General features: G+C 73.9%; 39 protein-coding genes and 3 pseudogenes (1 of these 42 cut by a window edge). 18 read left to right on the top strand and 24 right to left on the bottom strand.

The features are described from left to right. Positions 1 to 108, top strand: a pseudogene (locus M8542_RS14345) (IS5/IS1182 family transposase); the annotation flags it as partial. A gap of 283 nt (positions 109 to 391) precedes the next feature. Here the strand turns inward: M8542_RS14345 and fusA are convergent. The 5 genes from fusA to M8542_RS14320 form a co-directional block, all read right to left on the bottom strand. Next, positions 392 to 2,332, bottom strand: coding sequence for an elongation factor G (fusA, locus tag M8542_RS14340; RefSeq protein WP_257920619.1), 1,941 nt, complete (start codon positions 2,330 to 2,332; stop codon positions 392 to 394). Between the two features lie 280 nt (positions 2,333 to 2,612). Continuing rightward, the gene (locus M8542_RS14335; protein ID WP_257920618.1) at positions 2,613 to 4,016 is read right to left on the bottom strand and encodes a M4 family metallopeptidase; all 1,404 of its coding nucleotides are present in this window, start codon (positions 4,014 to 4,016) and stop codon (positions 2,613 to 2,615) included. A 338-nt stretch (positions 4,017 to 4,354) separates the two neighbouring features. Further along, complete coding sequence (locus tag M8542_RS14330; RefSeq protein WP_257920617.1) at positions 4,355 to 5,995, bottom strand: PucR family transcriptional regulator; 1,641 nt, start codon at positions 5,993 to 5,995, stop codon at positions 4,355 to 4,357. A gap of 52 nt (positions 5,996 to 6,047) precedes the next feature. Then, a complete protein-coding gene (locus tag M8542_RS14325) occupies positions 6,048 to 7,514 on the bottom strand; it encodes a hypothetical protein (protein ID WP_257920616.1) in 1,467 nt (488 codons plus the stop codon). 277 nt (positions 7,515 to 7,791) lie between these two features. After that, positions 7,792 to 11,397 carry a discoidin domain-containing protein gene (locus M8542_RS14320; protein WP_257920615.1) on the bottom strand — a complete coding sequence of 1,202 codons (3,606 nt, stop codon included), beginning with the start codon at positions 11,395 to 11,397 and terminating at the stop codon, positions 7,792 to 7,794. Positions 11,398 to 11,582: 185 nt separating this feature from the next. Between M8542_RS14320 and M8542_RS14315 the strand changes: the two genes are divergently transcribed. Then, complete coding sequence (locus M8542_RS14315) at positions 11,583 to 12,017, top strand: SRPBCC family protein (RefSeq protein WP_257920614.1); 435 nt, start codon at positions 11,583 to 11,585, stop codon at positions 12,015 to 12,017. 8 nt (positions 12,018 to 12,025) lie between these two features. Here M8542_RS14315 and M8542_RS14310 read toward each other — a convergent pair whose 3' ends face one another. Continuing rightward, a complete protein-coding gene (locus M8542_RS14310; RefSeq protein WP_257920634.1) occupies positions 12,026 to 12,898 on the bottom strand; it encodes a MerR family transcriptional regulator in 873 nt (290 codons plus the stop codon). A 433-nt stretch (positions 12,899 to 13,331) separates the two neighbouring features. Here M8542_RS14310 and M8542_RS14305 point away from each other — a divergent pair, with 433 nt between their 5' ends. Then, positions 13,332 to 13,712, top strand: a complete 381-nt coding sequence (locus M8542_RS14305; protein ID WP_257920613.1) for an STAS domain-containing protein — start codon at positions 13,332 to 13,334, stop codon at positions 13,710 to 13,712. Here M8542_RS14305 and M8542_RS50355 read toward each other — a convergent pair. From M8542_RS50355 to M8542_RS14295, 3 genes and pseudogenes are all read right to left on the bottom strand, one after another. Then, positions 13,709 to 14,371 (bottom strand): annotated as a pseudogene (locus tag M8542_RS50355) (AfsR/SARP family transcriptional regulator); the annotation flags it as partial. The gene M8542_RS14305 and the pseudogene M8542_RS50355 overlap by 4 nt on opposite strands. Positions 14,372 to 14,515: 144 nt before the next feature. After that, positions 14,516 to 15,178 (bottom strand): annotated as a pseudogene (locus M8542_RS50350) (response regulator); the annotation flags it as partial. Further along, positions 15,175 to 16,326, bottom strand: a complete 1,152-nt coding sequence (locus tag M8542_RS14295; protein ID WP_257920611.1) for a sensor histidine kinase — start codon at positions 16,324 to 16,326, stop codon at positions 15,175 to 15,177. The gene M8542_RS14295 and the pseudogene M8542_RS50350, both read right to left, overlap by 4 nt. 377 nt (positions 16,327 to 16,703) lie before the next feature. Between M8542_RS14295 and M8542_RS14290 the strand changes: the two genes are divergently transcribed. The 5 genes from M8542_RS14290 (at position 16,704) to glgC (ending at position 23,881) form a co-directional block, all read left to right on the top strand. Continuing rightward, complete coding sequence (locus M8542_RS14290) at positions 16,704 to 18,152, top strand: choice-of-anchor A family protein (RefSeq protein ID WP_257920610.1); 1,449 nt, start codon at positions 16,704 to 16,706, stop codon at positions 18,150 to 18,152. Positions 18,153 to 18,277: 125 nt separating this feature from the next. Beyond that, the gene (locus M8542_RS14285; RefSeq protein ID WP_257920609.1) at positions 18,278 to 19,660 is read left to right on the top strand and encodes an SdrD B-like domain-containing protein; all 1,383 of its coding nucleotides are present in this window, start codon (positions 18,278 to 18,280) and stop codon (positions 19,658 to 19,660) included. A 219-nt stretch (positions 19,661 to 19,879) separates the two neighbouring features. After that, the gene (locus M8542_RS14280; protein WP_257920608.1) at positions 19,880 to 21,418 is read left to right on the top strand and encodes a glycosyltransferase family protein; all 1,539 of its coding nucleotides are present in this window, start codon (positions 19,880 to 19,882) and stop codon (positions 21,416 to 21,418) included. A 94-nt stretch (positions 21,419 to 21,512) separates the two neighbouring features. Continuing rightward, the gene (glgA, locus tag M8542_RS14275; RefSeq protein ID WP_257920607.1) at positions 21,513 to 22,667 is read left to right on the top strand and encodes a glycogen synthase; all 1,155 of its coding nucleotides are present in this window, start codon (positions 21,513 to 21,515) and stop codon (positions 22,665 to 22,667) included. Then, complete coding sequence (gene glgC, locus M8542_RS14270) at positions 22,664 to 23,881, top strand: glucose-1-phosphate adenylyltransferase (RefSeq protein WP_257920606.1); 1,218 nt, start codon at positions 22,664 to 22,666, stop codon at positions 23,879 to 23,881. Before glgA ends, glgC begins: the two co-directional genes overlap by 4 nt. A 7-nt stretch (positions 23,882 to 23,888) precedes the next feature. On the opposite strand, the gene M8542_RS14265 is transcribed toward glgC, so the two are convergent. Beyond that, on the bottom strand, positions 23,889 to 24,020 hold the full coding sequence (locus M8542_RS14265; protein ID WP_257920605.1) for a hypothetical protein: 132 nt from the start codon (positions 24,018 to 24,020) through the stop codon (positions 23,889 to 23,891). Positions 24,021 to 24,529: 509 nt separating this feature from the next. On the opposite strand from M8542_RS14265, the gene M8542_RS14260 reads away from it, so the two are divergent. After that, positions 24,530 to 25,567, top strand: coding sequence for an NADPH:quinone reductase (locus tag M8542_RS14260; RefSeq protein WP_257920604.1), 1,038 nt, complete (start codon positions 24,530 to 24,532; stop codon positions 25,565 to 25,567). On the opposite strand, the gene M8542_RS14255 is transcribed toward M8542_RS14260, so the two are convergent. Both M8542_RS14255 and M8542_RS14250 read right to left on the bottom strand, forming a co-directional pair. Beyond that, on the bottom strand, positions 25,551 to 26,366 hold the full coding sequence (locus tag M8542_RS14255) for an NAD(P)-dependent oxidoreductase (protein ID WP_257920603.1): 816 nt from the start codon (positions 26,364 to 26,366) through the stop codon (positions 25,551 to 25,553). The two genes, M8542_RS14260 and M8542_RS14255, sit on opposite strands and share 17 nt — an antisense overlap. Before the next feature lie 44 nt (positions 26,367 to 26,410). Further along, entirely contained in the window at positions 26,411 to 29,122 is a 2,712-nt protein-coding gene (locus M8542_RS14250) for an AfsR/SARP family transcriptional regulator (RefSeq protein WP_257920602.1), read from the bottom strand. Between the two features lie 115 nt (positions 29,123 to 29,237). Between M8542_RS14250 and M8542_RS14245 the strand changes: the two genes are divergently transcribed. The 4 genes from M8542_RS14245 to M8542_RS14230 all read left to right on the top strand — a co-directional run bounded on the left by M8542_RS14245 (position 29,238) and on the right by M8542_RS14230 (position 34,871). Then, positions 29,238 to 29,708, top strand: a complete 471-nt coding sequence (locus tag M8542_RS14245) for a hypothetical protein (RefSeq protein ID WP_257920601.1) — start codon at positions 29,238 to 29,240, stop codon at positions 29,706 to 29,708. Positions 29,709 to 29,747: 39 nt separating this feature from the next. Next, the gene (locus M8542_RS14240) at positions 29,748 to 30,695 is read left to right on the top strand and encodes a zinc-binding dehydrogenase (protein ID WP_257920600.1); all 948 of its coding nucleotides are present in this window, start codon (positions 29,748 to 29,750) and stop codon (positions 30,693 to 30,695) included. A 508-nt stretch (positions 30,696 to 31,203) separates the two neighbouring features. Next, positions 31,204 to 33,078 (top strand): serine/threonine-protein kinase, encoded by a 1,875-nt coding sequence (locus M8542_RS14235; RefSeq protein ID WP_257920599.1) that lies wholly within the window; start codon positions 31,204 to 31,206, stop codon positions 33,076 to 33,078. Next, positions 33,075 to 34,871 carry a serine/threonine-protein kinase gene (locus tag M8542_RS14230; RefSeq protein ID WP_257920598.1) on the top strand — a complete coding sequence of 599 codons (1,797 nt, stop codon included), beginning with the start codon at positions 33,075 to 33,077 and terminating at the stop codon, positions 34,869 to 34,871. The genes M8542_RS14235 and M8542_RS14230 overlap by 4 nt, the downstream gene beginning before the upstream one ends. Before the next feature lie 3 nt (positions 34,872 to 34,874). Here M8542_RS14230 and M8542_RS14225 read toward each other — a convergent pair whose 3' ends face one another. Beyond that, a complete protein-coding gene (locus tag M8542_RS14225) occupies positions 34,875 to 35,831 on the bottom strand; it encodes an alpha/beta hydrolase (RefSeq protein WP_257920597.1) in 957 nt (318 codons plus the stop codon). 103 nt (positions 35,832 to 35,934) lie between these two features. On the opposite strand from M8542_RS14225, the gene M8542_RS14220 reads away from it, so the two are divergent. Beyond that, complete coding sequence (locus tag M8542_RS14220) at positions 35,935 to 36,957, top strand: helix-turn-helix domain-containing protein (protein WP_257920596.1); 1,023 nt, start codon at positions 35,935 to 35,937, stop codon at positions 36,955 to 36,957. Here the strand turns inward: M8542_RS14220 and M8542_RS14215 are convergent. After that, positions 36,950 to 37,918 carry a TIGR01777 family oxidoreductase gene (locus M8542_RS14215; RefSeq protein ID WP_257920595.1) on the bottom strand — a complete coding sequence of 323 codons (969 nt, stop codon included), beginning with the start codon at positions 37,916 to 37,918 and terminating at the stop codon, positions 36,950 to 36,952. The two genes, M8542_RS14220 and M8542_RS14215, sit on opposite strands and share 8 nt — an antisense overlap. A gap of 55 nt (positions 37,919 to 37,973) precedes the next feature. Beyond that, positions 37,974 to 38,852 carry a LysR family transcriptional regulator gene (locus tag M8542_RS14210; protein ID WP_257920594.1) on the bottom strand — a complete coding sequence of 293 codons (879 nt, stop codon included), beginning with the start codon at positions 38,850 to 38,852 and terminating at the stop codon, positions 37,974 to 37,976. Positions 38,853 to 38,937: 85 nt separating this feature from the next. Between M8542_RS14210 and M8542_RS14205 the strand changes: the two genes are divergently transcribed. The 4 genes from M8542_RS14205 to M8542_RS14190 all read left to right on the top strand — a co-directional run bounded on the left by M8542_RS14205 (position 38,938) and on the right by M8542_RS14190 (position 43,957). Then, on the top strand, positions 38,938 to 40,146 hold the full coding sequence (locus M8542_RS14205; protein ID WP_257920593.1) for an MFS transporter: 1,209 nt from the start codon (positions 38,938 to 38,940) through the stop codon (positions 40,144 to 40,146). Between the two features lie 283 nt (positions 40,147 to 40,429). Next, positions 40,430 to 41,287, top strand: a complete 858-nt coding sequence (locus tag M8542_RS14200) for a universal stress protein (RefSeq protein ID WP_257920592.1) — start codon at positions 40,430 to 40,432, stop codon at positions 41,285 to 41,287. Positions 41,288 to 41,348: 61 nt separating this feature from the next. Then, positions 41,349 to 41,747 (top strand): hypothetical protein, encoded by a 399-nt coding sequence (locus M8542_RS14195; RefSeq protein WP_257920591.1) that lies wholly within the window; start codon positions 41,349 to 41,351, stop codon positions 41,745 to 41,747. A gap of 104 nt (positions 41,748 to 41,851) precedes the next feature. Next, entirely contained in the window at positions 41,852 to 43,957 is a 2,106-nt protein-coding gene (locus M8542_RS14190) for an AfsR/SARP family transcriptional regulator (RefSeq protein ID WP_257920590.1), read from the top strand. Positions 43,958 to 44,150: 193 nt separating this feature from the next. Here M8542_RS14190 and M8542_RS14185 read toward each other — a convergent pair whose 3' ends face one another. From M8542_RS14185 to M8542_RS14145, 9 genes are all read right to left on the bottom strand, one after another. Then, complete coding sequence (locus M8542_RS14185; RefSeq protein ID WP_257920589.1) at positions 44,151 to 45,158, bottom strand: pectinesterase family protein; 1,008 nt, start codon at positions 45,156 to 45,158, stop codon at positions 44,151 to 44,153. A gap of 51 nt (positions 45,159 to 45,209) precedes the next feature. Continuing rightward, on the bottom strand, positions 45,210 to 45,989 hold the full coding sequence (locus tag M8542_RS14180) for a pectate lyase (protein WP_257920588.1): 780 nt from the start codon (positions 45,987 to 45,989) through the stop codon (positions 45,210 to 45,212). A gap of 83 nt (positions 45,990 to 46,072) precedes the next feature. Continuing rightward, positions 46,073 to 47,347: a pectate lyase family protein gene (locus M8542_RS14175; RefSeq protein ID WP_257920587.1), complete on the bottom strand. Its 1,275-nt coding sequence runs from the start codon at positions 47,345 to 47,347 to the stop codon at positions 46,073 to 46,075. Positions 47,348 to 47,358: 11 nt separating this feature from the next. After that, positions 47,359 to 48,279 (bottom strand): DUF6807 domain-containing protein, encoded by a 921-nt coding sequence (locus M8542_RS14170; protein WP_257920586.1) that lies wholly within the window; start codon positions 48,277 to 48,279, stop codon positions 47,359 to 47,361. Then, positions 48,276 to 49,484, bottom strand: a complete 1,209-nt coding sequence (locus M8542_RS14165) for a Gfo/Idh/MocA family protein (protein WP_257920585.1) — start codon at positions 49,482 to 49,484, stop codon at positions 48,276 to 48,278. The genes M8542_RS14170 and M8542_RS14165 overlap by 4 nt, the downstream gene beginning before the upstream one ends. Continuing rightward, positions 49,484 to 50,587 (bottom strand): Gfo/Idh/MocA family protein, encoded by a 1,104-nt coding sequence (locus M8542_RS14160; RefSeq protein WP_257920584.1) that lies wholly within the window; start codon positions 50,585 to 50,587, stop codon positions 49,484 to 49,486. The genes M8542_RS14165 and M8542_RS14160 overlap by 1 nt, the downstream gene beginning before the upstream one ends. Continuing rightward, positions 50,584 to 51,135 (bottom strand): DUF624 domain-containing protein, encoded by a 552-nt coding sequence (locus M8542_RS14155; protein WP_257920583.1) that lies wholly within the window; start codon positions 51,133 to 51,135, stop codon positions 50,584 to 50,586. Before M8542_RS14155 ends, M8542_RS14160 begins: the two co-directional genes overlap by 4 nt. 4 nt (positions 51,136 to 51,139) lie before the next feature. Continuing rightward, the gene (locus M8542_RS14150) at positions 51,140 to 51,985 is read right to left on the bottom strand and encodes a carbohydrate ABC transporter permease (RefSeq protein ID WP_257920582.1); all 846 of its coding nucleotides are present in this window, start codon (positions 51,983 to 51,985) and stop codon (positions 51,140 to 51,142) included. Beyond that, positions 51,982 to 52,501 carry the 3' portion of a carbohydrate ABC transporter permease gene (locus tag M8542_RS14145; protein WP_257920581.1) on the bottom strand. Its footprint extends 455 nt past the window's final position, so 520 of the gene's 975 nt are visible here — the last part of the coding sequence; its start codon lies off the right edge, out of view; its stop codon occupies positions 51,982 to 51,984. Before M8542_RS14145 ends, M8542_RS14150 begins: the two co-directional genes overlap by 4 nt.

Genomic DNA, 52,501 nt, shown 5'->3' with positions numbered 1-52,501 from the left:
TTCAACCGGCTCAAGCAGTTCCGCGACCTGGCCACCCGCTATGCCAAGCGCGCCGCTTACTACCAGGCAGAACTCACTATCGCCGCGATCGTCCTCTGGCTCCGATGACTTACAGGACAGCTCCTAGCCGACTACGCGCAACACTGGCGCCTGGTCCGGTCGGCCGAGCGGTTCCCGGCCGCCTCGGCGGAGATCGCGCGGCTCAGCGCCATGCTGACCGGAACGCGGCCGCCCCGGCGCCGACGACCCACGAAACCTTGCCGCGCGAGGGCGACCCGCCACCGCCCCGCGGACGAGCGCGTCCACTGCTTGAACCTGCCGCCGCGGTCGCACCGCCGGCGACCGGCGGAGTGGTGGTGAGCCGGGATCCCTCCCGGCCCACCACCGCACCTCACGGCACCGGCGCGAAGCCCGCCGGCCGGGTGGTGAACGTGCCCCGGCCCTGGGACCGGCTCCGCAGCCGGGTCGCGTAGCCGAACAGCTCCGCCACCGGCACCGTCGCCGTCACCACCGCCGTCGTCCCCCGGACCGTCGAGGCCGCCACCCGGCCGCGGCGGGCGGCCAGGTCGCCGAGCACGCCGCCGACCACGTCCGCCGGGACCGTCACCACCACCTCCGCCACCGGTTCGAGCAGCCGCAGCTCACCCGCTCGCAGCGCGTCGCGCAGTCCCTGGCGGCCCGCCGTGCGGAACGCCAGCTCCGACGAGTCCTTCGGGTGCGTCGCGCCGTCGGTCAGCACCACCCGCAGGCCCGTCACCGGGTGGCCGCCCAGCGGGCCCTCCGCCAGGGCGTCCCGGCAGCCGGCCTCGACCGCGCGGACGTACTCGCGCGGCACCCGGCCGCCGACCACCGCGGAGGCGAACTCGAAGCCCTCCGGCGCCGGCGAGACGTCCAGGACCACGTGGGCGAACTGACCCGCTCCGCCGTCCTGTTTGACGTGCCGGTAGACGAACCCCGACACCCCGCGGACCACGGCTTCCCGGTGCGCGACCGACGGCCGTCCCACCGCGACGTCGAGCCCGCGGTCGCGCCGCAGCTTCTCCACCGCCACCTCCAGGTGCAGTTCGCCCAAGCCGGACAGCAGCGTCTGGCCGGTTTCCGCGTCCGTCCGCACGACCAGCGACGGGTCCTCGTCCGCCAGCCGCGCCAACGCCACCGTCAGCCGCTCGCCGTCACCCGCCCGGCGGGCCTCGACGGCCACCGACACCACCGGCTCCGCCGTCACCGGCGGCTCCAGCAGCAGCTCGGCGCCCGGCGCGCTGACCGTCGCGCCGACCCGCGCCGCCTTCGGGCCGGCCACCGCGACGATGTCGCCGGCCACCGCGCTGTCCACTTCGGACTGCCGGTCGGCCTGCACGCGCAGCACCCTGGCGATCCGCTCGGTCCGGTCACCGGCCCGCACCTGGTCCCCCTTCCGCAGCGTTCCCGAATACACCCGCAGGTACGTCAGCCGTCCGGTCGCCGCCGAGACGACCTTGAACACCAGCGCGGCCAGCGGCGCCGCCGGGTCGGCGGGCCGGTCCTCGCGCACCGGCGCGACGTCCGACGGCGACGGCAGGTACGCGACGACGGCGTCGAGCAACGGCTCGATCCCGCGGTCGCGGTAGGCCGCGCCGCACAGCACGACGAGCCCGGCGCCGCTGAGGGTCAGCTCCCGCAGGGCCTTCTCCAGCGTCTCCGCCGAGACGGTCCCGGCGGCGCAGAACTCCTCCAGCGCCAGCGGGTGCAGCTCGGCGACGGCCTCCTCCAGCACCCGGCGACGTCGTCGCGCCTCCGCTGGGGCGTCCGACGGCAGGCGCAGCAGGTCGACGACGCCGGTGAAGCCGTCCTCGCGCCCGACCGGCAGCTGCACGACCAGCGGCGCCGGGTGCAGCCGCGCCCGGATCGACGCGACGGCCGCGTCGAGGTCGGCGCCCGCGCGGTCCATCTTGTTGACGAAGGCGATGCGCGGGACGCCGTGCCGGTCGGCTTGGCGCCACACGGTTTCACTCTGCGGTTCGACGCCGGCCACGGCGTCGAACACCGCGACGGCGCCGTCGAGGACGCGCAGCGCCCGCTCGACCTCGGCGGTGAAGTCGACGTGGCCGGGCGTGTCGATGAGGGTGAGCCGGTGCCCGGCCCACGTGCAGGTCACGGCCGCGGAGAAGATGGTGATGCCGCGGTCGCGTTCCTGCGGGTCGAAGTCGGTGACGGTGGTGCCGTCGTGGACCTCGCCCGTCTTGTGGGTGGCTCCGGTGCGGTGGAGGATCCGTTCGGTGACGGTGGTCTTGCCCGCGTCGACGTGGGCGAGGATGCCCAGGTTGCGGACGGTGGTCAGGTCGTGGGTGCGCATCGCGCGGTCCTTTGTGGACGATCCGGTCAGGGCGGCGCTATTCGCCGCGACGAAGAGTGTCACGGAAGCGGTGTCAGCCGCGCGGCGGACACCGGAAGCGCGAAGACACGAGGATCACCTCGGACCGCGGACGGGAAGCGACGGCGATGCGCACGGTCTGCTCCCCTCGGTCTCGGACTCTCGAGGAGGGTAACGGCGGCTTCCCGGGCCGCCAACCGGTTTTACCCAACGTCGAAGGCCACCCCGGTTTCCCGGAGTGGCCTTCGACGCGCGAGTTCGATCAGCTGGGCTCCTGGTCGAGCTGCGTGGCCTTCACCGCATTGGCGACCTGGGTGCAGTCGTCGGCGGTGATGCCGGCCGTGCCCGCCTTGGCGAGCGCCGCGCAGGAGGAGTTGAGCGCTTCGCCGACGTCCTTGAACGTCGCGCTCTGGGTGAGCGTGTTCTCGACGCCCCACCAGATCTGGACGGACTTGTCGAGGCCGAGCCCGCGCACGGTCTGGTTGTTGAACGTGTCGCCGTCGGTGATCAGGTAGTCGGCCTTGTTGACGACGCCGTCGTTGATGTGCTCGTCCGGGTTGTTCGTCTGCCAGCCGGGGCCGTTGACCATGTCCGGCTGCGGGGACAGCGACGAGCGCGGGTCCTTCATGTTCCGGATCGCGCCGAGGGACGAGCCCGCGCCGAGCAGCCAGCGGTTGTCGCCGGTGTCGTTGGGGTCGTTCGAGGTGATGCCGATGAACTTGCCGAAGACGTCCGACAGGCCTTCGTTGATCGAGTCGGCCTGGCCGCCGCTGAGGCCGGAGGTGTGCTGGGTGACGCCGTGGGTGAGCTCGTGGCCGGTGATGTCGTCGGTGGTGACGCCCTCGCCGAAGGCCATCTGTTCGCCGTCCCAGAAGGCGTTGGCGAACGGGCATTCGCCGTCGACGCAGATCCGGACCGTGCCGCGCAGCGCCTTGCCGGTGCCGTCGCTGTAGTCGGCGCCGATCAGGCCGGTCAGGTCGACGTTGACGTACTTCTGGTAGAAGTCCGAAGCCTGGCCGAAGAAGGTGTAGACGTTGTTGACGTCGGCGACGCTCGATTCGGCGCCGCCTTCCTTGCGGGTGACGTCGAACGCCGTGCCGCAGCGGACCGAGTCGCTGCTGCCGCTGACGACCTTGTGGTTCGCGTCGCAGACGTCGCGGTTGGCCTCGCGGACCTCCGACCACGACGTCAGGACGTCCTGGCTGCCGGCTTTGACGACTTCGGTCCACTTGTCGTTAAGTTTCTTGCCGTGCACGGTGACCTGGTAGGTCGGCACTGCGACGCCGTCACCCTTCGCGCCGCCGAGAGTGGCGTCGTACCAGTACGCGCGGGGCGTGTCGGCCTTGAGCGTGTTCGCGGCGAGGCCGGTGCGCTTCGCGACGTCGGCGATGGCGGCGTCTGTGGCGCCGGCGTCGGTCCGGGGGAAGGCGCCGGTCGTCTTCTTCGTGGTGCGGCCGTGGGTCGCGAGGACCTGCCCGGCCTTGTCGCGGACCTGGATGAGCTGGCCGCCGAACACCGGCACCCCGCCGACCTCCTGCTGCGACCGCACGACGCTGCCGAACGGCATCGCGAGGGAGTTCATCGCGCGCATCGACGGCTGCGCGATGGTCGCCTCGGCCGGCGAGCTGATCGTGGCCAGCGACACCGCGACAACAGCCGCACTCACCGTCGAAATCCCAACGATGACCCGTTTGCGTGACACCCGGTACACCTCCGTGGAAGCTTGATCACTTGACGTGAAGTCCGAGCAGAGTCACATGCCCCGAAGGGGTCGCACACCGGCTGAAAGTAGGTAACTCACCAAGTAGTGGTGACTAGCCGACGGTTAATCACCGACATTTCGGACGACCCAGACGCGTGATCGAAGCGCCAACTCACGTGATCGAAGCGCCGGCACGCGTGATTGAAGGGTCGACACGGCCGGCGGGCCGGGTTTCGTCGTGTCGTCGCTCCAATCACGCGTGTCGACCCTGGAATCACGCGTGCCGGCGTTCTGATCACGGGTCAGGAGGCGGGTGGGGCCACCACGCGGAGCTGGAGCATGGCCGCGAAGCGGGCTTCCGGGTCCGTCATGTCGAAGCCGCCCACCTCGGCGAGGCGGCGGAGGCGGTAGCGGAACGTGTTGGGGTGCACGTGGACCGCCGCCGATGCCGCGATGACGTCGCCGAAAGCGTCGAGCCAGGCGCGGAGCGTCTCGACCAGGTGGGCGTGGTGCTGCTCGTCGTAGTCGAGCAGGCGCGCCACCGGGCCGGTCGGGCGGTCGCCGCGCGCGGCGACCAGGTCCTGCAGCTCCAGCAGCAACGCCTCGACGTGAACGTCGGCCAGCAGCGCCACCCGGCGGCCCGCGCCGCTGCCCGAGCGCAGCACCCGCAACGCCCGGTCCGCGCTGTCGCGGGCCTCAGGCAGTTCCGCCGCGCTGCGGGCCACCGGGCCGATGCCGACCACGGCCCGGACGCGGTCGCCCACCCGGTCCAGGAAGTCCTTCGCGATCCGCAGCGCCCGTCGCTCGCTGTCCGCGTCCCGGGACACCGGGACCAGGCCGTACGCGGTGTCGCCGACGAGAGCGGCGGCGCACCGCGGGTGGACCGCGCTCAGGTGCATCGCCAGGCCGTCGGCGAGACGCTGGCGTTCGGTGGCGAGCTCGGCGTCCTCCGCGCCGTTCTCGAGCACCGCCAGCGCCAGCACGACGACCGGCTGGTCGCCCAGGCCCAGCCGGCTCAGCGCCTCCCGCGCCGCGGGCCCGCCTTCCAGGGCCGTGCTCAGCAGTTCGGCGCGCAACCGGCGTTCGACGTCGGCGCCGGCCCGCACGCGCAGCAGGTGCAGCGCCGCGAGCCGGGCCGCGTCGCGCAGGGCCCGGGTCCGGTCCTCGGTCAGCGGTTCGCGGACGGCGGCCCAGATCGACCCGAGCAGCTCGTCGCCCGCGCGGACGGCGACGGCGACGCGGGGCATCGTCATCCCCTCCATGCCCTGCTCCGGCACCGAGACGAACACCGGGTCGTCGCTGCGGTAGAGCTCGCGGAAGATCCCCCGCTCGGCCAGGCTGCGCGAGAACCGTTCCGGCACCTGGCGGCCGAGGACGGTTTCGACGCGCGACGGGTCGGCTTCGTCCTGCCGCCCGGAGAACGCCAGCACCCGGGACCGGCGGTCCTCGATGGTGATCGGCGCGTCGATGAGCGCCGCGATCGCGTTGGCGACGGCGAACAGGTCGCCCGACGGCAGCCCGGCCAGCGTCTCCGGCTCCGCGTCGCCGACGTCGCCCTCGGCCAGCAGTGACCGGAGCATCGCGGCGAGCTGGGCCCACGACGCGCCCCGGGCGAGGCTCAGCAGCGCGACGCCGGTCTCCTCGACGGCGGCGGTGATGTCCGCGGTCACCGTGACGGGCGCGCGCAGCACCAGCCCGGCGGCGTCGTGCCGGGCGAGGGTGCGCAGCTGGCGCACCACCTCTTCGGGTTCGCAGAGGCCGACGCCCAGCATCAGGGCGTGCTGCGGCAGCGCGGGCTCGTCGAGGGGGTCGTGGATGGCGACGCCGCCGATGCCGCCGGGCCGGTCACCGTCCCCGAGCACGAGGTCCAGGAGGGTGCCACCCAGGTCGTCGAGGACGCGGCCGAGGCTGGCGTGCGGGCGCAGGTTCACCGAAACGAGCACCTCCCGAAGCTAGGCGGGCAGCCCTCAGCCTAGTTCGTCGGCAGGCACGAAATCAGCACCCGGATTGGTCGGCGGCGACGAACTCCTCCCAGTGGGGGATGATCGAGAAGGACGCGTCACCGAGTCCGCGGAAGCGGGCGCGCCGCGGACTGCTGACGAAGGCCGGCCGGTATTCGCGCGGGCTGTGCCGGAGGGTCTCCCAGATGTAGAGCGGGACGTCGGCGGGCACGTCCGGTTCGTCGTTCCGGTATTCGACGACGAACACGACGCGGTCGTACTCGGCGAAGTCGGGTGGCGCGGGGGTGCGCAGATCGGCGGTGTGCCACCGGATCAGGCCGTGCAGCGGCGACTCTTCCGGCCGGATCGGGAACCGCCCGCCGCCGAGGGCGACGACGTCGGCGGCCTCGCACCGCTGGGCCAGCGCGAGCCCGAAGACGATCCGGGTGTCGTCGCGCGGTTGCACGACCACGAGGGTCCGGCCGCGCAGCCACGGGACGGCGCCGAGGCTGTGCCGGGCGCCGGCGGCGAGGGCGGGTTCCCACCGCCGCGCGTGCACGCCGGCCCAGGCCGCGGCGAACCGCAGCGGCCCGACGCCGGCCGCGCGGACCTCGGCGGGATCGGCGATCCGCGCGGCCACCGCCATGGCGGTCTCGAACCCGATCCCGGCGACGTCGAACCGGCGCAGGTGGCCGAGCAGCGTGGCGAGGGGCAGGTGCGGGATCAGCGGTTCCAGCCGCGCGCGGCCGCCGGGCCGGGCGAGGAGATCGACGATCGGCAGGGCGGCGAGCACCGTGTCGGCGTGCCCGGCCCGGCGCAGCTGGGCGAGCCACTGCCCGGGTGGCGGGGACCCGGTGGGGCGCCGGAGGCCGGTGACGAGCCGCATCGGCCCGGGAAGCCGGCCCGCGGGACCGGCCGTCGAGAACTCGGGTTCGCGCGCGCCGAAGTCCGCGGCCGGCTCCGCGTCATCGCCGGCCCACTGCCGCACCAGCGGCAGCGTCGCGGGGACCGTTCGCACCCGGCCGTTCCGCCGCGCCAGCGCGTACCGGAACAAGTCCCCCTGGGCCTGATCACGCGCCCGCGGGTGCACCAGCTTCACCACGTCGCCGAACCGCAGCGGCCGCGGCGTCCGGATTCCCCCGTGCCGGGGCAGATCGCCGTGGACGAAACCCAGCTCGAAGTGGTGCCCACCGTCGTCGTAGGCCAGCAGCGCCGCCTCGTCGTACAAGCGTGTCACCGCATCGGCCACCCCGCGCTTCACCGGCTTCGGCAGCGACGGCCCGTACATCGCCGCCCAGTACGCCAGCAGGTGCCCCGGATCGTCGGCGCGCAGCAGGACCGACGCGATCACCTGCCGCGTCAGCCCGTGCTCGCCCCGCTCCAGCCGGCCCGCCGCGAACGCCGCCGCGCCGACCAGCGCCGGGTACCGCATCGGCGTGGCGACGCGCAGCCAGCGCAGGAAACCCGGCGCCCGCGCGGGATCCGCGGTCCGCAGCAGCTCGACGTAGGTCTGCCGGGCCACCGCCGGCCAGGCGAAGAACGCGTCCTGGTACGCCGAACCGGCCAGCGCCGTCCGGTACAGCTCCTCGATGACCCCTCCCCCACACCCGTGACGACATCGTCGGGCCCGCGGGCGAGGAGACCGAGACCCGGTTCGGCTCCGGGCTGGTCTTCGGCGGACGGTGAGCGGTGCCGGGCGGCACCCCTCCACTCGTCCGGATCGCGAGCCACAGCCACGCACCGGTCTGCTCGCCCGCGGGCCCCGCGAGCCTAGCGGCGGGGTCCGACAAAAACCGCGGCTACGTCAGCTTCGCCGCCACGTTGTAGGCCTCCACCAGGAGTTTCGCGTTCGGCACCCGCCGCCGCGGCTCGACGCGGACCGTGCGGCTCTCCCCCGGCAGCAGCCAGAAGTAGTTGTCGCCGTAGCGGGTCGGGAGGACGCGGTCGGTCCCGTTGCGCTCCCGCAGCGACAGCCGGATCATCGCCGCGACCGTCCGGCCGTCGTTGCGGATCGTCGCGGTGTAGACGTCGCCGTCCGGCCGCAGGGTCGTGCTCAGCCGGGCGCCCGGGAGCTGGTTGAGCGCCCGCATCGCGCCATCACTGCGGTAGCGCCAGTACGTGTTCTCCGACAGCACCGTGCCGCGGCCGTCGGTCAGGGTCAGCCGCAGCAGGTGCAGGTCCGGCTGACCGTCGGCGAACGGCACCGTGAACACGGCCGCCGCCGAAATCGGGGCCACGTCGAGCTTCTGCTGCTGGGGCTGCCCCAGTGCCGCGCCGTCGAGGCCGTACAGCCGCGCCGTGGCGGTGACCCCGCTCAGCGCGCCCGGCGTGTGGTTGACCACCCGGACCTGCCACGTCGTGAGGTCGGCCTGGACGTGGTGGTGCTCGCAGCCCTTGCGCGCGCCGTAGTAGCTGCCGTTGACGTCGAGGTCGTAGTCGTAGGTCTGCCAGACCGTGCTGTGCCACGCCGGGTGCGACATCCACAGCAGCACGCCGGTGGCGTCCGACCACAGCTTCGCGTTCCACGCCTCGAAGATCGCGCGCATGCTCTCGTAGTTGACGAACTGCGCCTTGCGGCAGAACTCGGCCAGGCTCGTCGACGGCGCGAGCCGCGCGTCGATCGCCGCCAGGTAGCTCTGCGGGGACTGGTTGCCGCCGGTGGACCAGTCGTGCAGGAACCACGGCGCGCCGATCGGCCAGCCCGGGTCGCCGGCGCCGACGAGGTTGCGCATGCTCTCGACGACCGACACCGTCGGCAGCCCGATCTCGCTCCAGAACCCGTACTTGCCGCCGGTCGCCTCGCCGGTGAAGTACCGCTTCGGGTCCTGCCAGTAGTACGGGCCGTCGCCGGTGATCACGCCGCCCGCCGAGTTGCCCTGGTAGAGCAGGTCGGTCTGGGTGTGCACGATGTCCCGCAGCGCGTTGTCGATCACCGCCGGCGGCGTGCCTTCGTTGCAGCCGAACCAGACCGTCGCGCACGCGTGGTGGCGGTAGCGCAGCACGGTGTCCTTCGCCTGCGCGAGGAAGATGTCGTGGTTGGCCGGGTCGGTCGACCAGCCGTCCCAGAACTCGTTCCACAGCAGGATGCCGTACTTGTCGCAGGCGTCGAACAGCTCCTGCCGGTAGGACGAGCCGACCCAGTTGCGGATCAGCGTGAAGTTCATGTCGCGGTGCATCGCGACGACGGCGTCGGTCCGCTCCGGCGTCATCCGGCGCAGCAGCTCGTCCCAGCCCCAGCTGCCGCCGCGGGCGAAGATCTTGACGCCGTTGACCAGGAACGTCAGCGGCTTCGCGCTGTTGTCCACCGACGCGGCGTCGGTCCAGCTTTCGCCGTCCTGCGACACCTGGATCTTGAACGTCGCGGCGTAGGCGGTCTCCCAGGTCAGGACGACCCGGTCGAACGCCGTCGCGGCGCCGAGGTCGACCTGCAGCCACTGGTTGTCGTCGTAGGCGGACGTCCAGCGGGTGTTCGGGTCGCCGTCGAAGGCGCGCTCGGGCGGGTTGCCGTCGGCGACGGACAACGACGTCGCGGGCTTGCCCTGCGCCAGGTCCGTGCCCGGGTTCGCGCTCGTGACCACCGACATCGTCCAGAGCGAGAAGCCCCAGCCGGTGGCGCGCTTGAGTCCCTGCATCCGGACGAACCGGGCGTTCTGCGGCGCGAGGTCCACGGTCTGCGTGGCGCGGCCGTCGGCGATCACGATCGGCTGGTCGTACTGGTAGCCGATCTCGCGGAGGCCGATCTTGACCGTCCGGCGGTCGCTGGTGCGCGCGCCGATCGCCGCGGTCAGCGTCAGGTCGTACAGGTTCGGGTCACCGTAGCCGTTGGGCCACCACAGCTTCGGGTTCTTCACGACCTGCTTCGGGAACACGACGTCGGTGCTCTGCCCGGCGGGCACGGTGACCGTGCTGGAGACGTTGACGGGGCCGAAAGCGGCGCTGACCTTGACGCGCTGGGCGGTCGCGGCGGCGTTGCGGACCGGGACGGTCAGGGTGACCTCGGCCGTGCCCGGGCCGGGCACCTTCGTGTCGACCCGGACGTCGCCGAGCACGGCGGCGCCGGTGGAGCGCAGGCGCACGTGGTCCCAGAGGCCCGACGCGCGGTCGCGGACCGCCGGCATCCAGTCCCAGCCGGACACCGCGAGGTAGGTGGGCGAGTTGTCGAACATCGTGCTGCCCGCGTCGCGCCAGGAGCTGCCGTCGGCGCCCTTGTCCCCCGGGCTGCCGGGCCGCGGCATCGGCGAGATCTTCACGGCGAGGGCCTGGTCGCCGGACCGTCTCAGCGCCGCTGTGACGTCGAAGGCGCCCCGGCCGAACGGATGGCTCTGCGTCCCGATCTGCGCGCCGTTGAGCCAGATTTGCGCTTCGTGGTTGACGCCGTCGAACTCGAGCCAGACGTGCCGGCCCGCCGAGGTGTCGAGCCCGCGCGGGAGCGAGAAGCGGCGGCGGTACCACCAGGCGTGCCGGGACAGCGCTTCCGGGACGTGGAGCTGGTTCATGCCGGAGACCGGGTCGGGCAGCTGACCCTGCTCGACGAGCGAGGCGAGGACCGTGCCGGGGACGGTCGCCGGGAGCCAGCCGCGGGTGTCGACGTCCGCCCCGGACAGTGCGCCGCCGTCGCCGGCCGGCGCCCAGTCGTCCATCGTCAGTACCCAGCCGGACTCCAGCGGCACGGTGCCGTCGGCAGCGACGGCCAGCGCGGGCGGGTCGTCGTGCGGGCGCACCGGGAAGCTGGTCCAGCCGTGCACCGCGGGGCGGTTGCGGGGACCGGTGCCGAACACCTGGAAGCCGTTGAGCCCCAAGGGGTTCGTCGTCGAGCGGGTCGCGGCGGAAAAGCGGACCCAGCGCGCGGTGACGGCGCTGAGCGGGATCGTCACGACGCCGCCGGCGCCGGAGTCGCTGTGGTGGACCGTGCGCCAGGCCTTGCCGTCGCCCGAGACGTCGAGGTCGAAGGACACCGCGTAGCTGGAGAGGATCTCGAAGCCGCTGGTGTGGCTGCGGGAGCCGGCGGCGTCGAAGGCCGGGTCGCCGGGCTTCGCCTCGAAGGTCAGCACGACCTGGTCGATCCGGCACTGGCCCTGCAGGTCGACGACGATCCACTGGCCGTCGCCCGCGGCGGCGCGCCAGCCGGAGCCACGGACGCCGACCTGCGCGAGGCCGTCGACGGCGAACTCGGCCGGGGTGGCGGCGTAGTCGGTCGAGGACACCTGCACCGGCCGGAACAGGGCCAGGTCGGTCTTCGGGCCGCTGTCGGCGACCGCGGGCGCCGCGGACGCGACCCCGGGCAGGACGGCGGCCAGGCCGAACCCGGCGAGCAGCCCGGTCCCGGCGGCCAGCACGTGCCGCCGGGAAACCGCGGCCACCTCCGCGGGCTCGACGTCCGGGCCGGTCCCGTACTCCTCCGCCATGCCAACTCCGTTCTCTGACAACGTTGCCAGGAAGCTTCCGCCGTGCCCGTAAGGAGCGTCAAGAAGACAAGGAAGACAAGAATTAGGAAAAATGACATCGATGTCTGTCGGTGCTCCGCCGTGCCCCGGTGAGCGGGCACCGTTACGGTTGCATCGACTCCGCAACCGCGTTTCCAGGAGGTCCGATGGTCCAGGTCGAACGCACCGTGCGCGTGGGCGTGCCGGTCGAGCGCGTGGCGGAGTACCTCGCGGACTTCGCGCACACCGAGGAGTGGGATCCGGGCACGGTGACCTGCACCCGCACCGACGCGGGCCCGCTGGAAACCGGCGCGCGGTGGCACAACGTCTCGGAGTTCCGGGGCAAGCGGACGGAGCTGGACTACCGCTTGACGCGGTTCGACGGCGGCCGGATCACGTTCGTGGGCCGGAACAAGACGGCCACCTCGACGGACGACTTCACCTTGGCGCGCGACGGCGACGAGACGACGGTGCGCTACCTCGCGACGATCGAGTTCCACGGCATCGCGAAGCTGGCCGGGCCGTTCTTGAAGCGCGAGTTCGAGCGGCTCGGGGACGAAGTGGTCCCCGAGCTGAAGGCGGCGCTGGGGAAGCTGGGCTGAGGGCCGCGTCAGGCCCCGGCGTGGTCGACGGCCAGCGCCACCGCGGCGCCCAGGTCGTTGACCCGGGGGAAGCCGCGGTCGCCGAGGTGGTCCCAGCCCGGGCCGGCCGTGCCGACCACGCGGCCGAGGTCGCGGACGCGGGCGGCCAGCAGGTCGTCGGCCGTCGGGGGCGCCAGGGACCACAGCAGCACCAGCACCGGGTCGAGGCGCGCGGCGAGGTCCGTGACCGTCTCCGCCGGGACCAGCTGCCCGAGGTAGGCGACCGGGACGCCGGCCTCCGCGAGCGTCGCGCGAAGGGCCTCCATCGGCAGTGAGTGCCGTTCGGCCGGGCAGCACGCCAGCAGCACCGGCCGTCCGGACAGTGCCGCGGGGAACCGGGCGCTGAACCGTTCGAAGGCCAGTGAGATCTCCGTCGTCAGCGCCCATTCCGACGCGAAGCACACGTCGCCGCGCTGCCAGCGGTCGCCGAGGCCGCGCAGGACCGGGGCCAGGACGTCGGTCCAGGTGGCCACCGGGCCGAGGGTGTGCAGGGTTTCGTCGAGCAGGCCGGCGACCGACGCGGACCGCAGGTCGTCGGCGGCGTCCGCGAGCTCGCGGACCCGGCGGGCGGCGGGGATCTCGGGGGCCTCGCCCGTGCCGAACGCCGCCGCGGCGGCCTCCCGGACCGGCATGCCGCGCGAGACGAGCCGTTGCATGTGCTGCAGGCGGCGGACGTCGGCGTCGGAGTAGCGGCGGTGCCGGCCGGCGCCCCCGGCCGACGGGCCGATCCCGTACCGCGCGCTCCAGCTGCGCAGCGTCACCGGTGACACACCGAGCAGCTCAGCGACCTTGCCCGGCGCCCAGGCGCCCGCACCCGACGGCGCGTCGTTCTTCGGATCCACCATTCCCCTTCGTTCCGCCGGACGGCGAACCGGTGAAGCTTAGCGACGTCGGGGCCCTGACCGGCGGCGACACGGGGCACCCGGCGATCATCGCGCGGGCCGGCCGGCCCGCCGTGGTTCGGATACCCCTTGTCCGCAGGGAAAACACGGCGACGGCGGCGGGGACGCGGCGGCGGGGCGTCAGGCCTGCCGCGTCCCCTTCGGCGCCGCCCGGCGCCGGGATCCGACCCGCGTCAGCCGGATCCGGAGCCGGCCTCGGGGGTGTGGCAACCCGCCGCGGCCGGCGACGTGCCGGTGCCTCCCACGCTACCCCGGCGCGCATCGGTCGTGCATCGCTTTCCCTCCAATGGCCCCTCCGACGGCACAGTCCGGAGGGGTGAACTCGTGCCGCCCTGGGTACCAACCCCCTGACGCCGAGCAGGAGGGACGAGCCGTGACCGACCACCGCACCCGTAACCACCTCGTGACGACCACCGAGGCGGGGGTCGTGATCGTGCACTGCCCCGGCGACCTCGACCTGGCCACTTCGCCACGCATGCGGGACGCGCTGCTGACGCCGCTCGGCGAGGGCGCCCGCGGCGTCATCGCCGACCTGACCGAGACGACCTACTGCGACTCCACCGTGTTCAGCGTGCTCGTCGAGGCCTACCGGGCGTCGTTGGCCCACGACGTCCCGTTCACGATCGCGGCCGCCCACGCGACGGTCGCGCGGCCGCTGGCCATCCTCGGGCTCGACCGAGTGCTCCCGATCCGGCCGACGGTCGCCGAGGCCCGCGAGGCCGTCACCGGCACGCCTGTCACCAAGGTGTCCTAGCTTTCCAGCACCGCCCGGTGGGTGCGGCGCAGCTCCTCCCCCGGCTCGACGCCGAGGTCCACCGCCAGCCGTGACCGGATGCGGCCGTACACCGCGATCGCCTCGGCCCGGCGGCCGCTCGCCTGCAACGCGCGCATCAGCAACGCGGCCAGCGGCTCCCGCAGCGGTTCCAGCGCCAGGACGGCGGAGAGCTCGTCCGCGGTGTCGGCGTGCCGGCCCAGCCGCAGCTGCAGCCGCGCCTTCCGGGCCCACAGCGTGCCGCGCCGCTCGGTCAGGCGCAGCCGCTGGCCTTCCGCGAACGGCCCCGGCAGCCCCGAGAGCGGCTCGCCCTGGAACAACCCGAGCGCCGTGCCGCAGCACTCGACGGCCGCGTCCAGGTCCCCGGCCTCCTCGGCGGCGCCGGCGTCCGCGTCGAGCTCCGCCAGCCTCGCCGTGTCGATCCGGACGCCGTCGCCGTCGAACCGGTAGCCGCCGCGGGTGCGCCCGATCACCGAGTCCGGCGTCCGCTCGCCCGGCCGGCGCAGGCACTTGCGGAGGCGGTGCACGTACACCGGCAGGACCCGTTCCCCGGTGCCCGGCGGCTCCATCCCCCACACGCCGCCGAGCAGCTCGCGCTGGCTGACCGTGACGCCGGGACGCAGCACGAGCGCCGCCAGCAGCGCCTGCTGGCGGACCGGGCCGAGTTCCAGCGGGCTGCCACCGCGCCACGCACGCATCGGCCCCAGCACCGAGAACCGCAGCCCCGGCGCCGGATCCGGCGTCGTGACCGCGGGCCGCAGCGGCGCGTCGGCCACCAGGGCGGCACGCGGGCTGACGATGCCGTGGTCGAACGCGTAGACGACGGCCGCCGCGCGGTCCCGCAGGCCCAGCTTGGTGAAGATCCGGCCGAGGTGGCTCTTGACGGTGAGCTCCGAGACGACGAGCGCGCCGGCGATCTCGGCGTTGGTCAGGCCGCGCCCGGCCGCGCGCAGGACGTCGAGCTCCCGCGGTGTCAGCAGGCCGGGCGGCAGGCCCGCGGGCTCGTCGGCCGGTGCGCGGCGGTAGGTGGTGAGCACGCGGGCGGTCACGGCGGCGTCGAGCCAGGCGTCCCCCGCGGCCACCGCCCGCACGGCGCGGATGAGGTCCTCGGCGGGCGAGTCCTTGAGGATGTAGCCGACGGCGCCCGCACGCAGGGCGCCGGCCAGCAGCTCGTCGTCGTCGAAAGTGGTGAGGGCGAGCACCGGCGGGCGCGCGCCGGCCTGCCGGAGCCGCCGGGTGGCTTCGATCCCGTCGACGTGCTTCATCCGCAGGTCCATGACGACGACGTCGACCTCCGCGGCGGCGACAGCGGCGGGGACCTCGGCGCCGTCACCGCACTCGCCGGCGATGACGAACCCGTCGCGGCGGCGCAGGATCCGCCGGAGGCCGGAGCGCACGAGCTCCTGGTCGTCGACGAGCAGGACGCGGACGACGTCGGCTGCCGTCACCGCGGGCCTCCCCCGGGCACGGTCACCGCGACCACCCAATCCGCCCCCTCCGGTCCGGCCGTCAGGTCCGCTCCGAGCTGCCCCGCCCGGGCGGACATCCCGGTCAGGCCGGAGCCGCCGGTGCCCGGCAGGGCCCCGGCGGGCAGCCGGTTGCGGACCGTCAGCCGCGTGCCCGCCGGGCCGATCGTCAGCCGCACGCGGGCCGGGGCGCCACCGCCGTGCTTGGCGATGTTCGCCAGCGACTCCTGGGCAATGCGGTACAGGCCGAGGCCGGTCAGGTCCGGCACCGCCGCCAGGTCGCCGTCCTGCTCGTAGCGGACGTCGAGGCCGGCGGCGCGGGTGCGCTCGACCAGCGCGCCGATGTCGCGGGCGTCGGGCATCGGGCGGGTGCCGGCCGGGGCTTCGGCGAGCAGCCCGACCGTCCGGCGGATGTCGGCCATCGCGGTGCGGCCGACGCGTTCGGCTTCCTCGAGCCCTTCGAGGGCCTCCTCGACGTCGCGGTCCTGCCGGAGCGCGTGCCGGGTGCCGGTCAGATGCAGGAGGGTGATGCTCAGCGAGTGCGCGACGACGTCGTGCACCTCACGGGCGATCCGCTGCCGTTCGGCGAGGACGGCCTGCTCGCGGGCGGCGTCGCGGGCCGTCCGCTCGGCGTCGAGCGCCCGGCGGTACCAGCGGCCCATCAGCCCGCCCGAGAGCCCCAGCAGCACCGCGGCCGAGTAGACGGGGAAGCCGACCAGCCCGACCCACGCCGCGGCGACGCCGAACATCGCCAGGCTGACGGCGGTCACGGCGCACGCGAAGGCCGGCCGGGAGATCAACCCCATCTCCGCGGCGAGGATCACGAGCAGGACGGGCGCGAAGTCCGGGACGACGGGGTCGGCCAGCAGAATCCCGACGGCCGTCAGCACGGTCACCGCCTTGAGCCACGGCGGCGCGATCGCGCCGCTGAAGGCCCAGCCGAGCAGGGTCGCCACGGCCAGCAGCCCGGCCACCACGGGAACGACGAACAACCCCCGCTGGGCGACGGCAACACCGGCGAGCAGCACCCCGACGGCGGAGGCCCCCATCGGAATCCACCACGGCACGGCGATCCCCGCCTGGCCGAGGCTCTCCTCCAGCCGGGCCCGCACCCCGCTCACCACCCGCACCCGGTAAGCCTAGGAAGCCTGGTCGCCGGGCGCATCCCACCCTCGGAGGAGACTTCGGTTCATCGGGATTTCATCGGCGCTGGTCCGTCCACTGTGGTCGCTCGCGGCCGGGTGGGTGCCGCGGGCGGGCGGGGTCGCTCTGCCCGGCCACGCGGGCATCGCCGCTGGGTGGGCGGCACCGGAGCTGAGAACGTACCCCGAGGGCCAGTTCGCGTACCTGGACGGTCGGCTCGCGTGCCCGGAGGGTCGGCTCGCGTACCTGGAGGGTCGGCCGGGCGCCGCGCGCGGCGCGCCCTCGATCGGGTGGCTTCGCACGCCGCCGCCGCTGCTCGCCGCTATCGTCCGAAGCGGAGTCCACAGTGGACAGGGGAGGTTCCGTGCGCGTGTCCCATGCCGCCCTGGCGGCGCTTGCGGCCTTGGGGCTCGTCGTGCTCTCGGTGCCCGTCGTGCGGTCCGCTTCGGCCGATCCGCTGCCCGGTGGCCTCGGCCCTTGTGTCCCCGGCTCCTGCCCCGACCCCTACCCGCCCGTCGGGAACGGCTCGTTCGCCGGGCGCGACAACGGCCTCAACCTCTTCGTCGGCGGCGACATGCGCGTCACCGGCAGCGCCGCCGAAGCCGAGGGCCGCGTCGTCGTCGGCGGGGACTTCACCCAGCGGAAGACCTCCGGCTCCTCGATCTACAACGTCGGGGTCGCCGGGGTGGGCTCGCGCGTGCCGCCGCCCGACGGCGCCGACTACCTCACCGTCGGCGGGGACCTGACCGTCGCCGCCGGCCAGCGGCTCGACGCCGTCGGCGACTCCAAAGGTGGCGTCGTGCGGCACGCCGGGAGCATCGACGGCACCGTGATCGGCACGGTCGTCCACGATCCGGCCGCGATGAAGCCGTACGCCGATCTGCGTGCCGAGCTCACCGCCGCGAGCGAGTGCTACGCCCGCGTCGACGGCGCGCCGCGGCCGGCCACCGGCACCGTGCGCAACCAGAACTACCAGACGCTCTTCACCGGCGACGGCAAATCCGCGCTGCAGGTGTTCACCCTCGACCAGGACATCGCCGCGCCGGGCGGCGGCATGCAGGGCATCGCGTTCGAGGGCATCCCCGACGGCGCGACGGTGCTGGTCAACCTCACCGGCGCCGTCCGCACGATCAACACCTACAGCGGCGACCTCGCCGACCGCGACCCGCTCAACCGGCTCCGCCCGCGCCTGCTCTGGAACTTCCCCGACGCGACGACCGTCCACCTCCGCGGCGGCGGCATGTTCCAGGGCAGCGTGCTGGCCGGCAACGCGAGCGGCACGACGACCGTCACGCTGCCCGGCACCAACGGGCGCTTCTTCACCGCGGGCAACCTGGTGCACGGCTCGAGCGCGGGCCAGGGCAGCGGCCAGGAGTTCCACGCGTACCCGTTCACCGGCGACCTCCCGTCGTGCGCGAAGAAGCCGGAGCCCCCCACGACGACCCCGACGACGCCGACGATCAGCACCACGACGACCACCACCACCTCCACCACGCCGACCACCCCCACCAGCACCACGACCACCACCGGCGGCACCACCTCGACCACGCCGACCACCAGCACCACGTCGCCGACCTCGTCGACCGAAACCACCACCTCGAGCACGACCACCTCACCGGCGGTCACCACGAGCACCGTGAGCACCACCAGCACCACAACCGGCCCGGGCACCCCCACGAACCCGACCACTCCGCCCGACGGCACCCTCCCGGACACCGGCACCGACGCCGGCCCCCTCCTCGCCCTCGGCGGGCTCCTCCTGACCGGCGGCACCGCCCTGGTCTTCATCGCGACCCGGCGGCGCCGGACCTGATCACCCCCTCGGCCGTCGCCGGAAGCGCCTCCCGTTCGCTAACTTGACGGTGATCGCAGTCTTCTGCGCCGATCGCCGGGCGGCACCGCGGGGAGTTCCGGGCCGGCCAGTTCCAGGGGGAACACTTGTCCAGCACACCCCTGCGCGGGGTGAGACGGCTCTTCGCCGTCCTCGCCGCCGTGCTCACCGCGAGCGCCCTCGCCGCGCCCGCCGCCCACGCCGACAACTCGCAGCTGGTCCTCACCGCCTCCGTCGGCGCCGGGCCGCAGCTGATCGGCCGGGCCTTCCCGATCACGCTGACGCTGACCAACCCGACCGACCAGCCGATGACGAAGGTCACCCTGTGGGACGAGCACGTCTCCGGCACGTGGCTGTCGATCCAGGACTGGGCCGGGCTCGGCGGCAGCCCGGCCGCGGGCGTGGACATCGACGCGGGCGCCACCCGGTCGTTCACGGTCACCGCCGTCGCCTACACCTGGAACCAGGACGTCCCGCACGAGATCTTCCACGGCGACTGGCCCGTCGCCGCCGCGCTGACGATCCCCATGATCGACCCGGCGAGCGCTCACGGGTCCACTTCCGGGGTCGTCTACGGCGACCGGAACGAGAACGGCGCCTACGACGCGGGTGAAGGCCTCGCCGGCGCCACCACGTACCTCTACGGGAACGGTTCGAGCCCGATCGAGACGACCACCGACGCCGACGGGCACTTCGCGTTCGCGGACCTGCCCGCCATGCGCTACGGCCTCTCGACCTACAACCTGCCCGACGGCTGGGTCTACACCGCCACCGCCGAGGCCCACGTCGACATCGACGGCAGCGACCCCGGCCCGGTGACGCAGCTGCGCGCACTCCGGCCCCTTTCGGAGAAGCTGCACGTGACCGGCGCCTTCGAGCACACCACCTACCAGGTGGGCGACCCCGTCCAGGTCACTTTCACGGCGACGAACGTCTCCGGCGAAGACCTGCACGGCATCACCATCGGCTGCGACCGCTTCGGCTCCTCGCAGCACCTGATCGGCTGGACCTCCTGGGCCGACCTCGCCGCACCGGGCTTCGACCTGGCCGCGGGCCAGTCGCGGACCTTCACCGAGACCGGGACCGCTCCCAACGCGACGGCGTACGGCAGCTTCTACGCCGCCTGCGACTTCGGCATCGACCCCGGTCCGATCGACGGGCGGCCGTCGGTGGACCTCATCGCGCGCGAGCCCGCGCCGCCCGGCACCACCCACGGCGTGATCTACCACGACGACAACCGCAACTACACCCTCGACCCGGGCGAGGCCATCACCGGGACGGCGGTCGACCTGGTCGACCGGGTCGACGGCTCGGTCGCCGCGTCCGCCGTGTCGGACGCGCAGGGGCAAGTTTCGTTCGGGCCCGTCCCGGCCGGCCCGTACACCGTGCGTGTCGACGGCTGGCGCCCGCTCGACCCCGTCGGGACCGACGCCACGGTCGGCACCTGCTCGTACTGCGGCGAGGCCTGGTACCTGCGCTACCAGCGCTGATCCCGCCGTGGCCCGGCCGCGCGCCGGGCCACGGAGCCGCCGTCGCCGTCCACTGTGGAACGCGCCGTGCTGCGGGCCCGCCCCGGGCGTGTCACGATCAGGTGACGCCCGGGTGCTCGGTGGCCGTAACAGCGGGGTACTACTCGCTTAACGCGCCATGACTACGATCCCCGGGGCATGGTGGCCGGACAGCGGGCGATGGTTCCGCGAGGTGGACAGGTGCTTGCGGAGACGACGAACGTGGAACAGCCGAGCGCGGAGAGATCGACGGCGCGGGCCTGGTGGCTCCCGGTTTTCGGGGCGGTGCTGGGTGCCGGCGTGTTCCTGCTGGTGCGCGGCAGCCTCACCGACGACGGCTACATCACCCTCGCCTACGCGCGGAACCTCGCCCTGCACGGCGAATGGGGCCTCATCCCCGGTTCGCCGGCGAACTCGGCGACGTCGCCGCTGAACGTCCTGCTCCTCGGCGCGCTGACGCTCGTGACGCGGGTGGTGGGCAGCCCGCACCCGGTCGTGGCGCTCGGCATCCTCACCGTGCTGTGCGGCGGCGCGCTGGGCTGGGCCTGGCAGCGCCTCGGGCGCGCGCTGGCGCTGCCCGCCGCCGCCGGGGTGCTCGGGATCACTTTGGTCCTGCTCAACCCGTTCGTGTTGTCCGCGATCGGCCTCGAAGTCCTGTTGATCCCCGCCGTCCTGCTGGTGCTGACCGTCTTCGCGGTCGAGGGCCGTCCGGTGCTGTTCGGCGTGACCGCCGGGCTCACCGTGCTCACCCGGCTCGACCTGGTGCTGTTCGTGCTGGTGATCGCGGCGAGCACGCCGGCGATCCGGCGGCGGCTGTGGCCCGCGGCCGGCTGCGCGGCGCTGACGGCCGCGCCGTGGTTCATCGTGAGCTGGGTCGCCTTCGGCTCGCTCGTGCCCGACACGCTCGCCATCAAGCAGACGCAGGCGGGCCTGTTCGCGCCGTGGAGCTACAGCACCGGCCCGGTCATGTACTACCTCGGCTGGCCGATCACCGTGCTGGTCTCGTTCGTCCCGGCGCTGTTCGGCGTGCTCGCGCTGATCGGCTGGGCCACCGCGCGGTTCGGCGTCCGGTGGCCGGACTTCCCCGCACTCGGCCCGGTGGCCGCGCTCGGCGGCGGCGGGATCCTGTACTACGTCGCCTATTCGTTCATCGGGGTCGGCCCGTTCCACTGGTACTACGTGGCTCCGATGACCGCGGCCGGCGCGTTCGGCGTCGCCGCGTTCGGTGTCTGGTACGCCCAGACACGCGAACGGCCGGCGCTGCGGACCGGTCCCCCGGTGCTCGCGCTGGGGCTCACCGGCGCGCTGGTGCTCGGCGGTGCGGCGGTCGACGCCGCGCAGGGCGTGCCGTGGCCGTCGCCAGTGGTCTTCGGGAACTGGGCGAGCGCGCGGGACTACGCGCGCGTCGGCGGTGAGCTCGGTCCCCGGCTCGCCGGCGCGACCGTGGCCAGCCCCGGCGAGATCGGCACCCTCGCCTACTTCTGCGAGTGCGCGATCATCGACGAGTTCTCCGACCGCGGCCGCGCGGTCGAGCTCGTCGAGAAGCGGATCGCGACGGCGAACCCGCTGATGAGCCTCGCGCTGCGGGTCAACTACCACTGGCTCGACCGGTCGATCACCCCGCGCGTGGTGGACTACCGGCTGCAGTACAAGAGCGGGCCGGCGACCGGACCGGACAGCTGGCAGGTCCAGTCCGCCGCGAAGGGCGTCGGGCACTTCACCCTCTCCCGCGAAGGCTGAGCCCGACGCTCATCTGAGCGAGGTCACGAAACTCGCCGATTTTCCCCTGGACGCCAGACTGCGCTTCCCGCCTTGGAGGCCATAGGGTTCTGGCATGAAGGTCGGCCTGCTCACCCGGGAGTACCCGCCGGAGGTCTACGGCGGCGCCGGGGTTCACGTGGAGTTCCTCGCCCGGGAGTTGCGATCGCTGGTCGATCTCGACGTCCACTGCTGGGGCGCGGATCGCCCGGACGCCACGGGGCACACCGATCCGCACGGCTACCGCCAGCCCGCGTTCACGACCATGGACATCGCGGTGTCCATGGCGAACGCGCTGGCGGGCCACGACCTCGCGCACAGCCACACCTGGTACGCGAACCTGGCGGGGCACCTGGCGAAGCTGACGCACGGCATCCCGCACGTCCTCACCGCACACTCGCTGGAGCCGCTGCGGCCGTGGAAGGCCGAACAGCTCGGCGGCGGCTACCGCGTCTCGTCGTGGATCGAACGCGAGGCCTACGAAGCCGCGGACGCGATCGTCGCGGTCAGCGGCGGCATGCGGCGCGACGTGCTCGCCGCCTACCCCGCCGTGCCGCCCGAGCGCGTCCACGTGATCCACAACGGCATCGACACGACGCTCTACCGGCCCGATCCGGACACCGAAGCCCTGGCGAAGCACGGCATCGACCCGGACCGGCCGTACGTGCTGTTCGTCGGCCGGATCACCCGGCAGAAGGGTGTCCCGCACCTGGTCCGCGCCGGCGCGAAGCTCGACCCCGGCACGCAGCTGGTGCTGTGCGCGGGCGGGGCCGACACACCCGAGCTCGACGCGGAGTTCCGCGGCCTGGTCGCGGACTTGGAGAAGACCCGCACCGGCGTCCGCTGGATCCCGGAGATGCTGCCGCGCGACGAGGTCGTGCAGCTGCTCACCCACGCCGCGGTGTTCGCCTGCCCGTCGGTCTACGAGCCGCTGGGCATCGTGAACCTGGAGGCGATGGCGTGCGGCACCCCGGTGGTGGCCAGCGACGTCGGGGGCATCCCCGAGGTCGTCGACGACGGCCGGACGGGCCTGCTCGTGCACTACGACGAGGCGGACCCCGGCGGGTTCGAGGCGGGCCTCGCGGCCGCGCTGAACGAGGTGGTCGGCGCCGGAGACCGGGCCGCCGCGATGGGGACCGCCGGCCGCGAGCGCGCGGTCGGCGAGTTCGGCTGGAAGGCGATCGCCGAGCGGACGGTCGCGCTGTACGAGTCGTGCGGGAGGTCGTCGTGAACACTGGAGCCGACGTGCTGGGCATCGTGCTCGCGGGCGGCGAGGGCAAACGGCTGATGCCGCTCACCGCCGACCGCGCCAAACCCGCGGTCCCGTTCGGCGGCGTGCACCGGCTGGTCGACTTCGTGCTGTCGAACCTGGTGCACGGCGGCATCCGGCGGTTGTGCGTGCTGACGCAGTACAAGTCGCACTCGCTCGACCGGCACATCTCGACCACCTGGCGGCTCTCGTCGCTGACCGGCGAGTACGTGACACCGGTGCCGGCGCAGCAGCGGCTGGGCCCGCGCTGGTACCAGGGCAGCGCCGACGCCATCCACCAGAGCCTCAACCTGGTCTACGACGAGGACCCCGAGTACATCGCGGTGTTCGGCGCGGACAACATCTATCGGATGGACCCGCGCCAGATGCTGGAGGCGCACGTCTCCTCGGGCGCGGGCGTCACGGTGGCGGGCATCCGCGTCCCGCGGTCGGAGGCGAGCTCGTTCGGCGTCATCCGGACCACCGACGGGCTGATGATCGACGCGTTCATGGAGAAGCCCGACGACCCGCCGGGCCTGCCGGACTCCCCCGAGGAGTCCTACGTGTCGATGGGCAACTACATCTTCACGACCAAGGTGATGCTGGAAGCACTGCACGCCGACGCCGAGAACGCGGCGTCGCACCACGACATGGGCCGCGACATCATCCCGGCGCTGGTGAAGTCCGGTGAGGCGGCGGTCTACGACTTCAGCGGCAACGTGGTGCCCGGCGAGACCGAACGCGACCACGGCTACTGGCGTGACGTCGGGACGATCGACAGCTACTACGAGGCGCACACCGACCTGATCTCGACGCACCCGATCTTCAACCTCTACAACCGCCGGTGGCCGATCCTCGCCCACCCGGGTCAGCGGGCGGCGGCCAAGTTCGTCGAAGGCGGCTCGGCCAACCAGTCGATCATCAGCAACGGCTGCATCATCTCGGGCGCGCAGGTGGTCGACTCGGTGCTGTCACCGGACGTGCTGGTGGAGCACGGCGCGGTCGTGCAGGGCTCGGTGCTGCTCGACGGCGTCCGGGTCGGGCGCGGCGCGGTGGTGCGGCGGGCGATCCTGGACAAGAACGTCGTGGTCCCGCCGGGCGCGCACATCGGGGTGGACCTGGCCCGCGACCGCGGGCACTACCACGTCAGCGAGGGCGGCATCGTCGTGCTGGGCAAGGGGGAACGCGCGATCTGAGCCGGGGTCAGGAACGGGTGGCGGCGGAGATCCGCTCCACCACCTGGCGCGGGTCGATGCCCCAGCGCTCGGCGAGCTCGGAGATCGACGCACCCGCCGCGTACTCCGCGGCGATCATGCTGTTGACGACGCCTGCCACGTCCCACTCCTCAACCGCAGATGCACGTGCACCGGAGATGCTACATCTTCGGTGCGGACGTCGAACAAAGTGCCTCACGTCAGCGCCCGGCGAACCCGCACGCGATGGAAGCGGCCAGGAACACGACGGCCGGCGCCGCCGTGACCACCGCCTACGGGCCGGCGAGCGCGCGCCGGGTCCCGGCCCCGCTCCGCGGAAAGCGATTCAGCGTCCTGATTTGCCCGGCTCCCCCGGCGGATTCTTCGTATTCGCCTCCGCACGCGTGGCGCTGAACACCGCGTCGAAGATCGGTGTCGGTTCTCCCTCATCGCGCTTCGGCCGCTCGTCCCCCGGGCCGCGCTTTTCCTCTCCCACGCGCTCAGTTTCTGTGACGGCGGCGGATTTCGCGCGGGCAGCACCGAAAATCGCCCGGCCGGGGGATCACCCGTGCGGCGCGGATTTCCGCCGTTTTCCCGGTCATTTCCGGTGGGACGGGAATAACCCCTGGGTCCCGCCGGATTGCACCGGGCATGAAAGCAGTCGTCTACCGCCGCCACGGCGGACCCGAGGTGCTGTCGGTGTCGGAGCGGGCCCAGGCCGAGCCGGGCCCGGGCGAGGTCCGCGTGCGGGTCGTCGTGTCCGCGGTCAACCCCACCGACTGGAAGCAGCGCAACGGCCGCGGCGCCGAGGCCGGCACCGAAGTGCCCGACACGGTCCCCAACCAGGACGGCGCCGGCGTCGTCGACACGGTCGGGCCCGACGTCACCGCCTTCGCGCCAGGTGATCGGGTCTGGGTGCTGCTCGCGGGCACGCACGGGCCCGAAGCCGGGACCGCGCAGGAGTACACCGTGCTGCCGGCCACGAAGCTCGTCCGGCTGCCCGACGCCGTCGGCTTCGACGAAGGCGCGGGGTTCGGCGTCCCGGGGCTCACCGCGCACCGGGCGCTCACCGTGGCCGAGGACGGCCCGGCCCGGCTCGCGCCCGGCTCGCTCGAGGGCCGGACGGTGCTGGTCAGCGGCGGCGCCGGCGCGGTCGGCAACGCCACGATCCAGCTGGCCCGCTGGGCGGGCGCGACGGTGATCGCGACGGTCAGCAGCGACGCCAAGGCCGCCCTCGCCCGTGCGGCCGGGGCCCAGCACGTGCTGCGCTACCCCGACCCGGACCTGGCCGGCCGGATCCGCGAGCTCGCCCCGGACGGCGTCGACCTGGTGGTGGAGGTCGCGGCGGGGGTCAACGCCCCGCTGCACACCGAGGTGCTGCGGCCGCGTGGCACGGTCGCGGTCTACGGCGACGACCGCGGCACCGGGACCGTCAGCCTCGACTTCGGCGCGAACCTGTGGCTGAACACGCGGTACCAGTTCCTGGTGCTCTACACCGTCGGGGACGACAAGCTGCGCGCCGGCGCCGAGGACGTCAGCGCGGCGCTGGCCGACGGCGCGCTGCGGCTCGGCGAGGACCGCGGGGTGCCGGTCCACCGCTTCTCCCTCGCCGACACCGCGAAAGCGCACACGGCGTCGGAAGAGGGCACCACCGGGAAGGTGCTGATCGACGTCACTCCGGCGGGCTGACCAGCGCGTCCAGGAGGTCTTCGAGGCCGGCTTCGCGGTGTTCGCGCCAGCGGCCGAAGAGCTCCTGAGCGGCGGTGACGAGCGCCGGGGACAGCCCGGCGCCGGCGGAGGCGTCGGCGATTTCGGCCATTTCGCCCTCCCACCGCCACGCGCGCTGCCCGGCGGAGACGATCCCGTCGGGCGCGCCGAACGGGGTGTGCGGCAGGACGTCGGCGGCGAGCTCCCGCAGCTCGCCGCCGACGCCGTGACGCTCGGCGAGCGCGTGGGCCTGCGCCGCGATCGCGAAGGTCAGCTTGTTGTAGGAGGCGAAGGCGAGCTTGAGCGCGGACGCGGTGCCGACCGGGCCGTCGAGCACGACGGGCCGGAGCGCGGTCCCGGCGAAGAGGCTTTCCAGGTCTCCGACGGCTTTCGACGGCCCGGACAGGTAGAGCCGGGTGGTCCCGCTCCGGTGCGGCGGCGGCCCGACGATCCCGCCGTCGGCGACGGTCGCCGTGTCGAGGATCGTCTCGACCTCGCGGGCGTGGCGGGGGCTGATGGCGTTGGCGTCGAGGTAGAGGCCCCGGAAGCCGCGCACGCTCCGGGCGACGTCGAGGGCGGCGGCCGGCGGGCAGATGCTCAGGATGACGTCGCAGCCGGTCAGGTCGGTGGCCTCGGTGAGGCCGGCTTCTTCGGCGCGGCGCCGGGTGGCGGGCCCGCGTCCGGCGGAGACCCAGGACGTGCGGATCCCGGCGCCGGTGAGCGCGGCCCCGACGGCGGCGCCCATCGCGCCCGGGTGCAGCAGGCCGACGGAAGTGGTCACGGTCGCTCCTTTCGCGGGTGACCCCCATGATCGCGCGGCACCGGTCACCGCGCCCGGACCCGCTCCCCCGGCAGGCCGAGCTCCGCCAGCAGCTCGCGGCCCGCCTGGGACAGCCGCTCGGCGTCGGCGTGGTTCGCCACGGCCGCGGCCAGTCCCAGCAACGCCCGGGCCTCTTGGGCGCGGTAGCCGATCCGCCGCGCCGTCGTCAGGGCCGGCTCGAACGCCGATCGCGCCGCCGACGGATCGACCAGGGCCAGGCACGCCGCACCCAGGCTGTTCGTGGCCATCGTCAGCAGCAGCGGGTGGTTGAGCCGGGCCAGGATCGCGCACGCCCGCTCGGCGTCGTCGCGGGCGCTTCCCGGGTCGGCCGCCGCCAGCCGCACCTCCGCCCGGTCGATGCGGCTCCACGCCTCCCCGAACGCGTAGCCCGCCTCGGCCGCCGACCGCACCGCCTGCGACGCCACCTCGAGGGCTTCCGCGAACCGGCCCAGCCGGGCGAGCACCAGGCCCAGCTGCGCCGACGCCAGGATCGCGCCGTCGCGGTCGCCGAGCTCTTCGCGGAGGGCGCGGGCGCGCGACGCCGACGTGAGCGCGTCTTCGTACTGCCCCAGCACCTCCTGCGCGTTGCTGAGGTTGCCCCAGACCAGGGCCACGACGGCGTGGCTGCCCGGCTCGCCGGCCAGCGCCAGCGCCTCCCGGTAGCGCCGGATCGCTTCGGGGTACCGGCCGAGCATGCCGTGCACCGCACCCAGCCGGGCCAGCGTCGCCGCTTCCGCCGCGCGGTCACCGGCCGCGCGGACCAGCCGGAGCCGGTCCGAAGTGGCCTCGACGGCTTCGGCCAGCCGCCCGGACTCCCAGTGCGCGGTCGTGAGGTTCGCCAGGCTCAGCTGCCGCGCGTGCGGGTCGCCCAGCCGGTCGGCCGCCCGGACGCCGGCGTGGGCGAGCGCCGTCAGCTCGTCGCGGTGGCCCTGCTCGCGCAACGCCGTCACCGCGCGGTCGGCGATCCGCCAGACGTCCTCGTCGCGGCCCACCGCCACCGCCGCGACCAGGTTCGCCCGCTCGGCGGCGAACGACAGGTCGTCGTCGCGGTAGTGCGCCAGCAGCCGGTCCAGCGCGGGCGCGGTCTCCGCCGGGTCCGCCGCTGTCCGCGCGTGCTCGGCGAGCAGGTCGTGGAAGCCGTAGCGGTCCGGCGCGGGCTGCCGCAGCAGGTGCGCGTCGAGCAGGTCCTCCAGCAGCCGCTCGGCCTCGGCGACGGCCGTGCCGGCCAGCGCGGCCGCCGCCGGCACCGCGAAGTCGGCCCCCGGGTGACAGCCCAGGACGCGGAACATCCGCTGCTGCGCCGGTGTGAGGTCGCGGTAGGACAACGCGAACGCGGCCGCGACGTCCCGGCCGCCCGCGCGCAGCTCCCCCAGCCGCGACCGCTCGGCGCCGAGCCGCGCGACCAGGTCGTCGACAGTCCACAGTGGACGTGACGAGAGCCGGGCGGCGGCGATCCGCAGCGCCAGCGGCAGATACCCGCACAACCGGGCGACCTGCGCGCCGGACCGGCAGCCGGTCGCGGCCGCGAACAAGGCCTCGGCTTCCAGCGGCGGCAGGACGTCCAGGCAGAGCGCCACCGCGCCGTCGACCGTGATCCGCCGTCGCCCGGTCACCAGGACTCCGACATCCCGGTCGCCGGGCAGCAACGGCCGCACCTGCGCGGCGTCGGCCGCGTTGTCGAGGACGACGAGCAGCCGCCGGCCGGCGACGCGGGAGCGCCACAGCGCCGCCCGTTCGTCGAGGCCGTCGGGCTGCCGCGACGCGGCGACGCCGAGTTGCAGCAGCAACGCCGCGAGCGCGGCTTCGGGCGGCAGCGGATCCCGGCCCGGTGTGTGCCCGTGCAGGTCCACGAACAGCTGCCCGTCCGGGAAACCGGCGGCGGCCCGGTGCGCGACGCGGACCGCGAACGCCGTCTTCCCGACCCCGGCCATCCCGTCGACGGTCACCGGCTGCCCGCGACGCACCGCGTCGAGCGCGCGGGCGACGTCGGCCGCGCGGCCGGTGAAGTCCGGGACGTCGTAGGGCAGGAAACAGCGTCCCGGCGCGGGTTCCTCGCGCAGGAGCTCTTCGTAGCGCGCCCGCAGCGGGGCGCCGGGCGCGATCCCGAGTTCGTCGGCCAGGCGTCGTTTCGCGCGCTGGTAGACGTCGATCGCGTCGGCTTGCCGGCCCGCGCGGTGCAGGGCGCGCATCAGCGAGCCGACCAGCCCTTCGCGCAGCGGGTGCTCGGCGACCAGCGCGGTGAGCTCCGCGACGGTGTCGCCGTCGTCGGCGGCGAGGCACTGCTCCAGCACGGTCAGCCGCCGCTCCGTCAGCCGTTCGACCTCCGGCCGCAGCGCCACGCTGTCGACCCCGGCCAGCGCGGGCCCCCGCCAGCAGGCCAGCGCCTCGCGGAACTCGCCGCGGGCCGCATGCGCTTCGAAGGCATCGAGGTCGAACGCACCCGGCCGCAACGTGAAGCCCGCGCCCTCGATCGCGAGAACGTCCGCTCCGGCCGCGACGAGTGTGCGCCGCAGGGCCGTGGTGAGGTTGCGGACCTGCCGGACCGCGGTGGCCGGCGGCTCGCCGTCCCACACGACGTCGACCAGGCGTGCCACCGGCACCACCCGGCCCGCTTCGAGCAGCAGCGCCGCCAGGATGCGTTCCTGCCGCGGCCCGGCCGGCCCGATGACGCGGCCGTCGTCGAGCACTCGCACCGGACCCAGGACGCGGAACTCCATGACTCACCCCGCGGGCGAGGTTAACCGGCGCGGCCGCCTCGCCGGTGCGGAAGTGATGCAGCCGTGATGCACCGGCGCGGCAGCCTCCCGGCCAGTCACGGAGAAGGGAAACCAGATGCGCAAGTGGGGACACGCGGCGGTGGGGACGGCGCTGGCCGCGGCGGCGATCGCCGTGCCGGTCACGGCATCGGCCGGGGAGCAGGGCGGCCCGTCGTGCCAACGGGCGTTCGACCACGCCGTGTGGGAGGACATGGACAGCTACAACAAGCGCGACGCCGCCCGCTACCGCGCGATCATCCACCGCGACATGGTCACGGTGGGCCGCAAGGGCAACCTGTACCTCGGGTACGACGCGAACGTGAACCCGGTGCTCGAGCAGTTCAAGGTGCCGTACGAGTATTCGATGCCGTGGACGGTCGTGCACACCGTCGTCGAGAACTGCCAGATGGGTTTCGCGATCCTCGACGCGCACTACCTCGAGCCGGCGCACGGCATCGACCGGCACTACACGATCAGCCTGACGCTGGTGCGCGACCGCGGCCGGTGGCAGGTCGTCAAGGACACGGTCACCGACGTCGTGCCCTGACTTGACTTCAAGCGCCCTTGAAGTTCGAGACTCGGGGACGTGGAAGCGATCATGGCCACCCGCTTCGGCGGGCCGGAAGTGCTGGAAGCCGTCGACCTGCCCGTGCCGGAGCCGGCGGCGGGACAGCTGCGCGTCACTGTCGCCTTCGCCGGCGTGGGGTGGCTGGACACCTTGATCCGGCGGGGCGCGGGCCCCGCCGGGTTCGAGGTGACGCCGCCGTACGTGCCGGGCGGGGCGGTGGCGGGGACGGTGGACGCGGTCGGCCCCGGCGTGCCCGGGGACTGGCTGGGCGCGCGGGTGCTCACCCGGGCGGCCGCCGGTGGCTACGCAGGGGTCGTGGTGGCCGACGCCGGGTTCGCGTTCCGGGTGCCGGACGGGCTGGGGCTGCCCGAGGCACTGGCCGTCCTGGACGACGGCAGCACGGCGCTCGCGTTGCTGGAGCGGACACCGGTCGGCCCGGGCGACGACGTCCTGGTGGTGCCGGGGGTCGGCGGGCTCGGCAGTCTCCTGGTGCAGCTGGCCGGCGCGGCGGGGGCGGCGGTGGTGGCCGGGGTCCGCGGCCCGGAGAAGGTGGAGCTCGCGCGCAAGCTGGGGGTGCGGGCCGTCGACTACGGGGAGCCGGACTGGGCCGGCCGCGTACCGGGCGCGGACGCCGTGTTCGACGGAGTGGGCGGCCCGCTGGGCGCTTCGGCCCTGGCCCTGGTCCGCGACGGCGGGCGGTTTTCGGGCTACGGCATGAGCAGCGGCACGCCGACGGCGTTGACCGAGGCGGACCGCGCCCGGGTGCGGGTGGCGGACATGACCCAGCTCCCGGAGTTCTGGCCCGAGACACCGCGACGGGTGCGGCAAGCGGTCGCGGAGGCCGCGGCGGGGAGGCTGGTGCCGGTGCTCGGCGGGATTTACCCGTTGGCCGAGGCGGCTGCGGCGCACGCGGACATCGAGGGGCGCAGGATGACCGGGAAGCTCCTCCTGCGGGTGGCCGGGTAGCGGGTGGGCAGGCTCGGCGGAGGGCATCGGCGGGCCGGTTCTCGACGGCGGTGAGGGCGCGGCCCGGCTGCGGGTAAGAGCATTGCCCGGCTGCAGGAGAGGCGTTGGCCCGGAGGAAATCCGCCGGGCCAACGCACGGCCGCGGCCACGCGCGACCGGTAACGCTCGCCGGCCCGGCGCAGATCGCCGCCGGGCCATTCTTCCGCCGCGCGGTCGCCCACTGGCGAGCCTCTCCCGCCCGGCAACCGCCGCCCACCAGCGCCCCTCGTGAGCCCGGCGACCGCCGAAACCATCGCGACCCGGCCCCGCCCGAAGCCGCCGCCCACCCACAGCCCCGCCGCACAGCCACCCACCAGGGCCCCGCCGAAAACCACCGAGACCCGGCCCCGCCCGAACCCACCGGCACCCCAGTCCGCGCCCGCTAGCAGATCACCGGACCACCTCCGATCAGCCCGTTCCCGGCCACCGCCGCCCCGCCACGCTCTACCATCGCCCCCGGGAGGTGGGTGTGGAGCCGTTGGGACCGGGTGAGCCCGGGCAGGCCGGGCGGTACCGGCTGCTCGCCGCCGTCGGGGAAGGGGCCATGGGGCGCGTGCTGCTCGGCGTTGCCCCCGATGGGCGGCTGGCCGCCGTCAAGCAGGTGCACCGGGGGTTCGCGCACGATCCCGGCTTCCGTGAACGGTTCCGGCGTGAGGTCGACGTCTCGCGGCTCGTCTCCGGCGCCTACACCGCCGCCGTCATGGACGCCGATCCCGCCGCGGCCACCCCGTGGCTCGCTTCCGTGTTCGTCGCCGGGCCTTCGCTGCAGGAAGCCGTCGACAAGACCGGGCCGCTGCCGCCCGCCGCCGTGCGTCACCTCGCCGGTGGGCTCGCCTCCGCGCTCGTCGGCATCCACCGGGCCGGGCTCGTGCACCGGGACCTCAAGCCCGCCAACGTCCTGCTCGCCGACGACGGCCCCCGCGTCATCGACTTCGGCATCGCCCGCGCCGCGGAAGGCGGCGCCGACCTGACGCACACCGGCGTCATCCTCGGCTCGCCCGCGTTCATTTCGCCGGAGCAGGCCGACGGCCGCCCGCTGACCCCCGCCAGCGACGTCTTCTCCCTCGGCGCGCTGCTCGTCCTCGCCGCCACCGGACGCAGTCCCTTCGCCGGGGCGTCCGGCCCGCAGTCGCTCTACAACGTCGTCCACACGCACCCGGACCTGCGGCTCCTCCCGCCCGAAGTCCGCGCGCTCGTCGAGCCGTGCCTGCTCAAGGACCCCGCCCGCCGCCCGACCCCGGCGCAGCTGCTCGACCTGCTCGGGCCGCTGCCGCCGGTCCAGCGGCCGTGGCCGCCCGCCGTGCACACGCTGATCGCGCGCCGGCAGGCCGAGGTGGCCGGCGTCGTGGCCAAGCCGCCGAAGCCCCGACGCCGCGCTCGCGTCCTGCTCGCCGCCGCGGCCGCCGCCGTCGTCCTGGCCGGCACGATCACCGCGGTCGCCCTGGTCAACGGCGACGACGACGCGACCGCCGCCCCGGCGGGCACCCCCGCGCCGCCGCCGGTCGCGACCACGGCCCCACCCGACCCGGACCCGCTCGGCCCGGACAAGCTCCGCGGCGTCGCCCCCTGCCGGATCCTCCCGTCGGTGCCCGGCACCGGGAAGCTCACGCCGAAGATCGACGTCCACCTCTTCCAATGCACCTACGAGACCACCCAGGGCCAATGGCTGGAGCTGGCCATCGGCGGCCCGGTGACCGCCGGCGGCACCCCGGCCGGCGAGCTCGACGGCCTGCCGCTGAGCCTCGACGACAAGGACAGCGGCTGCACGGCGTCGGTTCCCGTCGTCGACCGCCCCGACACGACGATCGGCGTCGAAGCCAGCCAAGCGGCGAAGCCGTTCGCCAAGCCGTGTGACACGGCGAAAGCCGCGCTCACCGAAGCGGTGCACCGGTTGAAGGCCGGCAGCGTCGATGCCGCACTGCCCCCGGGAAGCCTGGCCGCGACGAACCCGTGCGCCCTGCTCCCGGCGGCGACCGTGCAGCAGGTCGCCGGCCCGGTCTTCGGCGTCGAACCGCGCGGGCTGCACGAGTGCTCCTGGACGGTCGACCGGAAGGTCACGGTGACCCTCGAACGCGGCTCGAAGCCGTTCCAGTCCAAGGATCCCTACTACGACTCGACGGGCACGCTCGACGTCGGCGGCGTCACCGCGTACTTCACGGCCCGGCGTGACGGCCAGGCCTCGACCAGCTGCACCCTGACCTGGGCCCACCGGCCGATCGACGACCGGTCGGCGGAAAACGTCGTCGTCGACTACACCGCCGCCGGCACACCCGCCGTCGACGCGACCTGCCGCAAGGCGCAGGACCTCGCCAAGGCGGCCCGGACCGGACTGCCGAAGCCGTGAAGCCGCTCGAGCCGGGGGACGCCCGGCAAGCCGGGAAGTACCGCCTGGTCGCCGCGCTCGGCGAAGGCGGCATGGGGCGGGTGCTGCTCGGCGTCGCCCCGGACGGGCGGCTCGTCGCGCTCAAGCAGGTGCACCCGGAGTTCGCGCACAACGCCCGCTTCCGCACCCGGTTCCGGCAGGAAGTGCAGGCGTCGCAACGGGTTTCCGGCGCCTTCACCGCCGCGGTCATGGACGCGGACCCGGACGCCGAGACGCCGTGGCTGGCTTCGGTGTTCGTCACCGGCCCGTCGCTGAAGGAAGCCGTCGAAGCGACCGGGCCGCTGCCGGTCGAGTCGGTGCGCCGGCTCGCCGTCGGGCTGGCGACCGCGCTGGGCGAAATCCACCGGGTCGGGCTGATCCACCGCGATCTCAAGCCGGGCAACGTCCTGCTGACCGGCGACGGCCCTCGGGTGATCGACTTCGGCATCGCGCGCGCGGCCGAGGGCGGCAGCGACCTCACCGGCACCGGCGGGATCGTCGGCTCACCGGCGTTCATGTCGCCCGAACAGGCCGAAAGCCGGCCGCTGACCCCGGCGAGCGACGTCTTCTCCCTCGGCGGCCTGCTGGTGATGGCCGCGACCGGCCGTGGCCCGTTCGCCGGCACGACGACGGCGCAGGTGCTCTACAACGTCGTGCACGCCGTGCCCGACCTCAGCGGCGTGCCGCCGGAAGTCCGGCGGCTCGTCGAACCGTGCCTGGCCAAGGATCCGGCCCGGCGGCCGACGCCGCGGCAGCTCCTCGACTTCCTCGGGCCGGTCCCGCCGGGCACCCGGCCGTGGCCGCCGCCGGTCCACGAGCTGATCGGGCGGCAGGAGGACGCGGTGCGCACCGCGCTGTCCTGGCCGGCGCCGCCGCCCGTGCCCGAACCGCCGCGACGACGGCGCTGGGTGCCGCTCGTCACCGCCCTGGCCGTGGTCGCCGCGCTCGCGGCGGGGGCGCTGGTGGCGGTCGGGGTGTTCGCCGCCGATCCCGTGCCCATCGGCGCGAACCTCGACCCGACGAGCGCCGACACCTTGCGCGCCACCGATCCCTGCAAGGTGCTGGACGACGTCCCGGTCTCCGGCGCCGGCACGCTCCGCGCGCCGGACACCGACTACCCCGACATCGACAAGTGCGACTACGGCACCCGCGACGGCGGCAGGATCTCGCTCCACCTGGGCGAGGAGATCAGCCTGATCAACCCGCAGCCCCCCGGCGAGCTCGACGGCCGCCAGGTGCTGTTCAGCACGTCCGGGAAGACCACCTGCTACGCCAGTGTCCAGCTGCCGGCCCAGCCCGCGCTGGGCGTGACGACCGTGGCCGACACGTGCGACCTGGCCAAGACCGCGCTCGGGCAGGCCCTGGCCCGGATCCGGTCGGGCGACGCCCGGTTCGCCCTCTCCCCCGGCTCGCTGCTGCCGCTGGACCCGTGCCGGCTGCTCGACCCGGCCGCGGTGCCGTCGCTCGGCCGCGTCGGCAAGGGCGCCCTGAAACGGCTTCGCGACTGCGAGTGGACCGGCACGACCTCGGTGTCCCTGCACTTCGACAGCTACCCCGACGTGCCGGAGTCCGGCGCCACCCCGGTCGATCTCGGCGGCGTCACCGCCAACCGGATGGTCAGCGGACTGACCTGCGCGCTGAGCTGGAGCCACCGCCAGGCCGCGGGAAAGCAGGCCGAGCAGGTCCGGATCACGGCCACCACGACCAGTGGCGACCCGTGTCCGGCCGTGGTCGCCGTCGGCAAGGAAGTCGTGCGCAGGCTGCCGAAGCCCTGATCCTCAGCCGGTCACCCGCAGGCCGCGGCGCAGCGCCTCGACTTCGTCGGCGAACATCCGGCGCGAGATCGCCGCCGCCTCGACCAGACCGCAGCCGTGGAACGTGCCCGGGTAGTGGCGCAGCTCGGCCGCCACCCCGGCGTGCGCCAGCTCTTGCGCGTAGCGGATTCCCTCGTCGCGCAACGGGTCGAACTGGCACGTCGTCACGAACGCCGGCGGCAGCCCCGCCAGGTCCGTGGCCCGCGCCGGGGCCGCGTAGGGCGAGACGTCCTCGCCGCCGGGCTCCCGGCCGAGGTAGCTGGTCCAGCTGAACACCGCGTTCGGCCGGTTCCAGACCGGCGTGTCGGTGTAGTCGCGCATCGACGGCGTGTCGAGCCGGTCGTCCAGCTCCGGGATCCCGAGGTACTGGAAGCACAGCGCCGGGCCGCCGCGGTCCCGCGCCAGCAGCGCCACCGCGGCCGACAGCCCGCCGCCGGCGCTTTCCCCGGCCACGCCCAGGCGGGCGGGGTCGATGCCCAGCTCGGCCGCCTTGGCCGCGGTCCAGGTCAGCGCCGCGTAGCAGTCCTCCACCGGGGCCGGGAACGGGTGCTCGGGCGCCAGCCGGTAGTCGACCGACACGATCACGATCCCCAGCTCGTCGACCAGGCGCAGCAGCGGCCCGTGGAACGTCTCCAGGTCGCCGAGGACGAACCCGCCGCCGTGGATGTAGAGCAGGCCCGGCACCGCGCCGGCCCGGTCGGCGGGCGAGTAGACGCGCACCGGGACGTCCGGGGCGTCGGACGGGCCGGGGATCGCCGTGTCGCGGACATCGACGGGCCGCGCCGGCTCGTACGCCGGCACGAGATTTTCCAGCCCGGCCGCCGAAGCACGCACGGCCAGCAGCGCTTCGTAGTCGGTCAGGACGACCGGCGGAACCATGTCCAGCCACGGCAGGAGCTCGGGATCGATCGCGTAGGTCATGACCCGATCATCGGCCGCGGGCCCGCCCCCGGCCACCGCCACGCGGCGGGCGTTCCCGGGCCACGGCTCGCCATCCGGCGGCGGGCGCGCCTATCGTGACGGCATGAAAGGCCTGCTGCTGCGGCTGTCCGGGCTCGACGCCGACGCCGAGAACGCCGTGCGGGTGATCGGGTTCTTCGACCGGCTGATCACCGCCCGCGCGGATCTGGACGCGCTGGTGTGCAGCACGGCCGAGCTCGCCGGCTGCCCGGTCGGCGTGCACGCGCCCGGCCAAGGGCTGTCGCTGCGCGCGGAGCCGGGCGGGCCCGCCGTCGCGCCCGGCTCGCCGCCGCCGGGCGCGGCCACGCGCGAGCTCGAGGGCGGCGTGCTGGTCTGGGTGGCTCGGACCGGTGCGCCCATCCCGCTCGACGACATGCTGCTGGAGCGCTTCGCGATCGCCACCGCGATCCTGCTGGCGCACAACCGCGTGCCCCGTCCCGAGCTCGGCGACCCCGCGCTGGTCGAGCTGGTGCTGTCGGCGGACGTCGGCACGGCCGAGCGCGCCCGGGCCCTGCACCTGCTCGGTTTCGGCCCCGCGGCACGGGTGCGCGTGCTGGCCGGCACCGGCGTCGACGCGCTCGCCGGGCGGTCGGCGCGGCTGGGCGCGGTGCGGGCGGTGCTGACCACCGGCGAGGTGCCCGCGGAGCTGCCCGACGGCGGCCGGGCGGGGGTCGGCCCGGAGCTGCCGGCCATCGACGCCGCCCGGTCGTGGACGGCCGCCCGGACCGCACTGCGGTTCACCTCGGCCACCGAGCCGGTGGTGTGGTGGGAACGCCTCGGCAGTCTCGCCGAGCTCGCGGGCAAGCTCGGCGCCGCGGACCTGGCGGAGCTGACCGACGTCCGCGCGCTCGACCGGCTGGCGGCCGAGCCGCACGGCGAAGACGCCTTGGCCACGCTCACCGCGTTGTGCGCCACCGGCTCGGCGCGCAAGGCGGCGGTGGCGGTGCACCGCCACCACAGCACGATGCCCGCGCGCCTCGCGCGCGCCGAGGCCGTCTTGGGCTTCGACGTCGACACCCCGGCCGGCCGGTTCCGGCTCCACCTGGCCCTCATGTTGCGGCGGCTGCGGGACAACAGCGTCAGCTGACCGTCCTGAGTGGACTGCGAGTGCGCCCCACCAGATCCACGGCCGCGGCGCGCCACTCGGGATGGTCGAACTCGAACCCCGCGTCGAGCAACCGGCCCGGCACCACCCGGCGGCTCTTGAGCAGCAGCTCCGGGTCGCTGCGCAGCGCGAACGCTCCGATCGCGGCCATCCAGCGCGTCGCGGGCAGGCCGAACGGGACGCGCGCGGCCGCGCGCAGCTCGCGCAGGAAGTCGCGGTAGGGCAACGGTTCCGGGGCGGCCAGGTTCACCGGCCCGGACACGTCGTCGCACGCGATGAGGAAGTCGATCACGCGGACCAGGTCGGCTTCGTGGATCCACGACATGTACTGCCGCCCGCCGGCGACCGGGCCGCCCAGGCCCAGGCGGGTCAGCCGCAGCAGCATCTCGAACGCGCCACCGGGTTCGGGGCTCATCACCATCGCCGTGCGCAGCGCGACCTTGCGGGTGTGCGGGGTGTCGGCGAGCCGCTGCTCGCGCTCCCACGCGCGGGCGATGTCGACGCTGTAGGCCCAGTAGGCGGGCACGCCCGGCTCGTCACCGCCGATGACGCCGGTGGTCTCGTCGTTCGGGGCGTCGTGGCGGTGGGCGTAGATCGTCGCGGTGCTCATCTGCAGCCAGACCCGCGGCGGGTGCGCGGCCCGCTCGATCGCGCCGCCGACGACCCGCGCCGAGTCGATCCGCGAGTTCCACATCTCGCGCAGGTTGGCCTGCGTGTAGCGGCAGTTCACCGACCGGCCGGCCAGGTTGAGCACGACGTCGCCGCCGTCGATCTCGTGCGTCCATTTTCCGGCACCGCGGCCGTCCCACCGGACGTGCCGCACGCCCGGCTCCGGTTCGGCCTCCCGCCGGGTGAGCACGACGACCTCGTGGCCGCGGCCGACGAGCGAGCGGCTCAGCACGCGCCCCAGGTGCCCGGTTCCCCCGGGTATGACGACCTTCATGGTTCCCCCTTCACTCCTCCGCCACCGCCCACCGTACCGAAAGAGTTGAACGTGTTCAAATATCGCTCTCGACCAGGTCCAGCAGCGTCCGCAGCGCCCGGCTGGGTGGCTTCGCCCCCGACGTCACGAGGTTGAGCGGCCAGTCCAGCCCGCCGGCCAGGGGCCGGACGACGACGTCGGGCCCCTCCGGCGCGGGGGTGTCCGGGACGACGGCGACACCGAGACCGGCCCGGACGTAGCCGGGCACGGTCCGCAGGTCGGCCACCTCGACGGTGACCCGCCGCGGCGCGGCGACGGCGTCGAACGCGCGGTCCATGGCGACGCGGTTGCCGAACCCGCGCGGTGTGTCGATGAACGACTCGCCGGCCAGGTCCGCGAGCCGCACCGCGCGCCGGCCCGCCAGCCGGTGGGTTTCCGGCAGCAGCACCACGAACGGCCGGGTGGCGACCCGCAGCACGGCCAGGCCGGCCAGGTCGGTCTCGGGCAGGCCGACCAGCGCGGCGTCGAGGCGGCCCTGGCGAACCTCGTCGGCGAGCCCGGTCGAGCCGGTGATCGACACCGTCACGTGGATGTCGACGAGCGGGTGCCGCCGGTGGAACGCGCCGAGCAGGCGGGGCAGGTCGAGGCCCGGAACCGAGGTCAGCGTGCCGATGCGGAGGCTGCCGCGCAGGCCTTCCGACGCTTCCTGGACCGTCGCGCGGGCGCGTTCCAGCGCCTCGATCGCGGCCTTCGCCTCCGGCAGGAACGCGGCACCCGCGGCGGACAGCGCGACCCGGCGGGTCGAGCGGTCGAACAGCCGGGCGCCGAGCTCGGTCTCCAGCGCCCGGACGGCGGCGGACACGGTGGACTGCACGGCGAACAGCCGCTGGGCGGCCCGGGTGAAGCTGAGCTCCTCGGCCACGGCGACGAAGTACTCGAGCTGACGCGTCTCCATTCATCGATCGTAGCGATAACTCGGACCAGGACTTTTCGTTGGACTTGCTGAGTCGCCGGGGACATCGTGGAGTGCGGAAGATCCCTTGACGTCCTGGAAGGTCCCGATGTCGCTCACCCTCGCCCCGGCCCGGCTCCGCGTGAGCCACGGCCTGGGGTTCCGCGTCGTCGCGGTCGCATTCGCGACCGCGCTGGCGTTCTCCACCGTCCCGACCCCGCTGTACGCGCTTTACCAGCAGCGGGACGGGTTTCCCACGTTCGTCGTCACCGTGGTCTTCGCCGCGTACGCGGTCGGGGTGATGCTGAGCCTGTACCTGGCCGGGCACGTGAGCGACTGGCTGGGCCGCCGCCGGGTGCTGCTCGCCGGGGTGCTGGCCGAGGCCTTCGCGGCGGCGCTGTTCCTGCTGTGGCCGGAGGTCCCCGGTCTGATCGTCGCCCGCCTGGTCAGCGGCGCGGGAATCGGCGTGATCACCGCGACGGCGACCGCGCACCTGTCGGAGCTGCGCCCGCGGACGAAGCCCGGTCTCGTCGCGACGGTGGTCAACGCGGGCGGTCTCGCCCTCGGCCCGCTGGCCGGCGGCCTGTTCGCGCGGTTCGCCGCCGAGCCGCTCCGGACGCCGTTCGCGGTGTTCCTCGTGGTGCTGCTGCTGGAGGCGATCGCGGTGAGCCTGGTGCCGGAGACGGTCGAGCGCCGCGAGGAGCGCCCGGCGTACCGGCCGCAGCGGCTGTCCCTGCCGCCCGCGGCCCGGCGGGAGTTCACCGGCGCGGCGATCGGAGCGTTCGCGGCGTTCGCGTTGAGCGGGCTGTTCATGGCACTGGCGCCGACGTTGCTGGCCCACGAGCTGCACCAGCCGTCCCGCCTGCTGGCCGGGCTGGCGCCGTTCACGATGCTCGGCGCGGCGGCCGTGGCCCAGCTCGTGTTCGCCCGCATCGGCTTCCGTCCGCAGCTGCGGGCCGGCTACGCGCTGATGGCCGGCGGCTTGGTGCTGCTGGCGGGGGCGGCGTTCGCGGGATCCCTGCCGTGGTTCTTCGCGGCGGGCGCCGTGGCCGGGGCCGGGTTCGGGCTGGGGTTCCGGGCCTCGGTCGGCACCGTCGCCGGGCTGGCGGACGAGTTGACGCGCGGAGAAGTGCTGGCGGCGTTGTTCCTGGCGGCGTACGCGGGGTTGGTGGCGCCGGTGCTGGCGGTCGGGCTGGCGATGCTGGTGGCCCCGGGGACGGTGGTGCTGGCGGGCTTCGCGGCGGTGGAGCTGGTGTTGCTGGGCTGGTCGGCACGGCGGACGCTCGGCCGGGCCTAACCGGCTGAGCCGGAGCGAGGGAGCGGCGGCAACGGTTGGAGCAAGAGCGCGACTTCGCCTGGCTCGTATTCGGCTGCGCTCGGCCCGCTCGACCCAGCCCCGACGGAGAAAGGCGGGCGGGCACGCCGGCTTCGCGGGCGCCCCCGCGGCGGCCGCGGACGGCGCTACTCCCCACACCCCGGCGGGTACGCGGGCCATGGCCGGGCACGCCAAGCCCGCGGCACCCGCCCCCAGTGCCGCGAAAAGCACCGCTCCCCACACTCACCGGGCATAGAGTCTTCGGATGACCGCCACCGGATCGATCGTCTGCGGGGCCGACGGCTCCGCCGAGTCGCTCGACGCCGTCCGGTGGGCCGCGCGGACCTCCCGGCTGCGCGGCGCTCCCCTCGAAATCGTCCACGCCCTCGACCTTCCCGCGCTGCTGGCCGGCGGGGTCGTGCCGCCGCCGGAAGAAATGGTCGACGCCCTGCGTGCCCGCGGACGACGTGCGCTGCGGACCGCCTGCGAGCTCGCCGTCGCGAAGGGTGGGCCGTCCGTCGGCTCGCGGCTCGATTCCGACCGCGCCGCCCAAGCCCTGATCGAGGCGTCGCGGGCCGCCGCGCTGCTCGTGGTCGGGTCCGCCGGGCACGGGCGGCTCACCAGCCTGCTCGCCGGCTCCGTCGCCGCGGCCGTCGGGACCCACGGGCACTGCGACACCGTCGTCGTCCGCGGGGACCGGTGGGACGAGCCCGGCGCCGCGCACCGGCCGGTCGTCGCCGGGGTCGACGGCAGCGAAGCCGGCGACCGGGTGCTCGCCGCCGCCGTCGCCGAAGCCCGCCTGCGCGGCGCTCCCCTCGTCGTCCTCCACGCCTGGGCGGACACCCCGCCCCCGCGCGACGATCCGCGCTGCGTCACCGAAGCCGGCCGCCGGCTGCTCGAAGAACGGCTCCACGGCCTCGACACCGGTGATCTCGCGCTCGAGCAGGTCGTGGTGGCCGCCCACCCCCGGCGCGAGCTGGTCGAGCGCAGTGGCGACGCCCAGCTCGTCGTGCTCGGCGACCGCGGCCGCGGCGGTTTCCCCGGGCTGCTGCTCGGCTCCACCGGCCAGGCCCTGCTGCACCAAGCCGCCTGCCCGGTACTGCTCGTCCGCACCGCCCGGTGAAGGGAAGCGCCACGGAAGCCGGTTCCGGCAGGATGGCGGCCGAGGCGTTCAGGAGGAAGACATGAAGACTGCGGTGCTCGTCGCGACGCTGGCCCTGGCCTGCGCGGCCCCGGCCGAGGCGGCGACCGTCAAGCAGGTCACGAGCACCTGCCACGACGGTGGCTTCAGCGGGCGGTTCACCCTGCGGTTCGAGACGTCGGGTGGCTACCACCGGCCGCTCGGCGCGATCACCACCGCGGGCCCGTACATCGGCGACAGCGGCACCCAGTCGCTGCGGATCTCCTACCAGGCCGGGACGTCGACCCACACGGTCTACACCCACGTCGGCCCGGCGACGAACGGCGAGCACACCGAAACGTTCCCCGCCGGGCTGACGATCCCGGTCACCGCCCGCGGCTCGGCGGCCATGACCTTCGACAGCGGCACGGCCTCGTGCGTCGCGACCGTGCCGATCGGCTAGGACCCGTTCGTCGACGCTGCTTTCCGTCCTGACGACGTATCCCGGACGCGCGCGGACGCTCCTGTAGGCCGAAGCGCGGACGTGTCCGCGGCGAAGGGGCGGGAATGGGCGCGAGCGGGGTGGACCTCGGAGTGCTGGGACCGTTCGAGGTCCGGATCGGCGGCGAGCCGCGGGACGTCGGCGGGCCGCGCCTGCGGACGCTGCTGGCCGTGCTGGCGGCCGAGCCGGGCCGCGTCGTGAGCGTTGCCGCGCTCGGCCGGGCGCTCTGGGGCGACCGGCTGCCCGAGCACGCCGACCGGACCGTGCGGACCTACTTTTCGCGGCTGCGCGCCACCGTGGACCCGAACCTGATCCTGACGCGGTCGCCGGGCTACGTACTGCACGTGCCGCCGGAGGCGCTCGACTCGGCGCGGTTCGAGCAGCTCGCCGCGGACGGACGGCGGGCGCTTTCGGCCGGCGAACCCCGCCTCGCGCGCGAGCACCTGCGCGCGGCGCTGGCGCTGTGGCGCGGGAACGCCTACGAGGAGTTCGGCGGCGTCGAAGTCCTGAAGGCGGAGGGGATGCGGCTGGAGCGATTGCGGCACAACGCCGTCCAGGACCGGATCGACGCCGACCTCGCGACCGGTGAGGACGCCGGGCTGATCGCGGAGCTGGAGAAGCTGACCACCGCGTTCCCCGGCCACGAACGGCTGTGGGCGCAGCTGATGACCGCGCTCTACCGCGCCGGCCGCCAAGGTGACGCCCTCGAGGCGTTCCGCCAGGCGCGGCACGGGTTGATCACGGCGTCGGGGGTCGAGCCGTCGCCGGTGCTGGCGCAGGTGCACCGCCAGGTCCTCGCCCAGGACCCGGTGCTGCTCGCGGCGCGGCCCGGGATCGTGGTCACCGCCCCGGACGACGCGCTGGCCGCCGGGGAGCACGCGCTGCTCGAGGACGGCGACCTGCGGACCAGCCGGGAGCAGTTCGAGACCGCCTACCGCCGCGCCGAGCAGACCGGCGACACCGACGCGCTCGCGCGGGCGGCGCTGGGCCTGGGCGGGGTGTGGGTGCACGAGCACCGGACGGCCGCCGCGGCGGCGTCGCTGGTGACGCGGCTGCGGCACGCACTGGGCCGGCTGGACCCGGCGGCGCCGCTGGCCCGCCGGCTCCGGATCCGGCTCGCCGGCGAAGAGGATTACCCGGACGGCACGTCCGGCCGGATCCTGGCCCTGGTCGACGAGGCCCGGGCGGCGGGCGACCCGGTCGCGCACGCCGAGGCGCTGAGCCTGGCCCACCACTGCCTGCTCGGCCCCGGCCACACGGACCTGCGGCACGCCCTCGCCACCGAGCTGGTCGGCATGAGCGGCCGGTCCGGGCGGCGCACGGACCTGGTGCTGGGGGTCGTGTGGGACACGGTCGACCTCTTCCTGGCCGGTGACCCGCACGCCCAGCGGCGGCTCGGCGAGCTCGAAGACCTCCTCGCCGCGCGCAAGCACCTGGCCGCCGGGTTCGTGGCCGACGCGCTCGGCGTCATGCTCGCCATCCGGGCGGGTCGGTTCGCCGAGGCCGAAGCGGGCGCGCAGGCCTGCGCGGAGCTCGGGCAGGCGGCGGGTGACCTGGACGCGCTCGGCTGGTACGGCGCGCAGCTGGTGGCGATCCGGTGGTTCCAGGGCCGGCTGGGCGAGCTCGTCCCGGTGCTGGACGGGCTGATGCACTCCCCGACCCTCAGCCCGGTCGACAACTCCTACTACGCGGCGCTGGCCGTGGCGGCTGCTTCGGCGGGCGACCGCCGGACGGCGGCGGGCGCGCTGGCGCGGCTGTGCGGCGACGACCTCGGGGCGCTCCCGCGGTCGAGCACCTGGCTGATTTCCCTGAGCGGCGCGGCCGAAACGGCGTACCTGCTCGACGACGGCCCGACGGCGGCCCGGGTGGCCGAGCTGCTCGTGCCGTTCGCGCACCTGCCGGCGATGGCGAGCCTGGGCATCGCGTGCTTCGGCTCGGTCCACACGTCGCTGGGCACGGCGGCCCTCACGACGGGCGACCTGGACCGCGCGGAGCAGCACCTGCGGGTCGCCGTCCGCCACAACCTGGCCCTCAGCCACTGGCCGGCGGTGGTGTTCGCCCGGCGCCGCCACGCTCAAGCTCTCGTGCGGCGTGGGTTGCCGGGAGATTCGGCGGCAGCGGACCGGGAACGGGCGGCCGCCGAGGAAGAAGCACGCACCTTCACCTCGTGAGCCCGCCGGGAACTCGGAATTACCGCGGTTATCCCCCGCTCGCCCCGGGAACCACCGGCGCCCGAGCGAAAGGGATCCCGCGCATGTTCCGGCGTCGCCTCCGGCAACCCTGCTGGCCGACTTCCGCGTCAAGGGCACGGCGATGGGCAAGGCCAAGGCGGTCAAGAACAAGCTGAAGTGGGCGGACGCCCGGTCAGTGCACGGGGTTCCACCCGTCGCTCCCGGCGAGGTACCGCTGTGCCGTGTACGTGGCGGCCTGCGCGGCCGTGAGCTGCGGCCGGTCGGCGCCCGTGCCCGCCCCCGGGCCGGTGTTGCGGTACTCCGCGAACCGGGCGTCCTTCCACGAAAACCCCGACATGTCCGTCCACGGCGTGGGCTTGATCGCCGCCGGCAGCACGGTTTCGCGGATGACGACCTGCGCGATGGCGTCGACATCCCCGCCCGGGTGCCACGGCCGGCCCAGGTAGAAGCTGGCGCCCGCCGCCGGGCTGAGCACCTTGCTGCCGACGATCAGGAAGCCGTACGGGTTGCCGCGCCGGGTGCTCGCCGCGGTCAGATAGCCGTTGGGGTTCGAGCCGCGGTCGAGCGCGGTGATCGTCGCCCGGTCGAACACCGCGGTGGCGCGCCCGAACAGGAAGTCGACGTCGCCGCTGATCTCACAGGCACGGTAGTACTGGCGGCCCACCGCCGCGGTCGCCGCGGTGTCGGCGTAGAGCGTGTCCTGGTGCCCGAGGAAGGTGACGTTGTCGAAGACCATCCGGTCGCCGGTCGTCTTGACCGCGACCGCCTGGGTGGCGGTGATCTCCGGGTGGGCTTTGCGGTCGAAGGAGTTGCGGAAGGTCACCGCCGTCGCGGTGAAGCCGTTCGCGGCGATCGTCGCCGTCGCGCTGCCGGTGGTGCCGTAGGTCGAGCCGTCCGGCTTCTTCGTGCCGCTGGCGTTGTCGTAGTCGACGACGACGTCGGCGGCCTTGCCGGTGGTGCCGCGCAGGGTGATCCCGGTCTTGGCCGCGGGCACGGTGATCACCTCGTGGTAGGTCCCGGGCTTGACCGACACCGTGCCGCCGGCGACGACGGCGTCGATCCCGGCCTGGACGGTGGTGTAGTTCCCGGAGCCGTCCTTGGCCACGACGACGTTCGCGGCCGCGGGCGGGACCGACGTCGTCCCGGTCAGGAGCGAAGCGAGGAGCAGGGTTTTCCACATGACGCCTCCACGAAAAGCCGCCGGGGGCGGCGGGCGCCCCCGGCGGGTCGGTCACCGGTAAGTGATGTTCGCGGTGGTGTAGAGGCAGTTCGTCGAGTCGGGCCCGCTGCCGGTCTTCGTCGGTTCGCCGCTGGTGACGCCCTTGTACTTCTGGCAGGGCTCGATCTTGCGGCTCGAGTCGCCGACGATGGTGATCCGGGTCAGCCTCGCGGTGTCGCCGTAGTTGGTGTTGATGCCCACGAGCGCCTTGCCGGGCACGGTCGCGGTGACGTTGTCGACGACGACGTTGCGCTTGTACTGCGTCTTGCAGTTGCCGCACGAGCGGTACAGCTTGCCGAAGTCGGTCACCTCGAAGTTGCGGATGTACATCGTGCCGGGGCCGTTGTGCTGGAACACCTTGTCCGACGCCTTGCGCGCGCCGCCGCCGTCGATGGTCATGGTCTGCGACGCCGAGGTGCCCTTGAAGGTCGCCGCGTCCTCGCCGACGTCCTCCCACCAGACGTTGAGCAGCGTGCACGTGCCGAGGCAGTGCACGCCGTCGGCGGCCGGGTTGCCGAGGACGACGTTCTTCAGGGTCGTGCCGTTGGCGAGCTCGAAGATCGGGCCCTGGTCCTCGTCCTGGCCGCCGGTGCCGAGGTCGCCGGTGCCGTAGAACCGCTTCAGGCCGCCGTCGTAGGTGCCGCCGGTGACCTTGATCGTCTGGCCGACGGCGACGCTGGTGCTCGGGTTCGGCCAGGAAGCCGCCGACGCCGACCCGGGCACGCCGAGCATCGCCGAAGCGGCCAGCAGGACGGCGAGCGAGCACGCGCGAATGCGTTCTTGCGAAATCATCTTCATCACTCCGTGGTCCGGGGAAACGGTCCGTGCGAGTGCTGAAAGCGCTTTCTCAATACTGCGCACGGACCGGTTCCGTGTCAACGCCCGTTCGGGCCGACTTCGGCCGGCACGCGCAGCGGCACCAGCCACGCCGGATCCAGGCGGTCCACCAGCGTCGGCGTCCAGCCCACGTCCGGCCCCAGGTCCGGATCGTTGGCCGCGTTGTACTCCGCCAGCAGGTCCACCGGGCGCGGCAGCGCCGCACCGGACGAAACCAGCGTCCCGGTCGCGTGCAGCACCGTGCCCTTCCAGTATTCGACGAGCGCGCCCAGCGGAACCGAGGCCGGGATCCGGAAGAAGTTGTTCTCCGCGTAGATCCGGGATTCCACGCCGACGCCGAGTGAATACGTGTAGGCCGCCGCGTCCCGGACCGAGTACAGGTTGTCGTACACGTGCACCTGGCCGTACCGCACCCGCGGCGCGCGCTGCCCGATTTCCGAAAAGAGGTTGTGGTGCACCGTGACGCGCAGCTTCCCGACGTCGTGGGTGGGCTTGTCGGTGTTGCCGATCAGCATCGTCTTGTCGTGGTCGTGCAGGCGGTTGTACGACACCGTCACGAGGTCCGAGCCGTTCACGATGTCCAGCAGGCCGTCGTGGACCTCGTACTCGCGGCCGAAGTACGTGGGCTGGGAGTCGTTCCCGCCGTCGCTGAACTCGTTGTGGTCCACCCAGACGTGCGTCGCGCCGACCAGGTCGACGTTGTCGTACTCGGAGTTCCAGTTGCCGTCGGCGCCGTCCAGTGGGTCCCACTGCGGGAAGCAGTCGTGCGCGTCGGCGAACCGCAGGTTCCGCAGGATCACGTTGTCGCCGGTGACACGCAACGTCAGCCCGTGCAGGGTCGCGCCGCGAAGGCCGACGATCGTCGTGTCCGGGCCGACGTCGAGCACCACCTGCGCGGCCTGGTTGGCCTGCGACCGGACCCGCGCCTCCTCCAGCGGCCCCGAAGGCTCGACCTTGCCCCAGGTCGCCGGGTCGTACGCGGCCAGGTACGCGGGCAGGCGGTAGCCGGGATCGGCGAAGTCGTCGCACGTCCGGGGCCGGTCGCGACCGTCCACATTGCCCTCGATCGTGCCGCGGACGTGGACGATCTTCGGCGCGCCCGGGTGGGCCGCCAGCGCGGCGGCCAGCTCGGAGCGGGTCGACACCGTGTGGACATCACCCGGCGCGGCCGCGGCGCCGCCGGTCGTCCCGGCTCCCCAGCCGTCGTGCGCGCCGGCCACGACCCGGCCGGGGTCGTGGCCGTGTGCTTCCGCCGCGGGTGTGAGGGTGAGTCCGAGCAGGGCGAGGCACCCCGCGAAGGCCTTCCAGCGCATTTCGGCTCCTTCTACTCGGCCGCCCGGGCCGCGAGCTCGGCGAGCCGGGCGGGCTCCGGGTCGCCGTCGAGGACGACGACGTGGTGGGTCAGCGTCAGCTCCTCACCCGGTTCGAGCAGCCACGGCCGGTGGTAGGTCGCGGCGAAGCTGACCACCGGGAACGGCTCGGCCCGGACGTACCAGGCGGTCGGGAAGCTCCGGTTGCGCGGGCTGTCGGCGAACAGCAGCGTCGAGGTCCGCAGGCTCTCGTCGTGCCGGCCGGTGAAGGCGAGCCACGGCGACCGGTGCCCCATCGCGCCGGCTCCGCCCCGGCCGTCCGCCGTGCGGATGGCGCCGCCGACGAACGAGCGGGGACCGCGCCAGAACAGCCCGCCGTAGCCCGCGGTGTCGCGGCCTTCGGTCACCGGGCTCCCCCAGCGCAGTTCGCGGCCGCTGGTGTTGCGCAACCGGCTCGACCAGGTGAGGGTCCAGCGGCCGGCCGAGACGTCGCCGAAGCGCAGCGTGCGGTGCTCGGTGAGCCACCGCCGGCCGCCCGCGGTGCGCCAGGCGAGCTCGTGCCGCAGCTCGCAGTGCCCGGCCGCGCAGACGATGCTCTCCCAGCGGACGTGGCCCACGCTGCCGTTGTTGTCGAGCGGGGTGTACCCGAGGCCGCGCAGGTAGGTCCGGCCACCCCAGAAGTTCTCGCCCGAGAGGTGGGCCATGGTGAACTGCAGGCCGTTGTGCCAGGTGTGGTCGTGCGGCCGGACCGCGGTCACGGTCTCCCCCGCGGTGGTGCGCAACGGGTGCAGGTACGGCTTCGGCGAGTCCCCGGCCGGGGTCGGTGGCGCGACGACGTACTCGGCCAGGACGACGTCGCCGAGCCGGACGCGCAGCCGGCCGTCGTCGTCCTCGGCGAGCTCCAACGTCCCGTCCCCCACCGCCGCCCGGCTCACGCCGGTTCCCCGATCTCACCGAGCAGTTCGTCGACCGCCACCGGCGCGCCGGTGGCCAGGGACCGGTTCGCGGCCAGCCCGGTGAGCAGGGCCTGCAGGCCGGAGTCGTGGTCGGCCGCGCAGCCGAGCGGGTCCGGCTCGGCGTCGCCCAGCAGCTCGGCGAGCATCCGCGCGTCCCCGCCGCCGTGGCCCTCGCCGAGCGGCTCGTCCAGGACGACCTCCGGCGGCTCCCACTGCCGCTGCCGGGTCAGCCTGGCCCGCGTGGTCTCGCCGGCGTCCGCGGCGTGCTCGTTCTCCCGCACGTCCAGCTCGAGCCGACCCTCGCTGCCGGAGAACGCGACGCGATAGCCCTCACGCGGTGAATACGCGTGCAGGTGGTAGTTCAGGACCACCCCGCCGCGGTGCCGGACGAGCACCGACACGTCGTCCTCGATCGTGACGCCGGGCGCGAACACGTCCTGGTTCCGGACGTAACCGTCTTCGTGCTCCGCGTCGTGGTAGAGCGCGCGCAGCCTCGGCGAAGCCTCGACGTCCAGCGCGAACCGGTCGTCGGGGTGCCCGCTGCCTTCGCCGTAGAAGAACAACCGCCCGACCGCGAACACCGTCTCCGGGCCACTGCCGAGCCACCAGTTGACCAGGTCGAAGTGGTGCCCGGACTTGTGCACGAGCAGGCCGCCGGAGTTCGCCTTGTCGCGGTGCCAGCGGCGGAAGTAGTCGGCGCCGTGCGCGGTGTCGAGCAGCCAGCTGAACTCGACCGACCCGATCTCGCCGATCGCGTCCTCGGCGAGCAGCGCGCGGACCCGGCGGTGCACCGGGTTGTACCGGTAGTTGAACGCAACGCGTACCGCGCGGCCGGTCTCGCGCCGGGCCGCCAGGATGCGCCGGGCGCCGTCCACGTCGGTCGTCATCGGCTTCTCGGTGACGACGTCGCAGCCGGCCCGCAGCGCCGCGACGACGTAGTCCGCGTGCGTGTGATCCGGTGTGCACACCACGACGACGTCGATGCGCTCCTTCTCGAGCATCACGACGAAGTCGGCGGGCCGGTAGCTGGGCACCGCCGTGCCCAGCCACTCGTTGTGGACGCGCATGCGGGTCTGGTTCTGGTCGCAGAAGGCGGCCAGTTCGGCGCGCGGTGACCCGGCCAGGGCCCGGGCGAACAGCTCGGCCCGCGACCCCAGGCCGACGATCGCGTAGTGCGGCACCATCACGTCTCCTCCCGGGCGAGCGTCCACGGCAGAGCGAGTTCGGAGAAGAGCGCGAGCCGCTCGGCCGCGGCGTCGACGGCCGCGTCGACGCCGGGCACGACGAACCGGCGCTCCGGCCCGGCGCCGACGGCCCGCGCCTGGGGCAGCCGCCTCGGCTCGGGCGCGTCGCGGACCGCCTCGACCAGCGCGGTGAACGCGCGGGTGGCGGCCAGCGGGGCGAGCAGCGGCACGCCGTCGCGGACGTGGTCGACGAGGTTCGCCAGCAGGTCCCGCGGCGGGCCGACCGGCACCGGCTCGTCACCGACGAGGACGACGTCGGTCTTGTAGTGCCACCGGATCCGGCCGTCGGTGCCGTGGATCAGCACGTAGGGCTCGTGGTCGGCTTCGGCGGCGAGCGTCGCGGCGGCGACGACGTCCGGCGCGCCGGCGAAACACAGCCGCGCGCACGCCGTGTCGTCCGACTCGATGTCACGAGCGCGGTACAGCTCGACGGTGGTGCGCTCGGGCACGACACCTGCGGTGCCGTTGAGCAGCAACGCGGTCGCGACCGCGTGGGCGAACGGGTTCGTCAGCGCGCCGTCGACCACCGGCTGCCCGCCGACGCGGCGCCGGCCCGCCCACTCGGTGCGCTGGAAGTACCGGTCGCGCCGGATCCACGCACCCGCCGCGGCGATCCCGGTGACCGTCCCGATCGCCCCCCGGGCCAGCGCGGCCCGGATCACCGGGATCGCGGGCGAGCCGAAGCTCTGGAACCCGACCTGACAGGCCCGGCCGCGGGCCCGCTCGGTCAGCTCGTCGAACGCCCTCAGGTCGAGCACCGGCGGCTTCTCCACCAGCACGTGGCAGCCCGCGGCGAGCGCGAGCCGGACCAGCGGCAGGTGCGTGTGCGGCGGGGTGGCCACCACGGCGATGTCCGCCGGCACCCGGGCCAGCAGTTCGGCGGGGTCGCGGGTGAAGACCGGCACGCCGGCTTCCTCCGGTGGCTCGCGGATATCGCACGCGCCGGCCAGGACGATCTCGCCCCGGTCGTGCAGCGCCCGGGCCCGGCGCAGGTGCGTGCGCGCGTAGCCGGCGGTGCCGAACACGACGATGCTCGGAATCATCGGCGCCCACCGGTCGCGACGGCCGCCAGGGCCAGCGGCCCGGCGATGACGAACGCCAGGATCGGCAGCATCCACACGAGCACCACCGCGAGGCCGATCGCCCCGGCCAGGAGCAGGGCGTTCCCCGGCGACGTCTCGCGGGCCGCCGTAACGACGGCCCGGCGCCACGACGCTTCCCCGCGCGCGACGACCTCGCAGGTCCGCACGGCGACGACGGCCGCCACCCCCGCCAGCAGCCACAACGCCGGCCGGAGCACCCCGGCGCCGGGCGTCGCGCCCACGATGTCGAGGTCCACCGCGAACATCGCCGCCGCGAGGAGGCCCAGCAGGCCGAACGCCACGCTACCGCGGACGGCCTGCCGGAAGTCGGCCCAGAACGTCGTCCACAGTGGACGCGCGATACCGTGTCGCGATCGGTCGAGCGCTCGGCAGCCGGCCGCGAACGCCGGCGCCGCGGTCACCACGGGCACGGACGCGAGCGCGACGAGCAAGCCGGTCAGCAGGCAGTCCGAGAAGTCTTCGAGCCCGGTCCTCCAGTGCGTTCGCACGCCGTCACCCCTTCAAGCCGCTGGTGCTGACGCCCTCCACCAAGAGGCGCTGGAAGGCGAGGAAGAACAGCACGATCGGGACCAGCGCGAGCGCGGACATCGCGAACATCGCGCCGAAGTTCGACTCGCTGCTGGTGTCGACGAACAACCGCAGGCCCAGCGGCACCGTGAACTTCTCCGTGTCGTTCAGGTACACCATCTGCGTGAAGAAGTCGTTCCACGTCCAGATGAACGTGAAGATCGACGTCGTCACCAGCGCCGGTTTCGACAGCGGCAGCACCACGTGCCAGAACGTCCGGTAGACCGAGCAGCCGTCGATCGTCGCGGCCTCGTCGAGCTCGCGCGGGATGCCGCGCATGAACTGGACGATCAGGAACACGAAGAACGCCTCGGTGGCCAGCAGCTTCGGCAGGATCAGCGGGACGACCGTGTTGACCAGGCCGGCCTGCTGGAAGATCACGTACTGCGGGATCAGCGTCACGTGGTAGGGCAGCATCAGCGTCGTGATCATGAACGCGAACAGCGCGCCCCGGAACCGGAACTTCAGCCGCGCGAACGCGAACGCCGCCAGCGAGCACGAGAGCACGTTCGCGACCACCGACAACCCGGCCACCAGCACCGAGTTGAGGAAGAAGCGGCCGAACCCGACGTCGGCCGCGCCCTCCCAGCCCTTCGTGTAGCCGTCGAAGACGAACCGGGTGGGCAGCAGCGACAGCCGCGAGAGGATCTCGTCCGGCGGCTTGACCGACGCGAACGCCAGCCACACCAGCGGGTACAGCACCACGGCGACGATCACGAGGCACAGCACGTGCCAGCCGAACGAACGCGCCGAACGCGGCAACACGGTCATGTGCGCTCCTCGGCGTCGTCGTAGAACACCCAGAGTTTGGCGGTGCGGAACACGATCGCCGTGACGATCGCGATCACCGCCAGCAGGACCCACGCCATCGCGGACGCGTACCCCATGTGGAAGTCCTGGAAGCCGACTTCGTACAGGTAGAGCGTGTAGAACAGGTCGGCGTCGGCCGGGCCGCCGCGGCCGCCGCCGATGACGAACGCCGGGGTGAACGCCTGGAACGCGTGGATGGCCTCCATCACCAGGTTGAAGAAGATCACCGGCGAGAGCATCGGCAGCGTGATGTGCCGGAACCGGCGGAACGCCCCGGCGCCGTCGATCGCGGCCGCCTCGTGCAGCTCGGCCGGGATCTGCTTGAGCCCGGCCAGGAAGATCACCATCGGCGCGCCGAACTGCCAGACGCCGAGCAGCACGATCGAGGCGAGGCTGAACCGCGGGTCGTCGACCCAGCTCGGCGTGTGCCAGCCGAAGAACGCGAGCACCTCGTTCACCGGGCCGCCGCCCATGAAC

The sequence above is a fragment of the Amycolatopsis iheyensis genome, assembly GCF_024703995.1.
GTDB lineage: Bacteria > Actinomycetota > Actinomycetes > Mycobacteriales > Pseudonocardiaceae > Amycolatopsis > Amycolatopsis iheyensis.
This window is presented reverse-complemented; position numbering and strand designations above follow the sequence as displayed.

Excerpts from the sequence above, each read along its gene's own strand:
- fusA (WP_257920619.1), bottom strand. The coding sequence starts at position 2,332 with ATGCGCACCCACGACCTGACCACCGTCCGCAACCTGGGCATCCTCGCC.
- M8542_RS14320 (WP_257920615.1), bottom strand. The coding sequence starts at position 11,397 with ATGGCGGAGGAGTACGGGACCGGCCCGGACGTCGAGCCCGCGGAGGTG.
- M8542_RS14315 (WP_257920614.1), top strand. The coding sequence starts at position 11,583 with ATGGTCCAGGTCGAACGCACCGTGCGCGTGGGCGTGCCGGTCGAGCGC.
- glgA (WP_257920607.1), top strand. The coding sequence starts at position 21,513 with ATGAAGGTCGGCCTGCTCACCCGGGAGTACCCGCCGGAGGTCTACGGC.
- M8542_RS14260 (WP_257920604.1), top strand. The coding sequence starts at position 24,530 with ATGAAAGCAGTCGTCTACCGCCGCCACGGCGGACCCGAGGTGCTGTCG.
- M8542_RS14250 (WP_257920602.1), bottom strand. The coding sequence starts at position 29,122 with ATGGAGTTCCGCGTCCTGGGTCCGGTGCGAGTGCTCGACGACGGCCGC.
- M8542_RS14245 (WP_257920601.1), top strand. The coding sequence starts at position 29,238 with ATGCGCAAGTGGGGACACGCGGCGGTGGGGACGGCGCTGGCCGCGGCG.
- M8542_RS14225 (WP_257920597.1), bottom strand. The coding sequence starts at position 35,831 with ATGACCTACGCGATCGATCCCGAGCTCCTGCCGTGGCTGGACATGGTT.
- M8542_RS14220 (WP_257920596.1), top strand. The coding sequence starts at position 35,935 with ATGAAAGGCCTGCTGCTGCGGCTGTCCGGGCTCGACGCCGACGCCGAG.
- M8542_RS14215 (WP_257920595.1), bottom strand. The coding sequence starts at position 37,918 with ATGAAGGTCGTCATACCCGGGGGAACCGGGCACCTGGGGCGCGTGCTG.
- M8542_RS14210 (WP_257920594.1), bottom strand. The coding sequence starts at position 38,852 with ATGGAGACGCGTCAGCTCGAGTACTTCGTCGCCGTGGCCGAGGAGCTC.
- M8542_RS14200 (WP_257920592.1), top strand. The coding sequence starts at position 40,430 with ATGACCGCCACCGGATCGATCGTCTGCGGGGCCGACGGCTCCGCCGAG.
- M8542_RS14195 (WP_257920591.1), top strand. The coding sequence starts at position 41,349 with ATGAAGACTGCGGTGCTCGTCGCGACGCTGGCCCTGGCCTGCGCGGCC.
- M8542_RS14190 (WP_257920590.1), top strand. The coding sequence starts at position 41,852 with ATGGGCGCGAGCGGGGTGGACCTCGGAGTGCTGGGACCGTTCGAGGTC.
- M8542_RS14185 (WP_257920589.1), bottom strand. The coding sequence starts at position 45,158 with ATGTGGAAAACCCTGCTCCTCGCTTCGCTCCTGACCGGGACGACGTCG.
- M8542_RS14180 (WP_257920588.1), bottom strand. The coding sequence starts at position 45,989 with ATGATTTCGCAAGAACGCATTCGCGCGTGCTCGCTCGCCGTCCTGCTG.
- M8542_RS14175 (WP_257920587.1), bottom strand. The coding sequence starts at position 47,347 with ATGCGCTGGAAGGCCTTCGCGGGGTGCCTCGCCCTGCTCGGACTCACC.
- M8542_RS14165 (WP_257920585.1), bottom strand. The coding sequence starts at position 49,484 with ATGGTGCCGCACTACGCGATCGTCGGCCTGGGGTCGCGGGCCGAGCTG.
- M8542_RS14160 (WP_257920584.1), bottom strand. The coding sequence starts at position 50,587 with ATGATTCCGAGCATCGTCGTGTTCGGCACCGCCGGCTACGCGCGCACG.
- M8542_RS14150 (WP_257920582.1), bottom strand. The coding sequence starts at position 51,985 with ATGACCGTGTTGCCGCGTTCGGCGCGTTCGTTCGGCTGGCACGTGCTG.